This window comes from Pseudomonas sp. PS01303, assembly GCF_029959385.1.
Lineage (GTDB): Bacteria > Pseudomonadota > Gammaproteobacteria > Pseudomonadales > Pseudomonadaceae > Aquipseudomonas > Aquipseudomonas rustica.
Genome location: NZ_JASCPK010000022.1, coordinates 1 through 57,165, shown reverse-complemented (window position 1 = coordinate 57,165; position 57,165 = coordinate 1). Strand labels below are relative to the sequence as shown.

Here is a 57,165-nt window from a genome sequence, read left to right as displayed (position 1 = left end):
CCTTGCCAAGCGCTGTTGGCATGCAGGGAGGTAAAGCGGGTTTGCTCGGCCATGAACAGGACCCGCAGGAAGCCGGTGGGCCCATTACGGTGCTTGCCGATGATCAGTTCGGCGGTGCCGCGATCGGCGCTCTCAGGGTGGTACACCTCATCGCGGTAGACGAAGAGGATCAGGTCGGCATCCTGCTCGATGGCACCCGATTCGCGCAGGTCAGCCAGTACCGGGCGCTTGTTGCTGCGCTGCTCCAATGATCGGTTGAGCTGGGAGAGAGCGATGACCGGGCAATTCAGCTCCTTGGCCAGCGCCTTGAGACCCGCGGATATCTCGGCGATCTCCAGATTGCGAGTCTCGCGCCCCGGTGCCCGCATCAATTGCAGGTAATCGACCATCACCAGGGCCGGCGGGCCAAAGCGGCGAGCCGCGCGCCGGGCACGGGAGCGCAACGCCATGCAGGTCAAGGCCGGGCTGTCGTCGATGATCAAACGCTCCCCATAGCCCTGCAGTTTGGCCGCGGCAGCCGTCAGGTGTGGCCAATCGTTGTCGCTCAGTTGGCCTTTCATGAGATTGGCCAGCGAGAGATGCCCCAGAATGGCCAATAGCCGATACACCAGCGCCCGGGCCGGCATTTCCAGGCTGTAGATCTGCACCGAAGCGCCGGGGCGAGCGGCGAGGGCGGTTTCGACAAAATTCAGCACCAAACTGGTTTTACCCATCGACGGGCGTGCCGCGACCACCACCAGGTCGGCCGGCTGAAAACCGGCGGTCTTGAGGTCCAGCTCGACCAGCCCACTGGGGACGCCGGTGGTGATCTCGCCACTGTTAAAGTGCTGGTCGATCTCCTCGATCACACCCAGTAGGCAGTGATTCAGATCGACGAATTCTTGCCGTTGTTGCATTTGACCCAGCGCGAACAACCGTTGCTCGAATTGCTCCTGGACCCATTGGCTACTGGCTTGCGGTTCGGCGGCTTCGCGGCTGCAAGCGAACCCGAGCTGGATCAGTCGACGCAGGTGGGCCCGTTCGCGAACAATCTCGGCATAGGTCTTGATATTGGCCACTGAGGGCGTGTTTTTGGCCAGCTCGCCCAAGTAGGCGAGTCCACCCCATTCGGGCTGATCGGTGAGTTGCTCGAACAGGGTCACCACGTCGAAAGGTTTGTTTTGCTGCGCCAGGACCGCGATGGCTTTGAAGATCGCCCGATGCTCGGAGCGGAAAAAGTCCTCGACCGTCAGCCGATCGGCCAGCAAATCCCACGTGCTGTTGTCCAGCATCAGCCCGCCGAGTACACCTTGCTCCGCTTCGAGTGAGTAGGGGGGCGTCAGGTTGGCGATGGTCATAACGGCCTCTCCGCACTGGGGCCGACCGTCGAGATAGCGGCCTGCCATTCGGGGAACAGCTCGATGGCCAGGGCTTGTAGGGTTTCCAGTGCTGAGGGCGAGCGTCGGCCGCTCGGGCGGTGCGTCTCGATTCGGTGAACCGGCAAGCCCAATGAAGCGGCATTCACGTAGATCACCCGATTGGGGATGACGGTGTTCAGCACTGCAGTCGAGGTGGCTGCTGGGAAGCTTTCGCGTAATCCACGTACGATCATCCGCGCATCCAGCCTAACCAAGTCCACTTGGTTCAGCAGCAGGCGCAACGGCGGCACGGCGATGCCGAGGTGGCGGAAGGGTTCCAGGTCACCGAGGAGTTTCAGTGTGCCGCGACTCAGTTCACGTGCAGCGAGCATTTCCGGGTTGATCGGGGAGAGTGCCAGGTCAGAGGCGAGGACCGCCATTTCCAACAGCACGCTCCGCGCGCCCTGCGTATCAATCAGCAGCAGGTCGTAATGATCGCGAAAGCCATCCAGCAAGTTGCGCAGGCGCAGGCGTCCATCCGGCGCATGCAGCAACAACGTGTTGAGTTGTCCTTGATGGTCGTTGGAGAGAATCAGGTCGAGTTTGTTCAGCCTTGTGCGGGAAATGATTTGTGGGTGATCGGTCAGGTTGAGTGCGATCAACTCATAGGCCCCCGCTGGTGCGGTCTGGGCCAGCGGGTAATAACTGGACAGCGTGGGCTGGCTGTCCAGATCCAGCAATAGCACGCGTAGGCCGGCATCGGCCAGGAGGCCGCCGAGATTGGCGGTCACCGTGGTTTTGCCCACCCCCCCTTTGGTGGATATTACCGACACCACGCGCATGGTCATCTCTCCTGCGGCGCCAGCCGTTCGGTAATCCAGCGCTCGATCTCCAACGAGTCCCAGCCCACGGCACGCAGGCCAATGCGCTTGGCTTGGGGAAAGCGCCCCTCCTTCATCAGGTTGTAGATGTGTGCCCGTTTAAAACCGGTTTTTCGCTCCACTTCATCGCGGCGCATGATGTGGCGTTCGGTCGGGGGTTGAACGATGTCAGCGAGCTGGGTGGATGAACTGGACATGCTGGTCACTCCTGGCGCCGCCTGGCGCGTGATGGGAAGTGACCTGAATTGAATAGCAGAAATGGGATGGCGTCATTGCACTGCAATTGAGGGGATTGCAGTGCAATGCGGTGGTTCAGGTGGTTTTTTTGAGGATGCGATTGGCTGCGGCGAATTTTGCGTCTAACGTTCGTTTGCTGAGACCGGGAGTGTCTGTAAAACGCGCGGTTACGGCATCGACGATCGCGGTTTGATTTTCGAACACGGACAGGGGCTTGCCGGCCGGTGATGAATCCAAGACGGTGTAGGTCAAGGCGCCAATGATTTGCAAGTAGGTGTGTTCGCTGCGCTCGCTGAGTTGCCCCTGCGACTTCACTAACGCGTTGAGGCTTTTCTGTTCCAGTCCCAGTGCTTGGAGGTCGACCTCAACGTCGTGAAGCTGGCGTTGCAGAGTATTGCGTTCTTGCACGAGGGCATCACGCTCTGCCTGGAGGAAAAGGTAAGCCGCAGGGCTGATTTGTTCACGGGTGTCATTGACGGACTCGAACAGAAATCCCGGCCGCTGATCGGGATAGTAACGTTGCATCCAGAGGCGTAAGTCAGAATGGCGCACCGTTATCTGACCAGGCTCCAAGGGACTGCCCATTGGCACCGAAACACCGAGGTAGCCGTAGGGTAATTCGCCATTACGCATCGCATCGTAAATTTTTTCGGTATTGGCGTGAAGGCAGGGCCATTGAGGGAATAAGGTCCCGAGCTTCTCCGGACAGTGCCAGGCGGCTTGTAATATTTCTGCCTCATAACGTACGAGGCCGCACCATCGCAAGGCGGCATCGATTGGACGATAGAAGGTTTTAGCCTGCGGATTGAAATTGTCGGCGTACATGTGCGGATGGACCTCCACTCCTGATGGTTAGGCCTCCCGCGGAACATCCCTGCACCGTCCACCTGCTGGGAAACTGCTGGCAGTGGTTGCTTTATTCGGATCTCAAACTCGGTGAGGTCATTCCATTTGTCTACGACCCAACATGGTTAGCTTTGACCTTCGTCCAACGTTTTTCCTGGATTCTCACAGCAGGTTTCTGCGTTGCCCAATCGGGTCCGGAAAGGCAGATGTTTTACCTGTCGATGCTACGGTATCCACTGTGACGATAGTCGGTTTCAGGCTGAGTTCAATTCGTAAGTCTCAGCTCATAGGGATCGACCGCTTCAGAGCGTTATGGTGAATTGCCAAAAACGAGAGGTGACAACCGTCCCGATACTGGGGAAACGCATTCCGGCGTCGATGCCGAGCCGAGGCTGGTGCACGCAAGGTGTTAACGACAGCAGAGATGTGTCGGATTCCCGCAAAGCACTGGAACTGCGGTGGCGCCGGTTGGGGCGGGCGCGGCAGGTTCAACCCTGGCCCACGAACCTATGTGCAGGCAGGAGCGTTTGTGGCGGATGACACGACATTCGACGATCGGACCGGGCTGTTTGATGTGGGTGCCCAACATATCCTCGGGACCAATTACATGGCCGAGACTGGGTACGAAACTCACTTCAATGACGAAGTAAAACCTCGTTATTACCGCTTCGGGGTGTCGTACCTGGATGCCCGGCGCAGCGATGTGTTGCTCAGTACCGAAGGGCGCAAACGCTGGAAGCATAGCGGCAGTCCCAAGACTCAGCGAGGTGAAACAGCCATTTACCTGACAGGAGGACAAGTCCTGCTACGTCCCGATGTGTGGGCAAGGCAGTGGCGCCAGCGGCGTGCGTGTGGCGATGGGATCGTTGTGCGCTACGCGGACGACAGCGTGGTGGGTTTCAGGACGCAATGGCAGGCTCAGCAGTTTCGGGTGCAGTCGCAGGAGCGCTTGGCCAGGTTCGGTTTATCCCTCAATGCCTCGAAGACACGGCTGATTGAGTTTGGTCGTTTCGCTGTAAAGAATCGCAGGCGGCGAGGTCTAGGTAAACCGGAGACGTTTGACTTCCAGGGCAGTACAGCCCTGAACGCAGCCCTGCCAGCCTCTTTTACCGATTGTCCTTTGCTTCGAACTTCATAGTAAGACTCGAAACCGGTGCGGCCCCCTGGAATCACTGCCAGCAGTTTCCAGCCCTCGGCCAGCCCTTACGTTAAAAATGGGTGCGCGGGTATGTCCGCTCATCCTCAATTTTCCCAGTTTCGGTGTAGATTTTCACAGAGCCCGTGCGCCCATCCATGTACTCCGACAGCAGCTCCAGCAGCCGTGCTTTGGTCGGCGCAGCAAGCAGCGCCGCTTCGAAGCCCTCTGCTTGAAGATTCCAGCCGTCGGGGGTAGATACGATGTGGTAGTTCATGGGGTCTCCTGCATGGCACACGACGATTGCACTTAATTCCGGGGGGAATGCTCGGTACACCAATCGAAAGGGTGAGGTGATTGAATTTATTGATGGGTGCAACGGTGCGCCACTCATGGGTTTGTACAGGGGATTAATGCGTGATCTTTTTAAGTCCTATTCTTTAGTTTATTACAAAGTGTTTTTCCATAGTCTCCAATATGGTCCACGTACCGCGTGCGCCTGGCTCGATGTTGGCGCCGACGCCGAATTGATCCAGTTACCGAGATGCCACTGATCCAGTCTGATTCCTCGCGAACCATTTCCTGTGCTGGATTTCTGCCGATTGGAGTTGGGTCAGTCTTGCGTCGGCACGTGGTCAATTCGGCGTTGGCGCCTACACTCAGGAGCTTCAGCAAGCGGCGTTTACACACTCTGGGCCGCGATCGACCTCGACTTCGCTTGTGCGGCTGGACAAGCAAGACGGCCTGTATCAACGCTTCGTTTGGCTCATCAACGGCCTGTTGGAGTATGATCTGGCTGTCGCGCCGTTATCGTGTCGCGTGATTGATCAGCCAACGCTGCTTCAGTTGTTGCAGGCGTCCATCGCGGTTCATCTCATCAAGTTCTTCCTGCCAGCGTGCTACCTGACCAGCATCGGTCCGCGGAGAGAATGCGATATAGGCCCCTTGTTTCATCAGTGGCATTTGATAGCTCAGTTTGTTTGGCTCTAGCCCGACCTCATGAGCCAACGTGGCGATGGTGAGCGTATCAGCGACAACCAGATTGGTCCGTCCCAGGCGTAGCAGTTGCATCATTTGTTCCGGTGTTTCCACACCATACAGATTGCTAAAGCCTTGTTTTTTCAGGTACTCATAGGCCAACCATTTTCGCGGTAGGGCGATCCGGTCCACTGCTCTCGCTTCACGCAGACTAAGCACCGGCTGCGCGTTTCCATTTTCCGCATACAGTGCCGTTTCCACCTCCATTAATGGGCCTACCCATTGGTAGTGAGGTTCGCGCTCGACGGTGTGTAGCACGGTAAATACCGCCGTGTTTGATTCAGTACTGGCAATGCGCAGGGCGCGAAGCAGGGGGATCTGCTCCATGTGTACATGATCGCCGGTTCGTTCGGCCAGAACACGCACCACATCCACGCCAAAACCAATCAGCTCATTGCCTTGCTGAAAATGCAGCGGCGGATGGTTATCGGTGAGCATGCGCAGGTCTGCCGCGACAGCCGTGAAAGTAAGGAAAGACAGCAGGCAACCAACCACCAGCTTCATGAACCAGCCTCAACGTAATGGGGGGCGCAGCTTATTACGACCGTACCTTGGATGTCGCGGGGGATTGCTCCGGTCCACTAGCACTAGTAAGGCACTCTGCGGTGTACTTCGGGAAACCGAGCTTTATGAAATTAGCCCGTTCACGGGAGCCACAAAGACTGCAAGCGAAGCATCTCCAAGCAGTCGATCGTTACCGCCGGAGCTGTGTAGCTTCGACGTAAGTCCTGGCGAGGCGGCTAACGGTTGGCCGTTGGCAAACTGTGGGGTATCACCAATGGCAGCAACGAGTACGGTGCATGAAAAGCTGCATGAACTTGAGTGTCAACGAGAGTAAGAATGCAGTGACGAGTGCGTTTAGCCGCAAGTTTCTGGGCTATGAGTTTTGGATAGCCCAATGCAAGTCAAGCGCGCAACCTCCTACAAAGCGCAGACGCAATTCAAGCAGCATATCCGCTGGTTCACCCGACGCTCGTGTGGTCCTGACTTTTGGTTCTGAAGGCCTGCCTCGTGTGTAAGCTGGTCGAGTGGATACGACCTCGACTGAGAGCGATCCCGCGCTGGTAGTGGTAGTGCGGTCCTACGATCTATCGAGCGCTACGGACACTTGGGGTGAGCCAGCAGCTGGCGTAGCGGGTGGCCAGTAACGCTCATCGCAGATGGCGTAATAGCCGTTTTGAGTTGAATCGTGTGTTGAGTATTGCGTGGTTCGACAGGCTGGGATTGGTACGCCTTTCATAGCCTTAATCTCTCGAACACGCCCGGTGCGGACCCGCATGCCGGGCGGAGTGGCAGGGCAACGGCCTATAAAGGCAGTCCCCTATGCCGAATCTTATAAGTAGTTTATTTTTAACGGTTTATTGTCTTTTTGTTTTTGATGTCTTACATGCGTGCTTTGCGTGATGAAACTCCCTGCGTCGGTGGAGTGGAGACCTTCATCAGGTCGCTATTCGCCATTGGTAGCCGTTCGGTGGCCGTTATGGGCGTCGTGGCTTGTCTGTGCTTCGGCTGGCTCGACTTTGACTTGCACTTCAACCTTGCCAGCCTTCTCGAACTCAAGCGTCAGCGGGAACTGCTCACCGGCTTTCAGTGGCTGGTCCATTCCGGACAACATCACATGGTTTGCCCCTGGCTGGAATATCACCTCTGCATGGGCGGGGATGTCCATGACCGGAGCATGCTGCATATCCATCAGGCCATCTTTGGGGGCCTGGGCGTGCAGTACGGATTTCTGCGCACGAGGGCTGCTGACCCCTACCAGTCGGTCGGCTTGGCTGCCCTGATTTTGCACGGTGAAATAGGCCGCGCCCCCTGGAAGGTCGACCGGCAGTTCCCGAGACCAAGGGTGTTCAATCAGCAAATTGCCGACCTTGTACTCATGGGCAAAGCTCGGTACGGCGCAAACAAGCAGGGCGGCAAGCCCTACAGTACGAATGATCATAGAGAGTTCCTTGTCGTAATAGACTGTACATAAAGCGTTGAACTTAGGCGGCAAGCCTCCCAAGTGCACATTGTTATGTTCAGAAGGCGATAACACAAAATGTCAGGAGTGGCATACAGGAGTGCTCTGAATAATCCCGGCTGTACCGCACTGCTGGATTGCCCTTCGGCGAAGCTCTGACGACCCCTCTGTGTGGAAAGGCTTTGAGACAGAATCTGATAAAGCCCCTTTTCCAGAAACTGAATCTGCTTTCGCCATATCGCAAGGCGGTTTGAATGACTGGTAAACAAGTGCTGCCGTTGCTAGTAACAGTTGGCATGGCTGCCGCCCCCCCCATGGTGTTGTCGCTCTTTAGAGGCGTGATGACTTGGTTGAGGCTACTCGTCGCGTTTTTGCTGGGCGATGGATGCCTCAGGCTGTAAGCGGTCGGATTCTTCCTCCAGGTAGGTCAGCACGGCGGTGATCTCAAGTTCGCCCAAGCGTAAATTCGGCATCGCCAAGCGGTTGTATTGTTCATACAACTGCATGGCCAAAGGGTCCTTTTCCGCCAACACCAGGTCAGGCTCCTTGATCCAGCGCGTCAGCCAGGCCGGGTCCCGTTGCCGGGTCACCCCCAGCAAATCCGGGCCGATACTGCGCATGCCGGCGTGCTCGGTATCACCGAGCGTATGGCAGGAGGAGCAGCGCGTCCGATAGATTTGCTCGCCAGCGCTGGGCGAGCGCACTGTGGGAGCATTGGCGTGATCATTGGTCTGGGTGCTTGCCAGCTTCCAGTTGTGCAGGCTTTTGCCTAGCCGGTCTGCCAGGACGTAGGGGTTCTCGAAGGGCGAGGCTTTCATCCAGCGCCCGGTGCTCTGATTACCAATGATCAGACTCAGGTTGTGATCTTTAGTTTGACCATCGTCCACGCCCTTGATGAACAGGCCGAGCTTTTGGCGCAACAGGGTGATGTCGTCTTTCTGGCCAGTCAAAAACTGCCAGCCAGGGCCAATCTTGAATTTCTCCGCGTACTGCTTGAGCACCTCGGGGGTATCGGTTTCTGGATCGATGCTGATGGAATAGAAAAACACATCGCGGCCGACCCGGTCGCCGAGCAGTTTTTGCACCTGGCGCAGACGCGCCGTTTCCAACGGACAGGAGTCGGTACAGGAGGTAAAGATGAAGTTGATCGCCACCACCTTGTCCTTGATCAGGTCATCAAAAAAGCGTACCGGCTTACCCTCCTGGGTAATCAGGGGCGTGTTGGGAAAGTAGTCCCGCCCCCATTGCTGAGCCGGGTCGTTTTCGCTGGTGGCCGCCAGCGACCACTGAGCACTGCAGAGCGTAAGGAACGGCAGCCAACGGCGGAGTGCTGCCCAGGTTTTCCAGCCCATGCCTTTTACCTCCAGAAGATGACCATGATGAACGCCGGGTATCAGGTCCGCGCTCATTGCCCCGTCACCCCAGCCTCCCATTCAGGCTCTTTCTGTCGCGCTGAACGGGAGGTTGGGGCGGGTTCAACGAACCGTTAACGGCGCGGTGATGGCTTTGCCGTTGACCGACTTGATCGTCACCGTCGGGTTCGGCGAAGGTCCGCTGCCAGTGGTGCTGGCGGACAGCCGCCAATGGCCACCGACCAACACCCGCGCAGTGCCCAGGTTCAACGCTCCGCTGGTAGTCGATGCGGTTATCGTGAGGGTGTCGCCGATTTTCAGCGAACTCGTCCCAGCCAGCTCCCAGGCATAACGGCTGTTACTGCGAACGACGACGTTGGCGATGGTCACCTTCAGGTTTTGATCAACCTCAACAGCAACCGGGGTGACCGATATGCTCACGTTGACCGGCGAGCTCGAGACAGCCCCCCGCGCATCCTTGACCTTGTATTCGAAGATCGCGCTGTAGGCTTCGCTTACCGTGGCGGGCGGTGTAAAGGTCACCCGGGTGCCGTCAGTGCTGACGCTGCCCTGACCTGAGTCCGGCTGGCCCAGGCTGACGACAGAGAGCGGCAGGTCACCATCAGGATCGCTGTCATTGGCCAAGACGTTGACGGTGAGCGGGACGCCGGCTTTGGTGGTGCCGCTGTCGGCCACGCCCACTGGCAATTGATTGGGCTTGTCGTCCTCGCCAGGCTCTTTATCGCCCTCATTACGGAAGGTCGGCAGCGCGGCGGAACTGATGTACTCCACACCGTCCCAGGTCGGCATGGGCGACGGCATCAGCTCGAACTGACCAGGGTGCTCAAGGTCAAAGCGCAGCAACATGGAACTGTCTTCGTGCTGGGTGTTGTGGCAATGCTCCATGAAGGTGCCGGCGAACTCGCGGAAGCGGATCGCCATCTCGACCTCGCCGGAGCTGTCTACTTCCGGTCCGACGCGGTAGAGGTCCTTGCGCGCCCATTTTTCCCACTCCGGCGGCACCTTGCCATCGCGGTTGAGAATGACCCCCTCCTCGAAGTGCACATGCACCGGGTGGCTCCAGCCATTGCCACCATTTTTGATTTTCCACACTTCGAGGGTACCGTCGCCACTGAAGCCCGCGTCCGTCGGGCCATTGGCCAACTGAGGCGCGGCCGAAATCCGCCGCGGATCCATGGAGTAGCCAAAGCCACCGTCAGTCTTGATGGTCCAGGGGGCTGTGTCAGTGCCGTCGGAACGACCAAATTCAAAGCTGCGATGGCGTGCCAGCTTAAGCTTGGCCTGGGTGTTCGGATCGTCACGATCGATCGTCAGCGGGATCATTTTCTTGCCAGGGGCTTTGCCAGGCTTGGCCGGCTCATAGGCCACCGGGTCCATGCTCAGGTCCTGACCGCTGTAGGATTTGACGTTCAACTGCAGGAATTTGCCGACCACCGGGTCGCCATCCCGCCATCTGGAGCCCTTGCTGGTCTGATCGATGACAGCCTTGTATTTCTCGGAAAGCACATCGGCTAACGGGACGGCGTCCTTGCTGGGGCCCTTGCCCGTGTCGTGCTCCATGAGGTTGACGAAAAAGATCTTGTCGCCGGTTTTAATCCCGTGCTTGGCGAAGTTGATGATGATGTCGTAGCGCTCGGCGATGGCCATCGTCGGCAAGATGGCGTTGTCGTCCTTCAGGTCGCCATTGCCGTTCAGGTCCATGCTGCCGTCGAAGGGGACGGCATGCTCCATGATGTTGCCGTCGTTGGCGATCATGTGGAACGGTACCCGGACGTAGGACACTCCGGAGCCCTGCGGTCCACGGAACTCACCGCCGTTACCCTGGATTTCGCGCACCACGGCGATCTTCACATAGCGCGACACCGACCCATTGAGGATGCGGAAGCGATAGTTGCGTGCACGCACGTCAAAATAGGGTTTATACAGCCAGTTGACCATCATCTGGTCGCCGATAAAACCGTCGATATTGAACGGGTTGAACCACAGTTGGCCGCTCTGATCCCAGGCCTTGTCGGCCACCGTCAGGTTGACGTCATAGTCGCGGTTACCCCACGGTAATGCCGAACCGCTGGGCAAACGCAGGTTGACACCGTCCTCCAGTGCTTCATTACCGCGATCCAGGGCACTGTAGTAGTTCATCATCGCCGCGTTGCCCTTGTAGACATTGTGGGCGGTGAAATCGAGCATATGGTCGTGGAACCAGTGCGTGCTCATGGTTTCGCGCCAGTCGCCACGGATCTTGATGCTGCCGTTTTCACAAGTCTTGAGGCCCGGACTGCTGTCGTTGACCCAGAGTGTTTCCCCCGGTGCGCAGGGGAATGCCGCCCGTGGGTCCTTCGCCTCGGTATTGATGGTGTCATAGCCGGCCAGTTGTACCGGCCAACGGTAATCGTAGTATTGACCCGGGAAGAAGAACGCGTTGGCATAACCATCGCTCTCGGCCGGATTGTGACCGTTATGCTCGTGGGTGCTCAGGGTGTGCAGACCGAAGCCTCCGTTCGCCGCCGGATCGATCGGCAGGGCGTTATAGTGGCGCATCATTACCGGCTGCCCATAGCGGACCATCAGCAGTTTGGGTGGCAGCGTGCCGTCGAAGGTCCACAGGGTTTTATGGTCCTGGATGGGCATATTCGGATGGAAACGGATGCCGATCCCTTTGGTCGAGCCCTCGGTGGCCGCAATGCCGGCAGTATTGTGATAAAGCCCGCCCGGGCCAAATTCGCCCTTGGCGTAGCCGTGCATCTGTTTGCTGTCGCGTAATCCCCGGTTGACCCGCGCGCCAGCTTGCGCCGTCTTGATCGAAGCCTGGGGGTAGAACTCGTTCCAGCGTTGGTGCGACCAGCCTTTTCCTGGCGGCCGTCCCTCGGCGGGTGAACCGACCGGATGGCGGTTGAGGAACCCTTCGATTTGCGCTTTCCAGGGATTGCGGTCCAATACGTTGGAATATTGCGTCGGGAACGGAGACAGCCCCGGCTGGCGCAGGAAAGCCTCCAGTGCCGAGCCTGAGGGGCCACTGCGAGCGACACTGTTGGGATCCTGCTCGGGGGCGGCGCCCGTGGTCGGAACCGGGAAGGTCATTGTGCCGGCCTCGGCTGTCGGATCGAGCTTATCTGTGCCAAATTCTTCGTACAGCAGCATTTGCTGGGTAAAAGGTTGGGCGCCAAACAGCGGACTGGGTTTTCCGTTGGTGGGGTAGTTGAACGACGTCTGCTGCGCCGGAGGCAGGACGTTTTCAGTGCGCGGGGTTGTTCTGTCGCCGTATTCACCGTTGGGGAGGGCGAGTGAACCATGGTTGCCCTCCGGCAGCGTTTTCAGCTCCTCCAACGCCGCCTGGGCGTCGGTGCGAGGGTTGGTATAGGCCGAGGAGTCGGTCGGTGGCGGCGGACTGACATCGTCGAGAGGCGACGCACTGGCATCAACCAGGCTGAGGGTGCCCAGCAGCGCAGACACTACGCTCGAGCGCCGGAAAAGGTTAAGAGATGATCGGCGCTGCGTATTATGGTTGTGCATAGCGTTTACCTCGCTCCATGCCTGATGGGCGGCTTCAGCCCAGCCCCCCCAGAAATGGCAATTTGCCACTTTGTTTTGGCATAAAGCAAAAGCTGCGCCAATCTGCAGAGGCGAGCGCGTTACAAAAAAACCTCCATTTATTCAATGGCTTGGCTGCCGCTATTGCTGCGGTTGGGAGCACGGCATTTTTTGGGTGGGGGTAGTTCCCCTTTTTTGGGCTCTCTGTAAAAAGCCCCCCCATTTTCACAAGTGGTTTGCGCACGGAGTTGCTCAGGCCCCTTGTGGGGGAGGAGTACCCAATACTGACCCCCAGTCCATAAGACCATGACCGCACTGCGACTGGCCTCGGAAGCCATTGTAAGCAATTGCTTACAATGGCTTAGGCAATTGCCCACTGCCCAATTACACGCGGGCCAGTTAATATCATCTCGTGTTGATGGATTGACACTGGCTAACACGGTTGAGAGTCAGGGAAATCGCAGGAGTGCGATGCATCAGGACGATGGCCCAATGGAAACGGAATCAGTAAAAAACGGCGCGACTTTCATCCCGCCGTTTTTTTTCGTCCGTAAAAAAGCCCACGTTGCGCAAAGCCTCCTGCCTTCAGCCCTCATCGAGCTACAAAAAAGATCGGCCTTGTCCTTGGGCTCGTGTGGGGGGAAGTGATGAGCCTTCCTAAACAACTGAAATCCATGTAGACCTAATGTTCGAAATGGTAGTGCGAGGGCAATATGGACCACAGAATACTGCTGGTTGAGGATGACGAGCTGCTGGCCAGCAATATCCAGAACTACCTGGAACGCAGGCATTTTGAAGTCAGGGTTTGCCACTCTGCCGAGGAGGCTCTGCAACTACTCCCGTCGTTTCAACCGGATCTGGTATTGACCGACAATGCGCTGCCCGGCATGAGCGGTCACCAACTGCTCCAGAAGCTCAAAGATCACACCCCAGATCTGAAGCTAATCATGCTGACCGGTCATGGCTCTGTGGATGACGCGGTGACCGCCATGAAGGAGGGCGCCTTCCACTACCTGAGCAAGCCGGTGGCACTGTCCGAGCTCAAATTGCTGCTCGACAAGGCCCTAGACAGTGAGCGGTTGGAACCTACTCCACCCTGCCAGCACAAGCAAGAAGCGCATAACGCCGGCATCCTGGCGCTGATCGGCGAATCCCCGGCCATGGCTTCGATGAAAAGTCTGATTAGTAAGTTGCTTGATGCTGAGCGGCGTATGCACAACAGCGACCTGCCACCGGTGTTGATCGAGGGGGAGACCGGTACCGGTAAGGAACTGGTGGCGCGGGCCCTGCATTACGACGGCCCGCGCAGAAATGACCCCTTCGTCGAGTTCAACTGTGCGTCGATTCCCGCGAACCTGATCGAGTCCGAGCTGTTCGGTCACGAAAAAGGCGCCTTTACCGACGCCAAAGACCTTCGTGTGGGACTGGTCGAAGCCGCTAATGGCGGCACACTGTTCCTTGACGAGATTGGTGAAATGGACCTGCTGCTGCAGGCCAAACTGCTGAAACTGCTCGAAGACCGTACCATCCGCCGGGTCGGCTCGGTGAAGGAACGTAAGGTCGATTTGCGGATCATCAGCGCTACCAACTGCAACCTCGAACAGATGGTTCAGCAGGGTAAGTTCCGGCGCGACCTGTTCTTCCGTCTGCGCATCATTTCGATCAAGGTACCGCGGCTTCAGCAACGTGGCGAAGATGTTCTGTTGCTGGCTCAGCACTTCTTAGCCCAGCACGGCAAACGTTATGGCAAGCCCAGCCTGCGCTTCGGAGCCGATGCACAAGCGCTGCTGCTGAGTTATAGCTGGCCGGGTAACGTTCGCGAATTGCGCAATATGCTGGAGCAGACTGTGCTGCTGACTCCGACCGAGGTGATCGGTGCTCATCAGTTAACGTTGTGCACGACCTTGAATGACGATTCCGCTATTGCTCATCTTGTCGATGAGCATCGAGTACAGGTTGACGCTCCCGTTCATGCCTCGGACAGCATGACGCTGGCGGAAGTCTCCAATAACAAGATCAGAGCAGTATTGAGCCAGACCGACTGGAACGTCACCAAGTCTGCGCGGTTGTTGGGCTTGAGTCGTGACATGTTGCGTTATCGGATGGAAAAGCTTGGGCTGAACAAACCGGAGAAAGTACTGTGAGGTTGCCGCGCCAAGTCTGGCACTAAGCATCGCCGCAGCCTGAGGTTGAGCCCGTGATGATCAGGGTATCCTCAAGCCATTTTTGCGGAGCGCTGCAGAGCTGAAGCGGAGAAGGGAAGTGCCAGGTCACGCTAATACTGCTTTGTCTGCTTGGCCCCATGCAGCCGCATTGCAGGATGGGGGCAGTACAAAGCGCCTTGGCTGCCGGTGATAGGGGGCACGCTCTACCTGCTTACGTGTTGATTCTCTCGCAAGAGCCTGTCTGACCAGGCAGATTTATCGATGCGCGATCAGGTCTGCCAAGGCACTGAGCGTTATCAGTAGGCTGAGCAAGACGATAGCAGAAATTGAGCCGCGCCAAATGAGGTAGCGGCGAAGGCGTTGATGGCCGCTCATGGCCTAGTCCTGCCGATTACAGGGCGATATGCGGTGGGCATATTGCTCATCAGTGGGCTCACGGTAACGCGCGTTGCCATTATTTACCTGCAAACTCCAAGGCTGGTTGCGTCCCGAAGAGTAAAAGGTATCGTCCGAGTCGGCATTGCGCCCTTCTGGACTGGCAGCTTTGGCTGACAGTTCAAACCATTCGCAATCACCCATGCAGCACCTCCATTCCTGGCGTCCAGTCCAGTCAGGTTAGAGTAAGGGGGCAAGTAAACACTTCACGCCCCTCTCTCCAGAACTGACCTATGCCTTGTCTTCATCATGACTCTGCCAACTTTTTCATGCATCGATACCGCCCAGAGCCTGCAGCTGATGGACGAGTTATCGCCACCCGCTCCGAGGATGAATAGGGCGCAGGCGACAAGGCGTCATGAGCCGCCGCACTCATAGCTGATCATGACGTCTGCCAGCGAGTCCTCTCGGGCTCCGCTGAAGCCGCGCCGGTAGCCAGTGCTCGGGCTCGACTAACCCCCCAGACCAGCGCCTGGCTCGTCGTCTGGTCTAAAAGTGAAGCGTAATACTCCTCGACTATCATCTTCCCCGCGCCGCCATACAGGCCGATGAAGAGTTGTGTTACGCCTTGACGGGAAACCCTTACCAGGGCATTGACCTGCGTTCCATCACTCAGCTCCTCGTCATGTGACTGACTGGGAAGCTGACAGTCCGACCACGCCCAATATTGACTCCCTCTGTGTTGCATTTCCCCCTCCCGAACTCGTTGGTACATTACGAGTCGTCTTAAAAACATAGCGGATTCAGGAGGGGTAGCCAGCGTCTATCGTTATTAGGCACAACATAAGTCCTTCGTCCTGACCTCGGCCGGCTTGGAGGTGTGTCTCAAGGCGACGAGAGTCTGGTTACGCCACCGTCAAGCCGGGGCTCGAAAGTCTCGACGTAAAGCGTTCGGTCTAGTGCCGATGCTGGGGCTGGTCTGGCTGCCGCCTGAGCAGGCGAGTCAGTTGCGGTAAGCCGGAAGGACAGACTGCGTTCTTTCACAGAACCAGCTATCTGTGCAAGCCGAGCACAAAGGCCCTTGGTGATGCTAATCATGGCTTTGGCTGCAGCCAAAGCTGAGTACAAGTGCTTAGTGCAGACAAAAAATAAGTGGCTCGGAGGGGGGGGGCGATGACAGCCCTAGCAGTAGCCAAGGACAGTCTATCGGACATTGTTATCGCTCAAGGCAATCCCTTCCCGCCCCAGTTGTTTGACGCTATACATGGCCTGGTCTGCAGACTTAAACAACGTATCGAGACTCTGGCCATGACTCGGGCATAGCGAGACTCCGATACTGCAGGAAACAGACACTACTCCTGCGGTAGTCTTGACTAAGAGTAACGCTACCATGGTGCTGCCAAAAAAATTGGGCTTGGAGTTCTCTCGTGTCTGTTTAGGTCGACTGACTGACTGCATCAGAATGAATGCGTTCTCGCCTTCATGCATCGAGAACACCGGCGATACGACAGGCTTCGGATTATTGTGGGTCCGGGACAGCGCGTAGGACAGGTAGCCGACGGATTCCAGTTTGACGCCGTAGACCGCACTGGCTGCCGAGAGTACCGGATACATGAATAGCACAGGCCATGTCTCGTTGAGATTTACCTGGCGTTGCGCAGGTTGATGGGTAAGGCTCGGGAAGTGCTTGAACTCAAAGTCCGGTCTCCACGTGCGGCGCAACAGCGCTTCGAAAGCGGCCTGCTCGGACATGGGTACCCCGCGTGCGACCTCAAGCATGTAAATATGAGGGTAAGCGGCTAAAACGGCTGCGGCATAACGGGCTGCAGCATCTGCGTCGCTTTGGTCGACGGCTTGGAGAAACGCCGAGAAGCCCGCTAAGACCGCTTCATTGGTATCCAGCTGATTGCGCACGATACTGGAAATATTCTGCACGTATTCCGAGAAACTCGTCTCCCAGTGGTGGATTTTTGACTTCAACAGCAAATGAGTTGAGAGACCGATCAGGCCGACGGCCAGGATGATGAATCCCACGAGAGAGCGCCGGCGTGTAGTCAGCATCGTGCCTTGGCCAGTTTTTATGAAGCCTATTGAAACTGAAACTGAAACTGAAACTGAAACTGGATGGCTCGGCTGTTGGTGATTGCTTGAGAGCATTGGGCTCACCGAAAAATTAAGCCGGCAGACCTTCGACTTCTGGCTGATTGAAGCCATACCGTTACTCATTGCCACGCATGTGGGTACAGGTCTCACCATTGCCGACGCACACCGGCCGGCCGGTGTTACGGTCGAAAAGACTGTAGTCAGCCCGAAAGTTGAGGTCCGGCTCGTTGAACAACAAACGGATCGGAATGCTGCGCAGTTTGCCATCCTGGCCATTACGCAGTTCCTCATTGAGCGGGTGCAGCAGCCAGCCGTCCCGGCTTTGTACCTGCGAGGTGATGGTGAATTGATCGTCTTTCTCCGGCAGACGTTTGCCGTTTTTCTCGACGACCTTGCCGATGGAAATACGCCCGAGTACAGGAGGGGTGATTGCTAAACCTTTGAGCATGGCGGTTATCCTTGATCTGGAAATAAAAAAGCCACCAGGACGTGAGCGGTCCGGGTGGCTTGAGTGAGGGGGTGTATTCAGGCAATCAGAAAGCGGCAGCTGCCTTCGCGGGTCTTGCCGTAGCGGATCTGCAGGTAGGGTTTGTCCTTGAGCATCTGTTCGACATCCAGCCCGGTGCTGTCCTTGGACTTCTTCCAGCTGATGTAGCCCTCGGCAAACTCCGCACGAGTGGCTGCGCCCATGGCCTGCTGCAGGACTTGCTTGAGCTGCACCTCGCGCGTCTCTTGCTGAGCAATGTTCTGGCGAACAGCCTTGAGCTCCAGGTAGGTGCTGGCCAGCTCCGTGTGTTGACTGAAATCCAGAGTTTGGCCGTTATCCTCGGGGTAAAGGCAACGCAACGCGGCTTCCGCTGAAGCGGTGCCATCGGCCGGTGGCGGGGTGTCACTGACCACGTAATCCCAGAACAGCCGCTCCAGGTCGATCAGCCGAGCAATCAGCGACTCGTCGCGTTCGATGCGATGGATCTCCAGGTGCTGGCCACCGAGCAGTACCGCCACATCTGCAGCCTGCTTGCCGGTCACGGCGAGCTGGTGCATGACTTGCAACTGCACATACTCGGGCACACCCTCCTTCCAGAGGCGTGCCCCGTTTATGCCGGCAGTCTTGCATTCAAGGATCTTTACAGCGTCGGCGCTGATGACCTCGCGGTCGATGTTGGCCAGCATCCACGGCAGTTGAGGATCAGGATGCTGCAACACGGCATTGACTCGCCGTACCCGGTTGCCGGTGCGCTGGGTGTAGTGGGCCGCCACAATCGGTTCCAGGATGTTGACCCAGTACGCTGGGCTCTCTTCATCCTGCGGATCGAGTTTGGGCAGTGAGGTGTCACGGCCGGTTTTCTCTAGCCACAGTTCCAGCTGGGACTTGTAAGGGGTAAGGCCCACGGCAGCTGCGGCATCTGAGCTGCCCATGCCTTGCTTACGTACGGCCAGCCAATCCTCTCTGGGCAGTTGTTTGGTGCCCACCAGGCGCAAGGCTGGACGGGGTTTGCTGCTGGGGTTTTGCAGTGTTTGCGTTGCCATGATGTTTTCCTGTGCTGCATAAAAACTCCCGGCCAGCAGAAGCTGACCAGGCGCTTTAATAGTTGAGTAGCGCCGTTCAGGGAGATGGTCAGGGTGTTGTTGCAAACCACACGCACGGTAGTCGGGGTCGCGGTGGTGGCCAGCGTGCCGTCACAGGAGGTGGCTAACAGCAGATAACCATTCACCTGATCGTTGCCCTTCAGCACGGTTGTCTGTCCCGTCCAGGCCAGCGCCCAGAACTTGCGGCCACCTTTGAGTATCCCAGCAGTTTCCAGTTCGTAGCCGGAGACCTCAGTCAGATCCCGGTAAAACTCCAGCACCTCACGGGGCTGCACCACCTGGTAACGGTTGGAAACCACTGACAAGGGGGCTTTGGTGTCGGAGCGGTACAGCACCTTCTGTTCCGGAAAGGAGTGGATCGTGCCTAGATTGCCGACAGTGTCGGCCTTGAAATGCACTGGGCTGTCCTGGATCTACCAGTTCATACCGGCTTCTCGCTGCCAGACCTCAAGTGGTTGTTTTTGCGTCAGACGGTTACCCAAACCATGCCTAGGGGTAGCGCCTACGTATTCCATTTGTTCGACAAGATGAGCCATGGGAGTGATTCCTTTGGACGTGCCGGCATAAGTGCTGCGCGAGCGCAGCACTGGCCGGAGAATTTTGTAAGGGTATTAGGCTGTTAGGTTTAAGCGATGATTGCAGGCGAGGCAAAGGTTGTGGGCAAGCACATGGCGATCGAGCGACTCACCCAATTGGGCGCCTAGCGCACAGCCGCCGACACCGCCGGCCAGGCCGCCTAGGATGGCACCTGACACTGAGCCGAGGGTGATGCCGACGGGTCCGGCGATAGCGCCGACAAGCGCACCAGCCTGACCACCTGCTAGAGCTGCGCTGACGCCACGGGCGGCACCGCCTACGGTGCCGATGGCTGCCCCGATTTTCATGGCGTGATGGAAAGAGGCAACTTTGGGGGAATGACAGCGAGGGCACTGTAATGACATGGGTCGAACCTTCTTGGTGTTGATGTCATTACGGTTATGTAGGACTGAAAATTTTTCGAATTGAATGGCTTTGCTGGCCTCTTCGGCGGCTCTCCCTTAACCCTAGAGCAGAAGAGGCTTGACCCTTTGGCCACTTCAAACATGATAATACATCACTTAATTCAAGTGATCCTGACGCGAGTAGCCAAGGCACTCACATGATCTTTTGAAGCACGTTTCTTGCTTAAGAATTTGGAGTTTGAGGATATGGAGGTCGTGTACTGGGAAGGTGGTCTTCTACGCCACGAAGTTGTTGCTATCGAGGCCATGGAGAAAACCTTCAAAGGCTCCGAACCGCCCAATGGGTCATCCACAGCGAAGGGGGGAACTCAACAGCGGAAAGCTCTTGCTGCCGGGACGGGAGGGATGTGGCCCTGGCGCGGATATGCGGGCTTCCGTTTTGCGGACGCTCACTCAGGCGTCATGAGCACCGCTAACGTCATGTTGATGAACTCTTCGTTCTAGCTGATCGTTTCCAGCGCGCCTCGCACGTTGCCTCCAACCTCACCGGAGCCACGCTGCTCGACCCAAAGGGTGAGCTCCATAATGGCCGCCTCGAGGGCAGGTTGGTTTTGATTGATCTTGAAGAGTAGGGAAGGGAGCAGGTCTGCGTTTGGCATCGTGATTCCTCCTTGAGTGAGCTAGTAGAATGCATGCCGCCGAGCACGGTTCGTCTAGGGTGCAGCATGCATAAATATTGGACGAGTCAGGTCGCCTGAAACGGTTTTTTTCGAGCCGCATTGCGATCTGATCGAGCCCTTTCGTACACCTTCCTTCTCTTTGCGGCTTCTCCTATAAGATCGACAGCTACTTCGACATCACGTAGTAGTTGTTCAGGGGGAGGAATGGGCAGATTTCCGCCACCGTGTGTTGCCGCTCGTGATAGAGGCGTAGGACCAGCTCCTGTTTGGCCGGATCAAGCCGCTTCTTACGGCCACCCTTGCGGCCACGAGCCCGCGCGTCGGACAAACCGGCTTGGGTACGTTCGCGGATCAGGTTGCGCTCGAATTCGGCCAAGGCACCGAATAGATGAAACACCAGGCGGCCACCAATCGAGGCAGTGTCGATATTCTCCTGCAAGCTGCGTAAGCCGACGCCGGCGGCGTCCAATTGCTCGACCAGCCGGATCAAATCCTTCAGCGAGCGGCCGAGGCGATCCAGGCGCCAAATCACCACGGTGTCGCCACGGCGAAGCGTGGTCAGCAAGGCAGTCAGCCCGACCCGCTCGGCCTTGGCGCCGCTGGCGGTATCCTCGAACAGGCGCTCGCAACCGACTTTCGTCAGCGCATCGCGTTGCAGATCGAGGAGTTGGTCGTCGGTTGAGACACGGGCGTATCCAATCAACATGGTGTTGTCCAACTATTCAGCGGTAACTCAGTGTAGTCGGATGCTGAAAGATGGAGACTGTAGTTGGATAGCAGCGATGCGGGGTTGTGTGAGAGTTTTGTCGCTTTCAGAAGGCAACAGCACTGAGGATCAGAAGCGGACTACACAGCAGGTGCACCTATCCCGTAACTGGCGGACCTTGAGAAGCAAGTTTGCCCAATCGCCGCAGGTTCTGTACCGCTGCCGCCAGAGTGAACTCATCGCTTGCGCCACTCATGCCTCGTAGTCACAAGCGATCCAATTTCAAGATGCGTTTGAGGTGGGCAAACAACATTTCACCTTTCTTACGTTCGTGGCGAGAGCGCGCGTACTCCGGCGTCGCTGCGATGCGCCGAGCCACATCACGGCTTCATGGGCGCTGCGGGCGACCTTGGGGCTAACAGAGAAAACGGAAAATTTCGTACGCTAAGCGCTTTGTCTGTCAGGCTGACCCAAGATCGCAGCGCGTCCTCATGGATACCGTCACGCATCGTTAGGCAAGCTCTGGATTTTTTCAGCGGCCACGGCCATGGCCACACATGCCATTCGATCACGCTGAATTTCAGTGATGACTCCCGCATCGCGTAAGCCCAAGGCATACCCCTCAGCACGACCGGCCACTTCCATCACCTGATGCAGGGATCTGCCTTCGATGATCTTGAGCAGCAGGTTCCCCCACTGTGCCGTCTGCCCGCTGCTTAGCCCCAAAACAGCCTCATACGCGGCGGTAGAATTCAACACATTACGGTCAGCTGGATCGTTTGACATGGATCAGATCCTTATAGAGTAAGGAGTGGCCTGTACGTCATACCACTCACCCTGTGAAGGCTAGGCCAGCCCCCCCATACCTGGCGTCCAGCAGGCGAAAAAAACCCACTGCGTGGTTTTTTTGTGGGGGGCGACTGAACGAAAACGTCGTTATGCGTAAGTGCTCAATCTGCCAGATTGCCACCAGTCATTTCCAAAAGATGACTGCACATCTGGATATGGCTTCCAGCAAATCAAGCGCCATGTTCACTGACCACGCTCATGGGCAAGCATGCTCACCGCCTGCACTGCATCGTTTGCTCCATCGCGAATCTGCTGGATCACCGCACCAGCCTGATTCGCCAAGTCGACACCTTTGGTCGCCCGTTCACGGGTGCCGTCCATGCTCTTGATTGCTAGCTGAGTTTCGCTCTGGATCATGTTAACCATCCCAGAAATTTCCATCGTCGAGCCGCTGGTACGTGAGGCCAATTGTCGAACTTCATCGGCGACCACCGCAAATCCACGACCCTGCTCACCCGCTCGGGCGGCTTCGATGGCCGCGTTCAAAGCCAGCAGGTTGGTCTGATCGGCAATCCCGTGAATGGTCTTGACGATGGCGGTGATCTGCTCAGAACGCTCTCCGAGCTTGGCGATGATGACCGACGAATCCTCGATATTAGCGGCGATTTCCCGCATTTCGCTCGCAGCTTGCTGGATAACCACCGTGCCATGTTCGGCAGCTTGGCGTGTCTCGACTGAGATGTGATACGCCTGACTAGCGCTCTGAGTGTCCTGCGCATGCTTCTCAACCATCGCGGTGACGTCCGAGGCAAATTTCACCACTTTGCTTAACTGCCCGCTGGCGTCATACACCGGGTTATAGCTGGCCTCCAACCACAGGGTTTGCCCACGCTTGCCGACCCGTTCAAATTGCCCGTTGAAAAACTCGCCTTGATTCAGTCGCCGCCAGAAGTCCTGGTATTCACTACTGCTAGCCAATGCAGGCTTACAGAACAGTCTATGGTGCTTGCCCTTGAGTTCGGCCAAGCTGTAGCCGACCAGACTCAAGAAGTTCTGGTTGGCATCAACAATACTGCCGTCCAGGTTGAACTCGATAATACCCATGGCCCGGTCGAGGGCTTGCAACTTGCCTTTGGTTTGGCTCTCGTGTTGTACCTTCAACGTGACGTCAAGCGCATATTTAATCACCTTCACCACGCTGCCCTGCTCGTCCTTGACCGGGTTGTAGCTGGCCTCCAGCCAAATTGGCTGGCCATTAGCACCCACTCTTTCAAAGGTTCCTGATTCGAACTGGCCGCTTTTGAGGTGCTGCCAGAAGGCTTGGTACTCGCCGCTACGCGCGTAGTCTGGCAGGCAGAACTGTCGGTGCGGCTGACCAAGCACTTGCTCTGAACGATACCCCATGGCCTTAAGAAAATTCTCATTCGCCGCTAGGACGATGCCATTCAGGTCGAATTCGATGACCGCCATGGAGCGGTTGATGGCTTCGAGCTGACTGGCTTGCAGGGCGATGGTCTGTTGCTGCGCATTAATGGTTTTTTTAGAGGCGTTGAACAACATGATGTCGGTAGCCTTGAAGAGGAGGGATCGTGGTGGGCAGTCCTATTCTGTTCGATTGCTAGCCACAGCCATTGGCCGTTGATTGCGCAATGCCACTATCCATGAGCGACGATCCCAGACTGCTAGATCCGGTACGTAAATTCAACGGGTGAACTGTAGGGTTAATATCCAGCGCCGTAGCACCGCAAACGCTGGATTAGCAAGGGCTTAAGCGTTCGCGGCGCTGGCAAATGATTGATGTAGACTTGCGAGATAGGGCCAGCGCCGTGGGGCAGAAACCTGTGAAAGTCATCTGCCGTGTGTGCACGGCACTAAATTACCGCGAGGATTTGATCTGTAGTTTTTTGTGTCTTTTCGTGTCCGCGAAAATCACGAAGACGAACTAACAAGCCCAAGTAGTTGTGGACTTGGCCGGTCATGCGTCCCTCAATTGCCGCACGCGTACGATTTTTCCGAATTCTGCGGGCTTCCGTCATTGCCTCTGAGAGGCTAGCGGCGGGCCCTCAGCACTTGGTCAGCAGGTGCGGAGCATTCGCGGCACTGGCTGCTGACCGGAATCTATCTGCGCTGTACAGCCTGTGGCGCCGGACAGGCAGCCAGTGACGACAATCGGCTGTTTGTGCACGAGCGGAGCTGTCCGCGGGCCGGCACCACCCCTAGCGCGAGCTGGCCTGCATCCTGCGGGCTCCTTGCAAAACGTCGGCTTGCTCCCTACAGCGCATCAAGCAGTCGCTGTAGTCTCGGCAATCGGTGTTGCAGTCAGACTTTTGACCAGCAGTTCTGCGGGTAAAGGACGGCCAAGCAAATAGCCTTGCAACGTATGACAGCCTAGTCGGGTAAGCAACTCTTGCTGTTCTGCCGTCTCCACCCCTTCGGCCACAATCTTCAGCCCCAGTGTTTGGCCCAGCGCAATAATCGCCGAAACAATTGCCGCATCGTCATTGCCCTGAGCCAACTCGGTGACAAAGCCTCGGTCGATTTTCAGTTCATTGGCCGGTAGGCGCTTAAGATAGAGCAGACTGGAGTAGCCCGTCCCGAAGTCATCGATGGAGATGCTCACCCCCAGTTCTGCTAGTTTTTTCAGGACTACCAAACTGGCCTCGGCATTGCGCATGGCGGTGGACTCGGTGACTTCAAGAACGAGATGACGAGCATCCAATGAATGACGCTCCAAGGCCATGCGTACAATATTGACCAAGCCGAATTGCCCCAGTTGAACCGTGGACAGGTTGACCGCAATGCTCCAGTCCTGATGCCCCTCGTCGTGCCATTCGCGCATCTGGCGGCACGCTTCGTCGATCACCCAGTTGCCAATGGGTATGATCAGACCGGTCCTTTCCGCGAGTGGCAAGAAACTGTCTGGCGGGACCAGACCGTGATCCGGGCTTTGCCAGCGCAATAACGCTTCGACCCCGATCATCGGGCCATTGGGAGCAAGCATTTTCGGTTGGTAGTGCAGGACAAATTCGCATCGATCCAGCGCCTGATGCAGATCGTGTTGAAGTTGCATCTGTTGATGGGCATTGGTGTTCATCGTCTTTTCGAAAAAGCTGTAGCCACTACGTCCTATTTCCTTGGCGTGGTACATCGCGGCATCCGCGTTAACCATCAACTCATGCGCGGTCAGACCATCATTGGGGAACAAGGCAATACCAATACTGGCTGAGACGTGCAGGTTATTGCGGCCGATGTGATAGGCATTACCAATGTTCTCGATCAGCCTTTGCGCTAGCATCGCCGCATCTTCGGGCTCCCCCGTATCAATCAACAAGACAAACTCATCGCCTCCTAGCCGCGCCGCCGTGTCCTCGCTGCGTTGGGTGTCGAGAATCCGCTGTGCGACCTCGATCAGCAAAAGATCGCCGACGTGATGCCCGTACAGGTCGTTGACGGCCTTGAAACCATCCAGATCCATAAATAGCACCGCAAAATGACGCTTTTCCCGTGCAGCTTTTTGAATGGCTTGCTCTAGGCGATCATCCAGCAGGAAGCGATTGGGCAGCTTGGTTAGGTTGTCGTGCAATGCCAGCTGAACCAGTTCACTGTTGGCCCGATCAAGTGAGGTCGCTAGCAACTTGGTACGCACATCCAGCATGGAAATGATTAAGGCAATAGCGAATACCGCCAGACTCACCACAATCACCAGCACTGCCAGCCACTTGGTATCGATGCCGGTGTTTGCCGCCCCGCAGAAGCTTCCGACAGGAAACTGCGCAGCAGCCATGCCGGTGTAGTGCATGCCGACGATGGCACAACCCATTACCAGCGACGCCCCGATACGGGCATAGGTAGCCTTTTTTGAGTCTTTGCGCAGTTGGAAGGCGATCCACAGGGCCGCCCCTGAGGCAAGAACCGCAATGACAATGGACAGGGCAAATATCCAGGGAATATAGATCACACTCGGCGTCATCAACATGGCAGCCATGCCGGTGTAGTGCATGGCCGCAATGCCGCTACCCATCAACAGGCCACCTAGAGCCAAGCGAGCCCAAGGCAGATCCTTCTGGCAAACCAGCCAGAGCGCAAAGGCCGATGAGGCAATGGCGATCAGCAGCGACAGGAGTGTGAGCGGGATGTCATAGCCCAGGGAAATGGGAAGATTGAAAGCGAGCATGCCGATAAAGTGCATTGACCAGACACCGAACCCCATGGCGAACGAGCCACCGATCAGCCAAAACGCGGATGCTCTCCCCGTAGAGCTGGACACTCGACTGGCCATGTTGAGGGCCGTGTAAGAGGCAAGAATGGCGACAATCAGAGAGAAAGTGACGAGGACATTGTTGTAGCTGCTCAGAAGCATAAAACTCCCATCCTTAGCGTACGTGGCGAAGCCGCGCGAAAATATCAATAAGCCACTATAAACCGATTTTTTGTGCCCAATGTATAACTTAGGCGACATTGACCCGTAAGTGGGGTATGCCGAGATCAAGCAAAAACTCCACCGTGGACTGCACAAGCGACTCCATAAGTAGTTGATTTCTAAGTAATTATATAGCTTCCGAAGCGCTCGGAACTTTACGCCCTCCTGCCTGCGGCTCTGCCGCCAGGCGTAACCGCCGGTAAGGTTGATACGGGGAGCCCGCAGAATTCGGGAAAAACCGTACGCGAAGCCCGCATTTGATTGACCTTTTGTGATTTATAAAATACAAAAGGATCAGCGGGCAAAGGCCGCAATTGCCGCTCGCATCTTCCGCTTGGCGAATGGTCTACCCGGCGACGTGTCACCAGTCGGCCGGGGAGTAAGCGAGTTGAGGATTCACTATGGCCCAGGCTATCGGGTTTACTTCCAGCAGCGCGGGACAGAAATCGTCATCCTGCTATGTGGTGGAGACAAGAGCAGCCAGACCAGGGACATAGAAACGGCGAAACGCCTAGCAAATGAGTGGAAACCGCAATGACCGAGCCAATTTATGACTACGATCCCGCGCAAGCGCTGGACAGTCCAGAGGCGATAGCGGTGTTCATCGCGGACGCCCTGGACACTGGAGACGCCGCCTATATCGCTAAGGCTATGGGAGTGGTTGCCCGCGCCAAGGGGATGACCGAGCTGGCCAAGGAAACGGGGCTGGCCAGAGAGCAGCTTTACAAGTCGTTCAGCGAACGCGGGAACCCTACACTGAAAACCATGCTGGTAGTGATGCGGGCACTGGGAGTTGATTTGACCGCCAGACCGCATACGCAATAAGAACACGTCCGGCACCCTGCGCAACGTCAGGATAGGGCCGAACCCTGCATTTTCTGACGCTTCGCCGGCAGCCTCTATGGCCTCAACCTGACAGGCCGCACGCTTAGCGGATTTTGTCCGTTTTCTCTATCGCCCCCGACTTCAAGACCTCCCTACGTGCACAGGGAGCAGAATCCAAGGTGCGGGACTACACGAACGAGGCATTCACACGCTTGGCGGAGCGCATCAAGCAGCTTACCGGTTGATTAGGGGCTTTGGAGAGGATGTTCAGTCGCAGCTAATCTGAGCCAGAGGGCTCCGTCAGTCGCAGATAATCTGAGCCGAAAATCGCGTTGATTGCGAGCGCGGCTATTTTCGATTGCAAGCCGTTACAACTACAGTCTGAGCAGGTCAAGGTAATGGCGAAAAGCTATGATCCAAATCGAGATTGTTGAGCGGGCGGCGAAAGAACGCCATGCGCTCGTTTCCGTACTTGGGCATGACTGAAGCATAAGGCCCGCTGAGTAGCGTCGCGGTGTAGCAGTGCTATCGTTTAATTTCTGCAGCCGATATGGAAGTCATTGAAGTGGCTACTCGCGTTCAAGAAATAGATTGCTTTGAAGCAGTAGACAAATCTGGGTGTCGATACACGATCACTGAGTCGGCGAGTCAAACGTCATTGGATGCCATGAATGGCATGACGCAATGGGTCAGCCAATCAACCTACTTCAGAGCGCTGGGCTTTGGTCCGGTCGGCCAAATTAGTGATTCGGAATTTGAAATTTTTCTCGTTGGGGTCAAGGTAATACGAGTTTGATCGAGCAGGCCGAAGGCGAAATCGGGGTTTTAGGGAGCAATGGAACTCCATGTTGGACCATAGCGCAGAGGACGTGCTCGGCCTGACGAAGTGAGCCTGTCCCGTGGCTTTGCGCTGGCCTTATCGTCAGCCCAACCTGGAGCAAATGATGTCCTTGTTACATGCCCTTGGCCTTCGCCTGGCCGCCCACCTGACGCGGCCGCGCCCAGGCCACAGCCAGCTGCCGGCTTTCCCGCCGGAACACCTCGCCGCCACCCTGCGTGTGGGCGACGTGCTACTGGTAGAGGGCACCAGCCGCCTCTCCAGCGCGATCAAGTACCTGACCCAGTCCACCTGGTCGCACGCAGCACTCTACGTCGGCGACCGCCTGGCTCCTATGCCCGGCGCTAGCGAGCCGGTGCGCGCGCTGATCGAAGCCGATGTAGTGGCTGGCGTGCACCTAGTGCCGCTGGCGGACTTCCTGGACCAGCACACTCGCATCTGCCGCCCGGTCGGGCTGGATGAGACCGACCTCGCGGCGTTGCTGGATTTCGTGCGCGTGCGGCTTGGACAGGGCTACGATCTGCGCAACCTGTTCGATCTTGCCCGCTACCTGATAAGGCCACCACTACCTGGGCGACTGAAGCGGCGGATGATCGCGTTTGGCAGTGGCTCTCCCACCCGTGCGATCTGTTCGACGCTGCTGGCACAGGCTTTCGAGTCAATCCACTACCCCATCCTGCCGGAGATCGACAGCAGCGATCCCCTGCATCCGGCGGTAGAACAGGCGCGTCGCGAGCTGTTACACATCCGCAACTACAGCCTGTTCGTGCCACGCGACTTCGACGTCTCGCCATACTTTCGCATCGTAAAGCCGAAGTTGCAGCAGTCTTTCGACTTCCATCGCCTAAAGTGGGCTGAGGCCGGTAGCAACCTCTAACTATGGAGTTTGGTCATGGTTGTTATTCGACTGCCTTCGGAGCTGGAAAACCTTGCCAAAGCCACCGGCAGAACCAAAACCTTTTATGCCCGGGAAGCCATCGTGGCGCACCTGGATGATCTGGAAGACCTGTATCTAGAGGAACAGCGCCTGCTGGGTAACCCGGGAGGGGCGCTCGGAGTCGGTACCCTTAGAGGATGTGATGAAGCGTTATGGCTTGGCGGATTGAGTTTGATCACACTGCAGAGCGCGGGCTCTATCGGTAATCGGACCGAGTGCGGCCTATCAGGCTGTGCATCGCTCAACGCTCTATCGAGCGCTGGATAAATTGACGGCCGGGCGTGCGAGGATAGGTCGATGTCTACGCCCATCCATCAATAAAGCCTAGAGTGGTTTACGCTAAAAACTTTATAGATCATCCGCTTGCGACGAAAATGTCCTAATTTTCCTTTGTCTCGGCATGCCCCCCACTACGCTCTGTCGCGGGCGAATCTCCTGCTCCAGGAGTGTGACCAAACGACTTTAAATAGTCACGGCCGTGTCGCTGACTGGGAATAGCGACACAATTGCCGCCCTTGCTGTGTGGGTGCGCAGATGCGGGACGTCCTCAATGCGGAGCTGGGTGGTTTCCTCATGGCACAAGCCGTGATTGAGCAGAACCGCCAGAATCGGCTGATGGAGTCAGCCTTTCGGAGAGCACTCATCCAATGCTTCCAACAGCGCTTTGGCTTGATGGTTGCCCAGGGCCGCGCACGGCGTCGTTTTCCAGCAGGTCATCGAATAGCTTGGCTAACACTGCGAGTTCTCTGCGGAGGGTTGTCTTGGAATTTATACCTACTCAGAAAAAGTCAGACCGGCGGAGGTCGATAGACCCGTCCAGAGTAAATCGAGCTGACTAAAGCTCCACTTCGCTGGACTCTCTCGGCTAATGATTTTTTCACGCCCTACTAATTTGGCGAGGTCAATGATTTCATGAGGAACGGGTAGATTAGAATGCGTTGAGAAAAATACCTTGACCTGTGGTGTCAACAGCGATTTTTCATGCTGCTCCATCACGACGCCCAGCAGCCCACTTTCCAGTCGAACCAGAGCCCCCACCGGGTAGATACCGATTGTTCTAATGAAGGCGTGCAATATTTCAGTATCGAAGTGGCCTTGCCACGTCGCCATCTGATGGATGGCCTCGGCGGGATCCCAACCGGGTTTGTAAGGGCGTGTCGATGTCAACGCATCGAACACATCGCACACCGCTCCCATGCGCGAAAATAGGCTGATTTGCTCGCTGGCAAGTCGATGGGGGTAGCCACTGCCATCGTATTTTTCGTGGTGGTGAAGGCATACATCCAGCACCAAATCACTGACGTACTCATTGTCGGTCAGGATGTTGATTGCAGCTTTCGGATGCTTGCGTATAACGTCAAACTCTTCGTCAGTGAGTTTTCCAGGCTTGTCGAGAATTGCTTCTGGGATCGCGATTTTACCGATGTCGTGCAACAGCCCTGCGATGCCTGCCTCAAGTACTAAATCTTGACTCAGTTTCAGCTCGTGAGCGAGGGCGATCATGAGCGCGCTGACCGCCACCGAGTGCATGTACGTGTAGTCGTTGGCGGTTTTCAGGCGAGCCAGGCTGATCAGGGCACTGGGGTGACGCAACACGGAATCAGAGAACTCCGCAACCAGTTCGCCAGCACGCGCCAGTTTTAACGGCTGGCCCATACGCGCCGTGCGGAACATCGCGACCACGGCCATTTTGGCCTCAGCACAGAGCTTTTGGGCTTGAGGCAACTCAGCCGCTAACGTCGTCAAGTCTCGCGCCGCCGTACCCCCTACGGTCGAAAGATGTGGCGCTTCAAGTCGCCCGAACGCGACATCTATCCCCTTGCCGACATCAATCCACACCTCATGAGCAGCCGAGTCTTTGATGCGTCTCAGATCATAGGAGGTCTGGATCAGGAATCGTCCTTTCCAAAAAGTTGGATCCATTCCTGAGTCGCTGAAATCATGGACATACATGCCGAGGCAAAGCTCACTAGCAGGAATAAGCTTAATCATTAATAGATAATATCCATATATAGATAGCGGCTATTTGCCCGAAAACGATCACCCTCGTGAACCTGGCTCATTGATATCATTTTTCGAGTCGGTGCGCACCAGCATGGTGACCATGCGACGGGTTCACCGTCTGCAAAACCCACTTGTGGTGAGCGAAGCTTGAGTGTGGCTGGCAGAGGATCGATTGATGATCAGACCTATCGAAAGGTCGTCACGAGCAAGGGTTCCCAGCGCAATTGGGCTAAGCCAACCCCGCCAGTCTCTTTAGCCGCTCAATCGTCGAGAGCTCTTCTCCTTGAAGTTCTGCAGCTGCCAGGCGCATCACCACCTGCTCGCGCCGTACCTGTGCCGGTGGCAATACATAAACTGCGCCGATCAATTCGCGCAGAGGCATGGGCAAGCCCCAATGGGCTTTTAGGCTAATGGCAAAAGGGCCGCTGAATTCGGCAATACCCTGCATTATCTGGTTATCATCAATGATATAGCCGCTATTTTCCCAGATTTGAGTGAGGTGGAGCACACAGAGCTCGCCCATCCGATGGAGCAGCGCTGCGGTGTGCAGAGGGGCTGGATCTATGCGGCACTGCCTCGATAAGGCTAGCGTTCGATCACTGAGGCGTTCGATTTCGTCCAACTGACTTTGGATTTTCAGTTGAAGTAGGGGGCTTGCCTGTTCGGTGTACTGTCGCAAGGCCATCCCCATGGCCAAATTAAGGCAAGTCTGCACGCCAAGCTTGCGTAGAGCTTCTATGTGGTTGAGGCAGGGCCGGCCACCATTGTTATAGGCACTACTGTTGGCGACGGCAATCAATTTGGCGCATAGGGCAGGGTCATGTCGCCAGGACTCCGCGAGTTCACGCAGATCTTGCTCCTCTCCTTTGAGACAGCTCAACAACTGCTCCCTTACATTGCCGATCAACGGCATGTCGAGTTCACCGGCATCTTTCCCGGCAAGGTACGCGATCAAGTCCTCCCCCAAGAGCGGGCTGTTGGTGGCTGCGTCAGGCTGTGGAATCAACTTCGCAAGGTACTCGATGACACGCGGGACTTGAAACGGCTTGGTGATGAAGGCGTTAACACCCAGAGTGCGAACCGCTAGGACACTAGCCCGATCCGAATGACCGGTAACGATGACCACAGGCGTGCGGCGATCCTCCCGGCGGATATTTTTCAGCAGATTGATGCCGGTGGCATCGGATAGATTCCATTCGGTCAAGACCAATTGGTAGGGAGCAAGCTGCCAGGCCTCAATCGCATTCTGGACTCGGGTGAACCGATCGACCTGGACGCCGGGACGAATACTCAGCACGATCTGTTTGAGTAGGTCTGCACACCAAGCGTCATTTTCCAGAATCATTACTCGCATGGCGTTCCTTAGCTGCGATGTGCGTTGGCTTTGACTACTCATCAAGGCGCGGCGGCATTGAGGTGGTCATCCTGTATGAAAATACTACGTCAGATCGAACGCAAATGACGGCGAATGGATACTACAAGTGAGTAGTCAAGTAAGGCGCCATTTGGCTGCAATCCCGCGAAAAAGAAATTCCTGACACCGGGGAGTCCGCCCGACCATCACACCTCGCGTAACTAGGGGGGGCGAAACAAGGCGGAAAATCACGCATATCCACAATAAATTATTGATATTTTTAGATATTTATTTTTATAGATTTTGTGCGCCTCGAAATGACCGGATGAAGCGAAACGCGCTGGCGTATGTAGTGGTCTAAAGAATCTGTAGTCACCCGTCTACGTGATCAAAGCCAGACGCGCTATAGCCGCTGAGTGGAATGATCATAACCCCATCTCGGGGCTTTTGATGCACGGCATCCCCCTTCCCATACACCACTATCTCAAGCCCCTCGACCAATCGGATTGCATTAACGTCGCCTTCAACCTCCTCTAACCCAATCAATGCATGACGAAGTGTGTTTTCAAGGTGGCTCCCTATTTGAGATCGGAAAGAGCGGCACCGAAGTTAAGATGCAGAATCTGTCCATCGACAACCAGGGCAGGAACCGACTTGACGCCAGCAGCTTCGGCTTCAGCGACCCGTGCAGGAACCTGACCGAGGTGAACGACCTCGACCTTCACCTTGGGATCCAGAAGGTGCAGCAGGGTCTGTTCAGCATTGATGCAAACGGCGCAACCAGCGTGGTAAAAGCGAGCAGTAGTCATCTTTGTATCCTCTATTATGGTATCTACTCGATACCAATTTGCAGGCTAGTCTGTCCACAACCTTTGTCAATATAGTTTTCATACGATACTATTTGCTCAGGAGGTGATCATGACTGGAACAGCGCTTTTTGATCTTTTTGAGCGGCTCTCGAGCCTGATGCGCATGTGGTACCGTCAGCACCCGCTGCTGGTGAATGTTCAGCCCACTCACCTGAGCGCCTTGAGGTATCTGGCTCGCTGTAATCGCTACTCAAACACGCCGCTGGCAGTGACGGAGTACCTTGGATTGACCAAGGGGACTGTCTCGCAGTCCCTAAAAAGCCTTGAGGCCAACGGCTTTATCGTCAAGCGTCAAGATCAACGCGACAAGCGCAGTGTTCATCTCGAATTGACCGATGCAGCACGAGCCCTGCTGGCTTCCGTCACCCCTCCAAAGTTTCTCGTTGATGCGACAAACCGGATGGGCGTGAAGGCAGATGAGCTCGAATTGCTGCTGGGCGATCTGCTGAGAAACATCCAGCGCAACGAAAGGGTACCGACTTTCGGTTTATGCAAGAGCTGCAGTTTCCATCAGCAATTAGACGGTGAGCCGTTCTGCGGATTGACTCAGGAACCGTTGACCCGCCTTGCCATCGACCTTATCTGTAGAGAGCACCAACCAAGTACGATCGGAAAAATCTAGAACGAATTAATGCCTATGATTGATGGCTAATTGCCATATTTCATGTTTTAGGTGCACGATGCATTCCGTGCGGCTGAAGGTGGTCTTAGGCGGAGCGGCTACATGAGCGGCTGTGCTCGATGGGAGAAAAATGCCGGGGTGTGTTCAGACCGTCTAAACCAACACAACATGGCGGTTGCCAAGGTACGGCGGTTGTTTCCACGAGTTCCTGCAACCTCCGAATGGCTCCGCGTATGCGCCAAGAGACACGTTGGATTTGGGCTGAGCGGTTATCAAATATGAGTCCTTGCAGGAAGCGGTCGTAGTGAATTGTACTTCTGAGAATGTCGCCACCTCCTATATCAACCTGCTCAAAGAGGTCGCCATCGCGGCCAATGAGGCGATCGGCGTTGAAGCTGCACTGCGTTTGGCGCTGCGCAGTATTTGCCGAGCCACCGGATGGCCGGTGGGACACGCGCTGAAAATCCAGAGCGGTGGAAGCCTTCGTTCAACGGGTATTTGGCATGTGGATGAACATTTCCCGAACGACCATTTCACCGCCTTCCGACAAGCCAGCGAGGCGGTGTGTTTTCCTGCAGGGATTGGCCTGCCAGGGCGGGTGTTGGCTGAAGGTCTACCTCTAGGCATGAGTGATGCCAGTACCGATGCCAATTTTCCTCGTCGTGCAACTGCCCTACAGGCTGACCTCGCCGCTGGATTTGCCTTGCCGGTGCGTTCAGGCAACAGCATTACGGCCGTGCTTGAATTTTTTGCCCCGATTGCCCGGCAACCCTCGCCGGAACTGCTGGATGTCATGGAACAGATTGGCGTCCAACTGGGCCGCGTGTTCGAGCGACACGCAGCCCAGAGTGCCCTGCAGGCCAATGAACAGCGCAGCCGGCAGATCATCAACAGCGCCGGGCATGCCTTCATCGCCATGGATGCCGGTGGCGTCATCACCGACTGGAACAATGCCGCCGAAACCATCTTTGGCTGGTCTCAGGCCGAGGCAGTCGGACAGACCGTCTCCGACACCATAGTACCGGCCCACTACCGCGAAGCGCATCAACGGGGTTTGGCGCGATTCCTCAGCCATGGCCAGGCCCAGGTGCTCGGACAGCGCCTTGAACTACCGGCCTTGCACCGCGACGGGCGGGAATTCCCCATCGAAATTACCTTGTGGTCGCTGGAGGAAGACTATGGCTGGAGTTTTTTCGCCTTCGCCCACGACATCTCTTCACGCAAGGCGGTTGAACAAGAGCTGAAGCACCGCGCCCTGCACGACCCGTTGACCGGCCTGCCTAACCGAATTCTGATGCTGGATCGACTGCAACAATGCTTATCACGGCGCGATGAGACCAACTCCGGCCTGGCGGTGTTGTTTATCGATCTGGATCACTTTAAGCGCATTAACGACAGCTTCGGCCATGAGGCCGGCGATCAGGTGCTGATTACTGTGGCGCAACGCTTGCAGCGGGCGATGCGTCCGGCTGACACCGTCGCTCGCCTCGCCGGCGATGAGTTCGTGGTGGCCTGCCCGGACGTCGCCAGTTATCGCGATGCCACCGTTATCGCCCAGCGCCTGCAGGAAGCATTGGCACCGCCTATCCACTTGAACGAGGATAACGTCTTTGTCGCCGCCAGTATCGGCATTGCCTTGGCGACACCGGATTGCGATGCCGAAAAATTGATTGGCTCGGCGGATATCGCCATGTATCAAGCCAAGACCGGCGGACGCGCCCGGCACCAATTGTTTGACGAGCAAATGCAGATGCAGGTCGCGACCCGGCTGCGTATTGAAAATGATTTACACCAAGCGCTCGCCTGTGGCGAGTTCCGCCTGTTTTTTCAACCCATTATTGCCGCCGCCACGGGCGCAGTGGTATCGGTCGAGGCCTTGTTGCGCTGGCAACACCCGGAGAAGGGGCTGCTGCTACCGGCAGAGTTTATGTCGGTTGCCGAGGAAACAGGGCTGATTGTCCCGATTGGTCTCTGGGTCATCGAAGAGACCTGTCACCTCGCTCAAACCTGGAGTGCGCTGCGTGATGCCGGTTTACCGCTGGGCGTTGCGGTCAATCTCTCCGCCAGACAGCTGCTCCAGTCCGATTTGGTGGAGACGGTACAACGGATTTTCCGCGCCAACACCTTCGATCCAACCCGCATCGAATTTGGCTTCGAGGTGACCGAGACGGCGGTGATGTGTGATCCAGAAGCCGCTGCCACGACGCTGCAGGCATTGCGCGATCTCGGTGCCCAGATTTCGATTGATGACTTTGGTACTGGTTACTCTTCTCTGGCTTATCTCAAGCGATTCCCGGTCGACACGCTTAAGGTTGATCGGTCATTTGTAATGAACATTGCGGACGACCACGTCGATCAGGCGATCGTCCGAGCGGTCACGGATATGGCGCATAGCATGCAGCTGACCGTGGTCGCCGAAGGGGTAGAAACAGCGGGTCAGGCGCAAATATTGCAGCAATTGAACGTCGATTTGTTGCAGGGTTTCCTCTATGCCCGCCCACTGCCAGCGGAGCAACTTGGAACCTTGCTGAGTCAGCTCGCTGAACCGAAAAAGATGTACTTGCCCAACAAGGGCTAGAGGCTTTGGCCCTTTAACCAAGGCGATCGTAATGCTGCTTCTCAAGAAACCTCTACCGGCAAATACGGCAGGTAGAGTCGCAGCGGCTTTGCTCAGGCAGCTCTGAGTTGGTTGATATGCTGTAGACGAAAAAGCTCAAGGAGCGGCACATCATTTATCAAAGCCGATGCCAGGTCAGATGGTGGTTCGGCTCTCGAATTTCCGCTGCTGGCCGTAGTGAGCCATTCGCCACCAAGCCAAGATCAGCCCCGTGAAAGCAACTTCAAGCCATCTGGACGCAACTCGCCCTTTGGCGAGACGTGCCGGTACAACGTCTGTCGAGTGACACCGAGTTCCTCACACAGATCGCCAACCACGGTTTCCGTCTGCCCCATCGCCGCCATGGCCAATCGCAGTTTCGCTGCGGTCATCTTGAACGGCCGCCCGCCGTTCCTGCCGCGTGCTCGTGCCGATGCCAATCCTGCCATCGTGCGCTCGGAAATCAACTCCCGCTCGAATTCGGCCAGCGCAGCAAAAATACCGAACACAAGCTTGCCTGCTGCAGTCGTCGTGTCGACCGCAGCACCGTGACCGGTCAGGACTTTCAATCCCACGCTACGCGCAGTCAGGTCATGCACGGTGTTGATCAGATGGCGTAGATCGCGGCCGAGCCGATCGAGCTTCCACACGAGCAGCGTGTCGCCTTCACGGAGCGCCTTCAGACAAGCAGCCAACCCCGGTCGATCATCACGTCGGCCTGAAGCCAGATCCTCGTAGAGATGTGAAGGACTCACCCCAGCTCCGATCAGTGCATCGCGCTGCAGATCGGTGGATTGGGATCCGTCCGCTTTCGACACCCGCATATAGCCGATCAACATCTCTTCACCTGTCACATATACGTTCGATTATGTGACAGTTTGGGTCGAAAGGTTCTGGCCCTCAAAAATTGTCACTTAACCCGTTAATTAATTTAAGACATGCAAAGGATTCATCAGGCTCATAATGTGACAAAAATTCCGGCGGAATCCGCTCGTTGGCAAACAAGGCGCGCAAGTGCTCCAGGGATTACCGTTGCAACTAATGCTGGTTGGCGACGATGGAATGCAGGTCGGCGCGGATCAGTGCAGGTTCATTCGCAGTTAATGCTGGTTTGCAGGACCGGACAGTCGCAGTTAATCCTGGTCGGAAAACGCCTTGATTGCAGGTCGGGGCGTTTTCAAATGCAGGCCGTTACAACTAGCTGCATAAAGCTGACGGTGAGTCGGGAGGTCGTTTCTGTCCGCACTGTTTTCAGCGAAAATGATTCAATCGATCTATCAACTTCTGGCTCATTCTGCTTGTGTCCAGGCATCAAGATTTCCTGGCATGACGCCCCCTGTGCTTCAGGCCCGGGGGGGGGGGCAGCCTTTCTCGTGTCAGCAGGTATGCAGATTGAGAGTTTACGCTGCATCTGGCTGTGGCACTGGTGTATTGGGGTGGATGGAAAATTGACCCTGCCGATTGAAAATTGACCCAGGGCGGATTGCTGATTTTTGCATCAGCAATTGTGGATAAGCTTAGCAGTAGTGTTCCGGTGACAGATGCATCAAGCCCCACCGCATGTAGGCATGCGGTGGGGTATTTCCGGTGCAGATCAAAACGGCTCATCGTCCTCTGTACCATCATCGTCCTTGCGCTTTCGTTCACGTGATTTGATCTTTGTCTGGGCGGCCAGGCCGCTGTGTTACAAGCGATAGGACTCGTTGCCCGTTTCGACGATGTGGCAGTGGTGTGTCAGCCGATCCAGCAACGCAGTGGTCATCTTGGCGTCGCCAAACACACTCGACCATTCCGAGAAGCTGAGGTTGGTCGTGATGACTACGCTGGTGTGCTCGTACAGCTCGTACAGCTCGTACAGCTTGGACAGCAGGTGAAATAACAGTGCGCCACCGCTCTGGTTGAAGGGTAAATACACAAGTGTTGGCGCCGACGCCGAATTGATCCAGTTACCGAGATGCCACTGATCCAGTCTGATTCCTCGCGAACCATTTCCTGTGCTGGATTTCTGCCGATTGGAGTTGGGTCAGTCTTGCGTCGGCACGTAGGTCAATTCGGCGTTGGCGCCTACAGACCTAGGGGCTGGAAGCCGCAGGAGCATCAACCGTTGGTCGCCAAGCCATGCCCAAATCAAGGTATGGGCCAAAGTATGGGCTGGGATTTTTTTCGGACATGTAGATACGACAAAGCCCTGAATAATCAGGGCTTTGTCGTATAAAGATGGCGGAGGCGATGGGATTCGAACTCATGGACCTGTTACAGTCGACGGTTTTCAAGACCGTTGCCTTAAACCACTCGGCCACACCTCCGTTGCGTTGCGGGCGCCATAATACCTGAATGAAACACACTGTCAAACTCTCTGCATGGCTTGTTACAGAGCGTCTGTTATGATCTTTGCGACTGAACGTTTCAAACCAACAGGAGTGTCGCCATGCGCGAACAGGATTACGCAGTTAATAACGGCGTGCAGGCTGAGCAGCTAGAGGTTAGCCGCGTCCTGCGCAACACTTACGGCCTACTGGCTCTGACCCTCGCATTCAGCGGCGTGATGGCTTTCGTTGCGCAGCAGATGCGCGTTGGCTACCCGAACATTTTCGTGGTGCTGATCGGCTTCTACGGGCTGTTCTTCCTCACTAACAAACTCCGCGATTCCGCGTGGGGCCTGGTGTCGGCGTTTGCCTTGACCGGTTTCATGGGTTTCCTGCTCGGCCCGATCCTCAACCGTTACCTGGGCATGCAGGGCGGCGCTGAAGTGGTCAGCTCGGCATTTGCCATGACTGCACTGGTCTTCGGTGGTCTGTCGGCTTACGTGTTGATTACCCGTAAAGACATGAGCTTCCTCGGTGGCTTCATCACCGCTGGTTTCTTCGTCCTGCTGGGCGCAACGCTGGCTAGCTTCTTCTTCCAGATCAGCGGCCTGCAACTGGCGATCAGCGCAGGTTTCGTGCTGTTCTCGTCGGTCTGCATTCTGTTCCAGACCAGCGCCATCATCCATGGCGGCGAGCGTAACTACATCATGGCGACCATCAGCCTGTATGTATCGATCTACAACCTGTTCATCAGCTTGTTGCAGATCTTCGGCATCATGAGCCGCGACGACTGATCGCTGTCGTTAGAAAACGAAAAACCCGCCTCGGCGGGTTTTTTGTTGTCTGCAGGAAAGCTTACGGGATCAATTGATAATAATGCTGCCGTCTGTGTGCTGTTTATAGATGGTGTAAGGCAGCAACAGCGTATCGAGGACGCCGGATGCTGCTGCATCGATCAGCACGCCGGGGTTGGCATTGTTGTAGTCGAAGGTGTCGACACCGTCTTTCACTTCCGCGTGCATCAGGCAGAAGTCGTAGGTCACGCCGCTGTAGATTCGGGGCACGGCGCCGCAGTAGGTTTTTTCGTCCTTGAGGCTCTTGGCCGCGGCTTGATCGCTGCGCACGACCGTTTGCACCGTCCCGCAACCACTGAGCAGCACCGCTGCAATCAACATGACCTGAGTTTTCATTACCGCCAATCCTTCGCCGGAAAAAACTCAATCTACGCCGAACCTGTTGGAAAAGCACTCACGCCATCGGCGGTAGACGGCGCTTGACCGGGGTCTTCTTGACGATCGCGGTGTTGGTTTCCGCCAGCGTATTGAGGCGGTCGAGGAGGGTGTCCAGTTGTTCCATCGAGCGCACATGCAGGCGGGCGATAAAGCAGTCTTCGCCAGTTACCTTGTCGCACTCGGTGAATTCGGGGATCGACATGATCTGCCGCTCGACTTCCTGCAACTGCCCCGGCAACGGCCGCACGCGAACGATGGCTTGCAACTGATAGCCGAAGCATTTCGGATCGATTTCGACGGTGTAGCCCTTGAGTACGCCGCGTTCCTCCAGACGCTTCAACCGCTCGGCCACGCTGGGGGACGACAATCCGCTGATCTGCGCCAATGCCTTGAGCGAGCGGCGCGAGTCTTCCATCAATGCGCTAATCAGAATCTGGTCGATATCGTCTGTCATGTAGCTCCTCCCGGATTAGGCGATTTCAGATAATCACCCGCGATAAAAAAGGCAGATTCGCAGTTTAGCCTGTCTTTTGCTCTGGAGAGAGCCCCTGTCCACTCGGCATACTTTTGTCACAAAGACAGGAGATAAACGATGGACACAACAACCCGCCGCGGCTCATTTGAAATGACCGCCGCCATGCTGATATCCGGAACCATCGGCTGGTTCGTGTTGGTCTCCGGGCAACCGGTGCTGGACGTGGTGTTCTGGCGCTGCGTGTTCGGCGCTGGCACCTTGTTGCTGATTTGCGCTGCGTTCGGCTTTCTGCGCCCGGGCATCCTCACTCGCACCACATTCTTGCTGGCGGTGCTCAGCGGTGTGGCGATTGTTGGCAACTGGCTGCTGTTGTTCGCCTCATATTCGAAAGCCTCAATTGCCATCGGCACGGCGGTGTACAACGTGCAGCCGTTCATGTTGGTGGGGTTGGCGGCGCTGTTTCTCGGCGAAAAAATCACCCTGCAGAAACTGTTCTGGCTGGCGATTTCATTTATGGGGATGCTGGCGATTGTCAGCGCCCACGGTACGCAAGGCGAGAGCGGAAACGATTACCTGATGGGCATTGCCCTGGCGCTGGGCGCGGCGTTTCTCTATGCGATCGCCGCACTGATCATCAAGCGTTTGACCGGCACACCGCCGCATCTGATCGCGCTGATCCAGGTCTGCACCGGCGTACTACTGCTCGCACCATTCGCGCATTTCTCCGCGCTGCCGCAAGCGCCGAGTGCGTGGGCCAGCCTGATCACGCTGGGCATCGTCCATACCGGTCTGATGTACGTGCTGCTGTACGGCGCGATCCAGAAACTGCCGACCGCACTGACCGGTGCGCTGTCGTTCATCTATCCGATTGCAGCGATTTTCGTCGATTGGTTCGCCTTCGGTCATCGACTGCAACCGCTGCAATGGCTGGGCGTGGCGGCGATTCTGCTGGCGGCAGCGGGCATGCAACAGGGCTGGGGTTTCAAGTCCAGAGGCGGTGTCGCTGCACGCCCTTAAATGGCTTTGATTAAATCTTTGAACGCGCCTTTCAACAGATGATTGCCGGCATCGACCAGATGATTGTCATCAAAGTACAGCGGCTCGCCATTCAGCGAGCCCATGCAATTGCCGTCGGGGCATAGCGATGGCGTTGGGTCGATCACCGTCGCGTTGCACTGTTTGGCAGCGGCTTCGATGGTGAAATTGGCGATCCTGTTGCGTTTTTGATAGTCGACCAAAGGCACCGAGATATTGGCGGTCTGCTGGAAAATCCGCTGATTGAGGTTCAGGCCTTTATATACGCTGAAGGGCATTTCCGGGATCGGTCGGACGATATACACCGGATGGTTTTGCGCGATCTCACACACGGTTTTGCTGTACTCGGCCGCGTATTCGTCGATGAAGGCCGATTCACCTTTGGGGCTGTCAGGGAAGTGAATGCGATAGCTATTGCCCCGCCCAGGATCGGAGTACAGCGCGGCCCGACTGAACAGCACCACTGGAATGCCTTTGTACGAATCCTTCAAGATCTGCAGCTTTTCATGGTTGAAGGTTTGGCATTTGGCTTGCAGATCCTTGTCGTGCATTTCGAAGTTCTGCAATTGAGGACAGCCACCGCGTGACCACGATAGGGCGGCGTGCGGATTGTTCATCTGCACCGCAGCGGCGGTCGATTCGGCATGACTGTCGCCGAACAAAATCACTGAAACGTCCCCGGTGCCCAGCTTGCAGTCCGCCGCGTCGTAGGCGTTGGGGTAGCACGCTTTTGGGTAGAGTTTGCTGGCGTATTGCGGTTGTCCGAGGTCGACGAATGCAAACCGCGCAGCGGGATACTTCTTCACTAGCGACGAGGTCACCGACGCCACGGCAATGACCGCCACCGTCAGCGCGGCAAACTTGAACAGCGTGCGCGGCGCCGTGGTGATCTTGCGGGTTTTCGATTCCACGTATCGGAAGGACAGCGCACCGAGCACGAACGACAGAACAATGCCGCCCAGCACATGCGGCCAACGGCTGAGCAAACCGCACAGATACAGCAACACCACCAGCGGCCAGTGCCAGAGGTAAACGGAGTAGGAAATGCTTCCGGTAAATTGCAGTGCCTTTGTGCGGCTGAACAGCGAATGCGTATTGCCGTAAATCACCAGCATCGTCCCCAGCACCGGCAGCAGCGCCAGATAACCTGGCCAGAGATCGTTTTCGGAAAAGCCCAGAACGCTGATCAAAATCGCGATCAAACCGAGGCCTTCGCTGAGCAGGCCGTTACGCTTGCTGAGCCGCAGCGGAAACAGAAAGACCAGTCCGCCGGCAATCATTTCCCACGCGCGGGTGGGCAGCATGTAGAAGGCAAAGGTCGGATTTTTCTCGGTCACCACTACCGATGCGGCGAAGGAGATCACCGCCAGTGCGAGCAGCGCATAGCGGGTCTTTTGCGAACCGAAGAATTTGTACAGCCCCATGACCAGCATGGGGTAGAGCATGTAGAACTGCCATTCGACTGAGAGCGACCACGTGTGCAGCAGCCAGTTCTCGTGCAGCGGTGCGTCGAAGTAATTGCCGTCTTTGGCGAACAGGAAATTTGAGCTGAACAGCAGGCTGCTTTTGATCGTGCGGATAGATTCGCGGAAGTCATCGAGCGGCAAATACACGTAGCCGAAGATCAGTAGCGCCACGCACAGCGTCGCCAGCGCCGGAATGATCCGCCGGGCTCTGGAGGCGTAGAAGCCGAGCAGGGAAAACTTTTGTTGTTGCAGGCCGCTGAAGATGATCCCGGTCATGAGGAAACCGGAGATCACGAAAAACACGTCGACCCCGGCAAAGCCGCCATCGAAACCGAGGACGTTGAAGTGAAAGAGCACCACCGACAAAACGGCGAGTGCCCTCAAAGCATTGATGTTTTCCCTGAACTGCATGTGCGCATCCATTCACGTACTTTGCGATGGCGCATTGTAGTGATCATGTCTGCGTTGTTACATGGGAAAATTCGCCGCGCTTCAGATGTTCCAGCGCGCCGCGGTTTTCGCTAGCCGCTGACGCATGTCGCCGATGTTCGCAGCAAGCTGTCGGGTCAATAAGCGATAACCGTCCAGCGCACTGTAAACCGGTGCGTCCAGGCCGGCGTCCGGCAACTCCACAGGTCGATCGAGACGTTGGCTTGCGCCGGTTTTCAACGCCCGTGCCATGCCGATCAATTGCACCCGAATCTGCCGGTGTTCAGCCTTCAGCGCTGATTGCAGATGCGCCATGGCCTCGGGGTCGTTAGCGTCCGGGCGGGTGTTGCCGAGGATTTCCAGGGTGCTGATGCACATGCGCAGGTTGCGCTGGATCGCATCCAGTTCGGTCATGGAAATCTTCACTTCCTTGGACACCGACGGCATCAGCGAGCGCAGTTGCACCATCACCGCGCCCAAACGGCCCATCAGTTTCAAATGCTCGTCTGCGCTGACCGGTTGGCCGCTGATGATCCGTCCATACACCGTGGCGCAATCGCGCAACGCATCAGCGAGGTTGTAGCGCCACGAGTACACGGCGTACAGCGGCAGCGCGAAGGAAAAGGCCAGGGCGAGGGCGATGCCGATCAGAATATCGACGCCGCGCCACAAGCCGTCGGTGATCGGGTTGTCACCATGCCCGGCGACGATAAACACAGTGATCGCCGAGAGCAGAGCGGTGTAACCCCCCCTTGCCGATGGCATGATACGAGAAGAATCCGCAGACCACCGCCATCGAAAAGTAAGTCAGCCACGGCATGCCGAGCCACGCCTGTTGCGCCACGAGAACCAAGCCTACGGCGGCGCCGATCAACGTGCCGGTGGCGCGCTCGGCGGCTTTTTTGCCGATGTTGCCGTGGTGTTGCAAGCCGCCAATCACCACCAGCATGGTCACCGAGGCCCATTCGCCGTGGGGCAGATTGATGCCGGTGGTCAGCAGAATCGTCGCCAGCAACCCGAGGGCCACCCGCACGGCGTGGATCAGTCGGGCGTGGCGGTAGCGCCGGTACGGATCGAGCAACGGTCGCAGGATTCGGCGCAATAGCGGTGGCAGTCGATGGGTGCTGTGAGTACTCAGTGCGAACCTCTCGTCAGTGTTTTTCAGATCAATGGAAAGGGAAAATGTAATTCATCCAGGCCGCCATGCGCAGGAGAATTTTGCGCATCGCGCCGATGTGATGAAAGTGCTGACTGTACAGCGCCGCCTGACCGTAAGCGCCGCCGGGCATCTGTTTGGCGTACTGGGCGTAGTCCGGATCGGTGATTTCAATGATCACTGGCACTCGCCCGGCCGGCGGTGAACCGGTGTAGCCGATCAACGTGCCGGACGGTTGAATCTGTCCTTCGGCAATCACGCCGATGACGCTTTTCACCCGACCTTCGAAGACCTTGCCGGGAATGCCGTCGAAGGCGACTTCTGCCTCGTCGCCGACGGTCAGACGCAGCAGGCTGTTCTGACGCATCCACGCAGCAAAATACTGGCCTTCTTCGGGGATAAATACCATGGACGGGCGCAGCGGCAACTTGCTCGCCATCATCCCCGGACGCAACGAAACGTGGGTGACGAAACCTTTGCTCGGCGCGCGAACGGTGGTGTTGTCCAGCTCGAACTGGGCGTTGTCGAGTTGCGCCTGCAGGTCATCGGTGCGTGAGATGGCGGCATCCAGTTCGCGCTGAGTGCCGAAGTTACGGCGGATCAATTCGGTGATGCGATAACGATCGCCCTTGGCCGCGACCAGTTGCGCCTTGAGCGATTTCACCCGGTTTTCAAACGGCGTCGGATCGATGCGAAACAGCACATCGCCTTTTTCCAACGGCTCGTTACCGTGCACCGGCACCTCGATCACCTGGCCGCTGACGATGGGAATCACTGGCACAGAAACGAAGTAGGAACGCGCCACCTCGGAGTAGGGGTGGTTGTAGTTCATGGTGAAAATCAGCGCACCGATGATCAGGATTCCGCCCAGAACGGCGGTGGGCACCGTCCATTTATTGAGCGGGATGCGGAAGATTTTGAACAGCGCGACACAGAATGCGGCGTACGTGAGGATGAGCAGCAGATCCATGCTCAGTTCCCCTCTTTATCAGAGCGCGGTGACTGCGACTCAAGTCGCTCAATGCGACCTTGCAGCTCTATGACTTGCTGTTCCAGCCGCAGCACATGGTTCTGCACCGGTTTGCCGTCACCGAAACCCCAACCGCGATCCTCGCGATACGCCATCGCCCAGATCCACAGAAACGGCCACAGCGCATGCAGGGTGAACAGGCTGACCCAGCCCGTGGCATGGATCGCATCCTGATGCGGGTGATTACGGTGAACGGCAATTTCGTACGGAATGTCATGCAGAACGATGATCCCGTAGAACAGCACGAGACCGACAAACACCAACAGACCCAACGCGACGTAATCAAGCATGTGCAGCTCCCGGCATCCAGTGCAGCGCTGGAATCAGTGTAGACACTGAAATGCCGGGGGCTTTGTGGATTTAGACGAGAAGCTGATGACTTCCCAATCCGCTTAGAAGATGTAGTCCGTGGTCAGGAAACTAGAATCGCGGCCACGAATGATTTCGCTGATCAGATCCTTGTTGCTGTCCTGGAACTTGGTCGCCACCAGTGTGCGGATCGAGAACACCCGCAGTGCGTCGTGCACCGATAACGTCCCTTCAGCGGAGTTTTTGCGCCCGTTGAACGGATAAGTGTCCGGGCCACGCTGACATTGCGCGTTGAGGTTGATCCGCCCGACCTGATTGGCAAAGGTGTCGACCAGTCGGCCGACCGCCACCGGGTTGGTGCCGAAGATGCTCAGCTGCTGGCCGAAATCCGACTCCAGCACGTAATCGATCACCGTATCGAGGTGACGGTACGGCACGATCGGCACCACCGGGCCGAACTGCTCTTCCTGATAAACGCGCATCTGCGGGTTCACCGGGTACAGCACCGCCGGGTAGAAGAACGATTCACGGGATTCGCCGCCATTGGGGTTGACCACTTGCGCGCCTTTGCTCTGCGCGTCGGCCACCAGACCGTGCAGATAATCGACTTTGCCAGCCTCCGGCAACGGCGTCAGCGACACACCGCTGTCCCACGGCATGCCCGGTTTCAGCGTGGCCAGTTTGGCGTTGAATTTTTCGATAAAGCTGTCGACCACGTCTTCATGGACGAAGAGGATTTTCAGTGCGGTGCAGCGCTGGCCGTTGAACGACAGCGAACCTGTGACGGCTTCGCTGACGGCATTGTCCAGATCGACCTCCGGCAAGACGATGCCCGGGTTTTTTGCGTCCAGACCCAGTGCGGCGCGCAGACGGTGTGGTTTCGGGTGCAGTTTTTTCAGGTCGCTGGCGGCTTTGTTGGTGCCGATGAAGGCGAAAATATCGATCTTGCCGCTGGCCATCAGCGCGCTGACCGTTTCGCGGCCGCTGCCGTAGATCACGTTGATCACGCCGGTCGGGAAGCTGTCGCGGAAGGCTTCAAGCAGAGGGCGGATCAGCAGGACGCCGAGCTTGGCCGGTTTGAACACCACGGTGTTGCCCATGATCAGCGCCGGGATCAGTGTGGTGAAGGTCTCGTTCAGCGGATAGTTGTAAGGGCCCATGCACAGCGCGACGCCGAGTGGTACGCGGCGGATCTGGCCGAGGGTGTCCTGTTCCAGCTCGAAACGACTGGAGCGGCGGTCGAGTTCCTTGAGCGCGTTGATGGTGTCGACGATGTAATCGCAGGTGCGGTCGAACTCTTTTTCCGAGTCCTTGAGGTTCTTGCCGATTTCCCACATCAGCAGCTTCACCACGGCGTCGCGCTGTTGGCGCATGCGGCCGAGGAAGGCTTCGACATGCTGAATGCGTTCGGCCACGCGCATGGTCGGCCACAGGCCCTGGCCACGGTCGTAGGCACGCACGGCGGCGTCGAGGGCGGTGAGGGCGGTGTCGGCATCAAGCAACGGCGTGCTGCCGAGGATGACTTGCTCGTCGCCATTGTCACCGTGCAGATACACCGGGCTGCGCACCGTGGCGAGCGGGCCGTCCCAGCGGCGCAACTGGCCGTCGACCAGATATTCACGTTGCTCGACCTGACCGTCGAGGCGATATTTTTCCGGGATGTCGCTGACAGAAGGGAACAGATTGCCAAGGATGTTTGCTGTGCTCATGTCGCTACCCCGCGTACGAATTTGAAAGTCTGTAACGGTTATACGCCTGAATGCCGCGAAATTTAAACCCGCAAATGTCACCCGAATGTCACCCAAACCCACAGAACAAAAGGGGTGGCCACACAGCCCCCCTGTAGGAGCTGCCGAAGGCTGCGATCTTTTGATCTGATCGTTTCCATGCTCTGCATGGGAATGCCTCAAGGGACGCTTTGCGTTCCAATCGGACGCAGAGCGTCCTGGGCTGCATTCCCACGCAGAGCGTGGGAACGATAATCAGACCGCAGAACAGAAGGGGTGACCCCATAGCCCCCCTGTAGGAGCTGCCGAAGGCTGCGATCTTTTGATCTGATCGTTCCCATGCTCTGCGTGGGAATGCCTCAAGGGACGCTCCGCGTTCCAATCGGACGCAGAGCGTCCGGGGCTGCATTCCCACGCAGAGCGTGGGAACGATCATCAGACCGCAGAACAGAAGGGGTGGCCACAAAGTATCCCTGTAGGAGCTGCCGAAGGCTGCGATCTTTTGATCTGATCGTTTTCATGCAGAGCGTGGGAACGATCATCAACAGGGGGATATGTCGGATTCGGCTGGCCCCGTTTGCCCCCCTCACTGTCCCGCAATGCCCTCAACCCGCTGGCGCGCCTGCCTTAAGGTGTGATCACAACAATAAGCGATGCCACCCTTGAGGATCGTCATGCGGGCAATTCCCATCACATTACTGCTGACTTTATCCGTTGCGCTGTTTGGCTGCGGCGAAGCCCCGAAACCCCCGGCCAGTTCAAGCACCAGCAACGCCATGCCCAAAGACCCGGCACTGGCGCAGATCTATGCCAACAGTTGCCAGCTCTGCCACGCCAATCCCGCCGCCAACGCGCCACTCACCGGCGACCGCAAAGCCTGGGAACCGCGCATCCAGCAAGGCGCCGACACGCTGCTCGACCACGCCATCAACGGCTACAACGGCATGCCGCCGATGGGTCAGTGCGTCGAGTGCAGCGAAGAACAATTTCTGCAATTGATCGGCTTCATGGCCGACCAGTCGCTCCCACAATAAGGTGCCCGGCATGACGATGGATCTGACACGGCGCCAGTTATTGCAACGGGCTAGCATCATCGGCGCGTTCAGCGCGTTGGCGAGCAATCCGGCTCTGGGCCAATTGATGCGCGCGCCACGGCTGATTCCGTGGCGCAACTGGTCGGGCGGGCAGAGTTGCCTGCCGGCGGCGCGCCTTGCGCCGAAGAATCTCGACGAACTGACAAGTGTGATCAAACAGGCCCAAGGCAAGATCCGCCCGGTCGGCTCGGCGCATTCCTTCAGCGCTCTGGTGCCCACCGACGGCACGCTGCTGTCGCTGAGCTACTTCAACGGCCTGCTCGATCACGATGCAAAAACCTTACAGGCGGAATTCGCCGCCGGCACACCAATGTCGCGCATGGGCGTACCGTTGAAAGACATCGGCCAGGCCCTGCAAAACATGGCCGACATCGATTACCAGACCCTCGCCGGCGCGATCTCTACCTCGACCCACGGCACCGGCAAAAACTTTCAGTCCTACTCGGCCCACGTTTGCGGCATGCAACTGGTGACCGCCAGTGGCGAGGTGCTCGATTGCGACAGTCAGCGTCATCCCGAGGTGTTCAACGCGGCGCGGGTCTCCCTCGGCGCCCTCGGCGTGGCGACCAAAATTCGTCTGCAAAACCGTCCGGCTTATCGTCTGCGCGAACGCCAATGGATCGCCAAGACCGAAGAGCTGCTGGAAGACATCGACAAGAACACCAGCGAAAACCAGCACTGGGAAATGCTCGTCGTCACCCACTCCGACTACGCCTTGTCCATCGCCCTCAACGAAACCGACGAGCCGGCCACGCCGCCCATCCCGCCGGAAGAAGAGGGCGGCAACGAGTTCGTCACTCTGATCGAAAAGATCGACAAATATGGCAGCGACTTCCCCGACCTGCGCCGCACCATGCTCAACAGCCTGCGCCATTTGGCGAGTTTCGATGATCGCATCGGCGACTCGTTCGACGTCTACGCCAACGTGCGCACCGTGCGCTTCAACGAGATGGAATATTCGGTGCCCGCCGAACACGGCCCGGCCTGTCTGCGCGAGATTCTCAAGCTGATTCAGGACAAGGATCTGCGCACCTGGTTTCCCATCGAGTACCGTTACGTCAAAGCCGACGACATTCCGCTGAGCATGTTCGAGGGCCGCGACAGCTGTTCGATCTCGGTGCACCAGCATTACCAGATGGATCATCACAACTTTTTTGCGGCGGTCGAGCCGATTTTCTGGAAGTACAACGGCCGCCCGCACTGGGGCAAATTGCACACGCTCAACGCGAAAAACCTGCAACCGCTGTACCCGCGCTGGCGCGAGTTTGTCGACGTGCGCCAAGCGCTGGATCCGAGCGGGCGATTCTTGAACGCGCATTTGTCATCGATTCTGGGGGTGAGCTGATGGCGGTTAATCGACGTAACTTCCTGCTCGGTACATTGGGTGTTGGCGCCTTGTTGGTCGGGGTTGGCGCGTGGTTGCGGCCGGGCGATCGTGGCGGGCCGTACAGCGATTATTTTCGTGCGCTCAATCGCGAGTTGAAAGATAAAGGCCCGATGCGGCCGGTGCTGCTGATCGATCTGGATCGACTCGATCACAACATCGACGTGGTCATGCAGTCGGTGAAGCGCGGCGGCAAACATTTGCGGCTGGTCGAGAAATCGCTGCCATCGCCGGGGCTGCTGAGCTACATCGCGCAACGCGCGGGGACACAGCGTTTGATGTCGTTTCATCAGCCGTTTCTCAATCACGATGCGGTGACGTTTCCGCAGTCGGATATTTTGCTCGGCAAGCCATTGCCGGTACGTTCAGCGGAGCTGTTTTACCAAACTCATAAGGGCACGTTCGATCCGTCGAAGCAGTTGCAATGGCTGCTCGACGGCCCCGAACGATTGCAGCAATACCTGCAACTCGCGCAGGGCTTGGGCACGCGGATGCGCATCAACATCGAGCTGGATGTCGGCCTGCATCGTGGCGGGGTCAGTGATGTGAATGTGCTGGGGCAAATGCTCACGCTGATCAGCGCCAACCCGCAGCATCTGCAGTTTGCCGGGTTCATGGGCTACGACCCGTTCGTGGGCATGGGCGTGCCGGGGATACTCGGTTCGCCCGAGGAATTGTTCGCCAAGGTCATGGTGATTTATCAGCGCTGCGTTGATTTCACTCGACAGCAGTTTCCCGGTTTGTGGCACGACGGACTGTGCCTGAACACCGCCGGCAGCCCGAGTTATCGCATGCATGAACATGAGAAGCTGAGCACGGAAGTGTCGGTGGGCACGGCGATGCTCAAGCCGACGCATTACGATTTGCCGTCGCTGACCGAGCATGTACCTGCGACCTATATCGCCACGCCGGTGTTAAAAAGCACCGGCGCGGTGAACATCCCGGCGCTGGACGACAAGTCGCGGCTGTATTCTTGGTGGGACGCGAATCAGCGCGAGACCTTTTTCATCTACGGCGGCAACTGGATGGCCGAATTCGAATCGCCGCAGGGTTTGCAGAGCAACACGGTATACGGGCGCAGCTCGAATCAGGAAATGGTCAACGGCTCCAGCGCTGTCGGCCTGAATATCGAAGATCAAGTGTTCCTGCGCCCGACCCAGACTGAAGCCGTGCTGCTGCAATTCGGCGATTTACTCGCGGTGCGCGGCGGCAAAATCGTCGACACCTGGCCGGTCTATTCCTGAAGCAAAAGATCGCAGCCTTCGGCAGCTCCTACATTGGGCGGTATTCCCCTGTAGGAGCTGCCGAAGGCTGCGATCTTTTGATTTTGATTCTCCATGCCAACCCGGCAGAACGGTCTACGCTTGAAAACGCTATGACCGAATCAGCCCAAGCATGGCGTCTCAATCTGAAGAACAAGGAAGATCCAATGACTCAATTGATCACCCAGGTGTCCCCGCAATCCTTGACCGACGTGCTGCAAGCCGCCGGTTATCGCGTCAACCAGACCGAACAGAACGGCATCGTCCAGCTACTCAGCGCCAGCCAGGGCATAGGCTACGCCGTGCGTTTCGGCAATCCGGCAGCGGAGCAGGGCAGCTACGTCGACTTCACCTTCAGTTGCGCATTGCGCGTGCAAGGTGAGCTGCCGGCCGGCGTCGCGGAACGCTGGAACGCCACTCGACGTTTTGCGCGGTTGTCGTTGCAGGGCGAATTTCTGGTGATGGAAATGGACGTGGTGGTCGGCGCCGGGGTCAGCAACGATCACCTCCGCGGCAACCTCGAATTGTGGGATCGCCTGTTGCAGGAGTTCATCGTCTATCTGCGCGATTTCAGCCAGACCGCGCAAGCCACCCCGGCAACCGTCGCCGTCGCCGAGCAAGAAGAAGTCGCCCTGACCTAACACAATCCCCCTGTAGGAGCTGCCGAAGGCTGCGATCTTTTGATCCTGGTTTTTAAGATCAAGATCAAAAGATCGGAGCCTTCGGCAGCTCCTACACGGTGTTTGTTTGTGGCGGATGAGGGCGTTGTCGGCTTAGAGTGGTCGGCCACACACGGATCACGGACGGATCTGCCATGCACGACGATAACCCCACTATTCACATCGAACGCTTCAGCGAAGCCCACATTGAGGGCATCACTGCGCTCTACAACGACCCGGCCGTGGCGCGGCAGGTGTTGCAGATGCCGTTTCAATCCACCGAAGTCTGGCGTCAGCGGTTGCAGGCGGAAAACGATCGGGCGGTGAAACTGGTGGCGCTGCATGAAGGTGTAGTGATCGGCAATCTCGGGCTGGAAGCGTTTTCACGGATTCGCCGGGCGCATGCTGGCAGTTTCGGCATGGCCGTTGCGGTGGCGTGGCAGGGCAAAGGTGTTGGGTCGAAACTATTGACGGCGGCTCTGGACGTCGCCGATAACTGGATGAACCTGCACCGCGTCGAGCTTTCGGTGTATGCCGATAACGAAGCGGCGATCAGCCTCTACCGCAAGTTCGGGTTCGAGGATGAAGGGCTGTTCCGCGATTACGCGGTGCGTGACGGGCAATGGGTCGACACCCTGAGCATGGCCCGTCTGCGACGCCACTAAAACCTGACTCAGTCGCCCAGTGCGAACGCCACCGCCGACTGTGCATGCAGTTCGGTGGTGTCGAGCAGGGGCAGGGCGCTGTGTTCGGGTTTGATCAACATGCCGATTTCGGTGCAGCCGAGGATGATTGCCTGAGCGCCGCGTGCGGTCAGGGATTCAATGACTTTTTGGTAGGTCTGCCGCGAGGCTTCGCTGATCACGCCGACACACAGTTCGTCGTAGATGATCCGGTGCACGTCCTTGCGCTCGGCTTCGTCCGGCACCAGAACCTTCAAACCCTGAGCGATCAGGCGCTGCTTGAGGAAATCCTGTTCCATGGTGAACGCTGTGCCGAGCAGGCCAACGGTACGTGCGTCGATTGCGATCGCAGCCTGGGCTGCCGGTTCGGCGATGTGCAAAAACGGAATGGTGATCGCTGCCTGAATCTGCTCGGCGACCTTGTGCATGGTGTTGGTACACAGCACCACGCAATCAGCGCCGCCGGCTTCGAGCCTGCGTGCAGCGTCCACCAGAATCGCCGCCGCATCGTCCCAGCGCCCGGCGTGCTGGGCTTGTTCGACCGGGCCAAAGTCGACGCTGTACATCAATATTTGCGCCGAACGCAGTGGCCCGAGCCGGTCGCGAACCTGTTGGTTGATGAGTCGATAATATTCGGCGCTGGACTCCCAGCTCATACCGCCGATCAGGCCGATGGTGCGCATTGAAATTCCTCGATCAATGATCTGTGTTTTCCCCGAGTGTCCTTTTCTTCAAGGCCTGATGCCAGCAGCAATTGACTGTACTGCTGATCTTTCACGCAAGTGTCACGGTGTGTTGCAAAACCGCAGGCGATTTACCGTACACCGGGGCTTCGATCTGCCACTATCGAACATCGCAGGATCCTTTCCGAGGCACACAGCAATGAGCGACGTACAGCAACTGGGCGAGATGCTTCGTCATTACGCCGAAAGCGAAGCGCACAAAAAGCAACTGTTCGAAACGCAGTCGCAGGTCTGGGCGAGCCGGATCGAAGGGCTGTTCGGCGATATTCAGCGATGGCTGGAGCCGGTGCAGGCGCCGAATCTGCTGGAAGTCAGCCGTGAGGCGTACGTTGCGTTCGGCCCGAGTACGCCGGTTGAGACCTCGACGTTCAAGACCGAGAAGCTGAGCATCGTGATTGCCGGCAAACCGGTGGAGTTTGTGCCCGATGTGATGGGCAGCGCCGGGCAGATTTCGCTGGCGGTGATGGGGCTGACAGCGGCGCGTTACGGCAGTATTTCGTTGGTGGGGCTGCCGGGCGGCGAGTGGCAGTGGCGCAAGACCAATGGTTTGAAGGATCCGGACACGTTTGTGTTCGATGCGAATTTTTTGGCGTTGCAATTGCAGAGCCTTATCCCCCGCGAACGCGGCTAAGATCAAGGGCATACCCCCTCACCCCAGCCCTCTCCCCCAAGGGGGCGAGGGGAAAGGGAGCCGATCTTTGTTGTGTTCAATTGCAAGTTCGACTCAGGACTTTCAGGTCGATGTACCTCGAACATCCAACCCGGTCAGTCCCCTCTCCTTTCGGGAGAGGGCTAGGGTGAGGGCAACCCCAGACCCACCTCAAATCTCCAGATTACCCCAACCCGATTTCACCACCTCCGGCGCCACCGCTTTCACGCTTTTCCCGGTAGCCAACTCAACCCGCCGCGCCACCTCCGGATCATCAGCAAACGGCACCATACTCGCCTCATCCAGACTCTCCGCCGTCTCCCGCCGCAAGCAGTACTCCACCGCCAGCCACAAAAACACCACGCCCAGCCCATCAAAAAACACCTCGATCATGACGGCCTCCCAGGCTCAGGCAATCTGCGCTTCACGCTGAGCCAGCGCCACATCAGCCACGCGCACCGTACGCCAGACGTTGTAAGCCATCAGCAACATCCCGCTAAGAAAAAACACCCCGCCGGCAAAACGCACGATGAACCCAGGGTGACTGGCCTGCAGCGCTTCGACAAACGAGTACGTCAGCGTGCCGTCCTCGTTGATCGCCCGCCACATCAGGCCCTGAGTGATGCCGTTGACCCACATCGAGGCGATGTACAACACCGTGCCAATCGTCGCCAGCCAGAAGTGCAGGTTGATCAGCGGCGTGCTGTACATCTGCTCGCGGCCGAAGACTTTCGGCACCATGTGATACGTCGCGCCGAAGGTGATCATCGCCACCCAGCCCAACGCCCCGGCGTGAACGTGGCCGATGGTCCAGTCGGTGTAGTGGGAGAGGGCGTTGACGGTTTTGATCGCCATCATCGGCCCTTCAAACGTCGACATGCCGTAGAACGCCAGCGACAGCACGAGGAAGCGCAGAATCGGGTCGGTGCGCAATTTATGCCAGGCGCCGGAGAGCGTCATCATGCCGTTGATCATCCCGCCCCAGCTCGGCGCGAGCAGGATCAGCGACATGGCCATGCCCAATGACTGCGCCCAGTCCGGCAGCGCCGTGTAGTGCAAGTGGTGCGGGCCGGCCCAGATGTACAAGGTGATCAACGCCCAGAAGTGCACGATCGACAACCGATACGAATACACCGGCCGATTGACCTGTTTCGGCACGAAGTAATACATCATCCCGAGGAAACCGGTGGTGAGGAAAAAACCCACCGCGTTGTGCCCGTACCACCACTGCACCATCGCGTCGGTGGCCCCGGAATACACCGGATACGACTTGAACCAGTCGACCGGAATCGACAGGTGATTGACCACGTGCAGCATCGCAATCACCAAAATGAACGCGCCGAAAAACCAGTTGCCGACGTAAATGTGTTTGGTTTTGCGCTGCACCACGGTGGTGAAGAACACCACGGCGTAGGCGACCCAGACCACGGCCATCCACACCGCGCCGGAAAATTCTATTTCGGCGTATTCCTTGGTGGTGGTGTAGCCCAGCGGCAGGGTAATCAGCATGATCACGATCACCGATTGCCAGCCCCAGAAAGTGAACGCTGCGAGGGTGTCCGAGTACAGCCGCACCTGGCAGGTGCGCTGTACTGCGTAGTAACTGGCGGCGAATTGCGCGCTGCCGGCGAAGCCGAAAATCACCAGGCTGGTGTGCAACGGTCGCAAGCGGCCGAAGGTGGTCCACGGCAAGTCCAGATTCATGTCCGGCCATACCAATTGAGAGGCGATCCATACCCCCATCGCCATCCCCACGACACCCCAGAAAATGGTCGCAATGACGAATTGGCGGACGACCTTGTAGTTATAAGCCTGTCCGATTATTGCTGTGCTCATGGTCAGTTCATCCACGGTTGCAAATTCTTGCCAGGCCACCCGGTCTGACATGGGCTGCACTGTAGGAACACCGTGGAAAACAAAACAGGCTCAGGAATTGTTGATTTGTGCGGATCAGATTTTGGCTTTGCCTGCGGCTATCTGACGCGGTCTGATATGGTTTTTGTGGTTTTTTCCGAATCTGTAACGTGTGGATGTTCTGTAGGAGCCGAGCTTGCTCGCGAAAGCGGTATACCAGTCAAACTGATAGTGCCTGACACGCCGCCTTCGCGAGCAAGCTCAGCTCCTACAAGGGATCTCCGGCGCCCATTCCAATATTTTTGGATGTGGGGGAAACCCTTACAAGCCTCCGCCATCGGGGATTTTCCCTTGGGTCGATGCTGGCCATTTGTTAAAGTCCCGCCCGCCAGCGGGATTCGGCTGGACGATGGAATCGATGAAGGGAGTCGGGTTTGTGAGTGTGGGCAAAAAGATTTTGGGCCTCACGGCGATGCTGTTGATGCTGACGCTGTGGGCCAGTTACTTCTATGTGTTCAAGGAAAACCGCAACGGCCAGCTCGGCGGTGTTGGCGAAAGTACCGCGTGGTGCGGCACGCCACCGTCCACGCAAGCGGCGTTGCTGGGCAAGGATCAACTGACCTTGCGCGTCACCAACAACCTGCGCGGCGAGTTCATGGTCGGCGGCTCATTGGTGGTGTCCGAGCGCACGTTCAATCGCTACGACCTCGGTCGCAATGAACTGCGCCTGAGAATGGAACCGTTACAGTGGACCTTCGGCGCGACGCCGATCTTCCTTGAACAAGTCAAGGTTCAGCCGCTCAGTCGCAACCTCGCCTCATCCAACAAAAGCGCCTACGCCGAATTGGAACCACGCCCTATCGGCGTTCAGGGCCAGGTCGCCGCGTTCCCGTTCGACACCTATCGCTACGGCTACAAACCGGTGCTCTATTACCTCAAGGGCAGCGAGCGCATCGACCTGCGTTTCAGGAACATCACCACGCTGATGGAAATGTCCAACACCTTCACGCCAATCCAGAAGTACAACCGCGTCGACTACATCAACGAAAAAAACTCGCTGAACCGCGACGAGGACTACAAGGCTTACGGGGCGCACGAATGTGCCTTTAGCGTTGAGCGTAAAGACTCGTTCAAAGTCGTGGTGTTGTTGATGTTGCTGGTGCTGTGCCTGCCGCTGATGCTGGTGTTTTATCGCGACGAACCGGGGATCGATTTTCTGGCCACGCTGGTGGGGATTGCTGTGGTGCGAGTGATGCTGGTCGGGCCGGTGCAGGACTTTCAGTTGTACAACATCGACTTTGTGTTTGGCGCGGCGATTTTGTTAGTGGGCACGGTGTCGCTGATCAAGGCGATGCGGGCGAGTAGTCGGCGGGAGATGGCGTTGAGGAGTGGGGAGAGCTCATCCTGGTAACCCCCTTTTTTTGATGCCCCCCTGTAGGAGCTGCCGAAGGCTGCGATCTTTTGATCTTAAAAACCAAGATCAAAAGATCGCAGCCTTCGGCAGCTGCTACAAGGAGAAT

The 57,165-nt window shown here is 57.1% G+C and carries 50 protein-coding genes, 1 tRNA gene and 6 pseudogenes (1 of these 57 only partly in view); 19 read left to right on the top strand and 38 right to left on the bottom strand.

Features of this window, described 5'->3' with window-relative positions:
* The 4 genes from dnaB to QMX93_RS09650 form a co-directional block, all read right to left on the bottom strand.
* A protein-coding gene (dnaB, locus tag QMX93_RS09665) for a replicative DNA helicase (protein WP_282355133.1) crosses the window boundary here: on the bottom strand, positions 1 to 1,337 show its 5' portion. It extends 10 nt beyond the left edge of the window; the window shows 1,337 of its 1,347 coding nt (coding positions 1–1,337); it begins with the start codon at positions 1,335 to 1,337; its stop codon lies off the left edge, out of view.
* On the bottom strand, positions 1,334 to 2,179 hold the full coding sequence (locus QMX93_RS09660) for a ParA family protein (RefSeq protein ID WP_282355131.1): 846 nt from the start codon (positions 2,177 to 2,179) through the stop codon (positions 1,334 to 1,336). Before QMX93_RS09660 ends, dnaB begins: the two co-directional genes overlap by 4 nt.
* Positions 2,180 to 2,181: 2 nt before the next feature.
* Entirely contained in the window at positions 2,182 to 2,415 is a 234-nt protein-coding gene (locus tag QMX93_RS09655) for an AlpA family phage regulatory protein (protein ID WP_282355128.1), read from the bottom strand.
* Between the two features lie 115 nt (positions 2,416 to 2,530).
* Positions 2,531 to 3,280 (bottom strand): hypothetical protein, encoded by a 750-nt coding sequence (locus tag QMX93_RS09650; RefSeq protein ID WP_282355126.1) that lies wholly within the window; start codon positions 3,278 to 3,280, stop codon positions 2,531 to 2,533.
* 445 nt (positions 3,281 to 3,725) lie between these two features.
* On the opposite strand from QMX93_RS09650, the gene QMX93_RS09645 reads away from it, so the two are divergent.
* Entirely contained in the window at positions 3,726 to 4,439 is a 714-nt protein-coding gene (locus QMX93_RS09645; protein WP_349016339.1) for a carbohydrate porin, read from the top strand.
* A gap of 70 nt (positions 4,440 to 4,509) precedes the next feature.
* On the opposite strand, the gene QMX93_RS09640 is transcribed toward QMX93_RS09645, so the two are convergent.
* From QMX93_RS09640 to QMX93_RS09620, 5 genes are all read right to left on the bottom strand, one after another.
* Entirely contained in the window at positions 4,510 to 4,713 is a 204-nt protein-coding gene (locus tag QMX93_RS09640; RefSeq protein WP_282355122.1) for a DUF2188 domain-containing protein, read from the bottom strand.
* Between the two features lie 530 nt (positions 4,714 to 5,243).
* Entirely contained in the window at positions 5,244 to 5,978 is a 735-nt protein-coding gene (locus tag QMX93_RS09635; protein WP_282355120.1) for a transporter substrate-binding domain-containing protein, read from the bottom strand.
* Positions 5,979 to 6,921: 943 nt separating this feature from the next.
* Positions 6,922 to 7,416, bottom strand: coding sequence for a copper chaperone PCu(A)C (locus QMX93_RS09630; RefSeq protein WP_282355118.1), 495 nt, complete (start codon positions 7,414 to 7,416; stop codon positions 6,922 to 6,924).
* A 377-nt stretch (positions 7,417 to 7,793) separates the two neighbouring features.
* A complete protein-coding gene (locus QMX93_RS09625) occupies positions 7,794 to 8,846 on the bottom strand; it encodes an SCO family protein (RefSeq protein ID WP_282355114.1) in 1,053 nt (350 codons plus the stop codon).
* Between the two features lie 66 nt (positions 8,847 to 8,912).
* Positions 8,913 to 12,320, bottom strand: coding sequence for an Ig-like domain-containing protein (locus tag QMX93_RS09620; protein WP_282355111.1), 3,408 nt, complete (start codon positions 12,318 to 12,320; stop codon positions 8,913 to 8,915).
* Positions 12,321 to 13,051: 731 nt separating this feature from the next.
* Between QMX93_RS09620 and QMX93_RS09615 the strand changes: the two genes are divergently transcribed.
* Positions 13,052 to 14,482 (top strand): sigma-54 dependent transcriptional regulator, encoded by a 1,431-nt coding sequence (locus QMX93_RS09615; protein ID WP_282355109.1) that lies wholly within the window; start codon positions 13,052 to 13,054, stop codon positions 14,480 to 14,482.
* Positions 14,483 to 15,320: 838 nt separating this feature from the next.
* Here the strand turns inward: QMX93_RS09615 and QMX93_RS09610 are convergent.
* Positions 15,321 to 15,626, bottom strand: a complete 306-nt coding sequence (locus QMX93_RS09610; protein WP_282355107.1) for a hypothetical protein — start codon at positions 15,624 to 15,626, stop codon at positions 15,321 to 15,323.
* Between the two features lie 242 nt (positions 15,627 to 15,868).
* Between QMX93_RS09610 and QMX93_RS09605 the strand changes: the two genes are divergently transcribed.
* Positions 15,869 to 16,000: an inovirus-type Gp2 protein gene (locus tag QMX93_RS09605; protein WP_349016338.1), complete on the top strand. Its 132-nt coding sequence runs from the start codon at positions 15,869 to 15,871 to the stop codon at positions 15,998 to 16,000.
* An 81-nt stretch (positions 16,001 to 16,081) separates the two neighbouring features.
* Here QMX93_RS09605 and QMX93_RS09600 read toward each other — a convergent pair whose 3' ends face one another.
* The 11 genes and pseudogenes from QMX93_RS09600 to QMX93_RS09550 all read right to left on the bottom strand — a co-directional run bounded on the left by QMX93_RS09600 (position 16,082) and on the right by QMX93_RS09550 (position 26,047).
* The gene (locus QMX93_RS09600; RefSeq protein ID WP_282355105.1) at positions 16,082 to 17,092 is read right to left on the bottom strand and encodes a CHASE domain-containing protein; all 1,011 of its coding nucleotides are present in this window, start codon (positions 17,090 to 17,092) and stop codon (positions 16,082 to 16,084) included.
* Between the two features lie 28 nt (positions 17,093 to 17,120).
* Positions 17,121 to 17,429, bottom strand: a pseudogene (locus tag QMX93_RS09595) (hydrolase or metal-binding protein); the annotation flags it as partial.
* A 77-nt stretch (positions 17,430 to 17,506) separates the two neighbouring features.
* Positions 17,507 to 18,511, bottom strand: coding sequence for a lambda-exonuclease family protein (locus tag QMX93_RS09590; RefSeq protein ID WP_282355103.1), 1,005 nt, complete (start codon positions 18,509 to 18,511; stop codon positions 17,507 to 17,509).
* Positions 18,512 to 18,564: 53 nt separating this feature from the next.
* Positions 18,565 to 19,107: pseudogene (locus tag QMX93_RS09585) on the bottom strand (DUF932 domain-containing protein); the annotation flags it as partial.
* Positions 19,108 to 19,182: 75 nt separating this feature from the next.
* The gene (locus QMX93_RS09580; RefSeq protein ID WP_282355101.1) at positions 19,183 to 19,512 is read right to left on the bottom strand and encodes a hypothetical protein; all 330 of its coding nucleotides are present in this window, start codon (positions 19,510 to 19,512) and stop codon (positions 19,183 to 19,185) included.
* A 500-nt stretch (positions 19,513 to 20,012) separates the two neighbouring features.
* Complete coding sequence (locus QMX93_RS09575; protein ID WP_282355098.1) at positions 20,013 to 20,171, bottom strand: hypothetical protein; 159 nt, start codon at positions 20,169 to 20,171, stop codon at positions 20,013 to 20,015.
* A gap of 187 nt (positions 20,172 to 20,358) precedes the next feature.
* Complete coding sequence (locus tag QMX93_RS09570) at positions 20,359 to 20,898, bottom strand: recombinase family protein (protein ID WP_282355095.1); 540 nt, start codon at positions 20,896 to 20,898, stop codon at positions 20,359 to 20,361.
* A gap of 157 nt (positions 20,899 to 21,055) precedes the next feature.
* Positions 21,056 to 21,321: pseudogene (locus QMX93_RS09565) on the bottom strand (transposase); the annotation flags it as partial.
* A 78-nt stretch (positions 21,322 to 21,399) separates the two neighbouring features.
* Complete coding sequence (locus QMX93_RS09560; RefSeq protein WP_060495517.1) at positions 21,400 to 21,684, bottom strand: hypothetical protein; 285 nt, start codon at positions 21,682 to 21,684, stop codon at positions 21,400 to 21,402.
* 246 nt (positions 21,685 to 21,930) lie between these two features.
* Complete coding sequence (locus QMX93_RS09555; RefSeq protein ID WP_282355093.1) at positions 21,931 to 23,247, bottom strand: PAS domain-containing methyl-accepting chemotaxis protein; 1,317 nt, start codon at positions 23,245 to 23,247, stop codon at positions 21,931 to 21,933.
* A gap of 721 nt (positions 23,248 to 23,968) precedes the next feature.
* A complete protein-coding gene (locus QMX93_RS09550) occupies positions 23,969 to 26,047 on the bottom strand; it encodes a bifunctional diguanylate cyclase/phosphodiesterase (protein ID WP_198823054.1) in 2,079 nt (692 codons plus the stop codon).
* A 331-nt stretch (positions 26,048 to 26,378) separates the two neighbouring features.
* Between QMX93_RS09550 and QMX93_RS09545 the strand changes: the two genes are divergently transcribed.
* From QMX93_RS09545 to QMX93_RS09525, 5 genes are all read left to right on the top strand, one after another.
* The gene (locus QMX93_RS09545; protein ID WP_082412254.1) at positions 26,379 to 26,645 is read left to right on the top strand and encodes a type II toxin-antitoxin system RelE/ParE family toxin; all 267 of its coding nucleotides are present in this window, start codon (positions 26,379 to 26,381) and stop codon (positions 26,643 to 26,645) included.
* Positions 26,642 to 26,932 carry an addiction module antidote protein gene (locus QMX93_RS09540; protein ID WP_060495514.1) on the top strand — a complete coding sequence of 97 codons (291 nt, stop codon included), beginning with the start codon at positions 26,642 to 26,644 and terminating at the stop codon, positions 26,930 to 26,932. Before QMX93_RS09545 ends, QMX93_RS09540 begins: the two co-directional genes overlap by 4 nt.
* Before the next feature lie 550 nt (positions 26,933 to 27,482).
* A complete protein-coding gene (locus tag QMX93_RS09535; protein WP_156356242.1) occupies positions 27,483 to 27,728 on the top strand; it encodes a hypothetical protein in 246 nt (81 codons plus the stop codon).
* A gap of 148 nt (positions 27,729 to 27,876) precedes the next feature.
* Positions 27,877 to 28,647: a YiiX/YebB-like N1pC/P60 family cysteine hydrolase gene (locus QMX93_RS09530; protein ID WP_198760205.1), complete on the top strand. Its 771-nt coding sequence runs from the start codon at positions 27,877 to 27,879 to the stop codon at positions 28,645 to 28,647.
* Between the two features lie 15 nt (positions 28,648 to 28,662).
* Positions 28,663 to 28,974 carry a TraY domain-containing protein gene (locus tag QMX93_RS09525; protein ID WP_218031593.1) on the top strand — a complete coding sequence of 104 codons (312 nt, stop codon included), beginning with the start codon at positions 28,663 to 28,665 and terminating at the stop codon, positions 28,972 to 28,974.
* A 507-nt stretch (positions 28,975 to 29,481) separates the two neighbouring features.
* Here QMX93_RS09525 and QMX93_RS09520 read toward each other — a convergent pair.
* The 3 genes from QMX93_RS09520 to QMX93_RS09510 form a co-directional block, all read right to left on the bottom strand.
* Positions 29,482 to 30,699 carry an HD-GYP domain-containing protein gene (locus QMX93_RS09520; RefSeq protein ID WP_282355047.1) on the bottom strand — a complete coding sequence of 406 codons (1,218 nt, stop codon included), beginning with the start codon at positions 30,697 to 30,699 and terminating at the stop codon, positions 29,482 to 29,484.
* A 241-nt stretch (positions 30,700 to 30,940) separates the two neighbouring features.
* Entirely contained in the window at positions 30,941 to 32,065 is a 1,125-nt protein-coding gene (locus QMX93_RS09515) for an HDOD domain-containing protein (RefSeq protein ID WP_060495550.1), read from the bottom strand.
* 578 nt (positions 32,066 to 32,643) lie between these two features.
* The gene (locus QMX93_RS09510; protein WP_161891877.1) at positions 32,644 to 32,874 is read right to left on the bottom strand and encodes a thioredoxin family protein; all 231 of its coding nucleotides are present in this window, start codon (positions 32,872 to 32,874) and stop codon (positions 32,644 to 32,646) included.
* Positions 32,875 to 32,983: 109 nt separating this feature from the next.
* Here QMX93_RS09510 and QMX93_RS09505 point away from each other — a divergent pair, with 109 nt between their 5' ends.
* Positions 32,984 to 33,556, top strand: a complete 573-nt coding sequence (locus tag QMX93_RS09505; protein ID WP_060495415.1) for a MarR family transcriptional regulator — start codon at positions 32,984 to 32,986, stop codon at positions 33,554 to 33,556.
* 304 nt (positions 33,557 to 33,860) lie between these two features.
* A complete protein-coding gene (locus QMX93_RS09500; RefSeq protein ID WP_161891878.1) occupies positions 33,861 to 36,134 on the top strand; it encodes an EAL domain-containing protein in 2,274 nt (757 codons plus the stop codon).
* 242 nt (positions 36,135 to 36,376) lie between these two features.
* Here the strand turns inward: QMX93_RS09500 and QMX93_RS09495 are convergent, their stop codons facing one another.
* The 4 genes and pseudogenes from QMX93_RS09495 to QMX93_RS09485 all read right to left on the bottom strand — a co-directional run bounded on the left by QMX93_RS09495 (position 36,377) and on the right by QMX93_RS09485 (position 38,458).
* Positions 36,377 to 36,991, bottom strand: a complete 615-nt coding sequence (locus QMX93_RS09495; RefSeq protein WP_054890147.1) for a recombinase family protein — start codon at positions 36,989 to 36,991, stop codon at positions 36,377 to 36,379.
* Between the two features lie 61 nt (positions 36,992 to 37,052).
* Positions 37,053 to 37,178 (bottom strand): annotated as a pseudogene (locus QMX93_RS31045) (TniQ family protein); the annotation flags it as partial.
* Positions 37,179 to 37,746: 568 nt separating this feature from the next.
* Positions 37,747 to 38,070: pseudogene (locus QMX93_RS09490) on the bottom strand (ATP-binding protein); the annotation flags it as partial.
* 300 nt (positions 38,071 to 38,370) lie between these two features.
* Positions 38,371 to 38,458: transfer RNA gene (locus QMX93_RS09485), tRNA-Ser, on the bottom strand.
* 122 nt (positions 38,459 to 38,580) lie between these two features.
* On the opposite strand from QMX93_RS09485, the gene QMX93_RS09480 reads away from it, so the two are divergent.
* On the top strand, positions 38,581 to 39,252 hold the full coding sequence (locus QMX93_RS09480) for a Bax inhibitor-1/YccA family protein (RefSeq protein ID WP_053120677.1): 672 nt from the start codon (positions 38,581 to 38,583) through the stop codon (positions 39,250 to 39,252).
* Positions 39,253 to 39,321: 69 nt separating this feature from the next.
* Here the strand turns inward: QMX93_RS09480 and QMX93_RS09475 are convergent, their stop codons facing one another.
* Together QMX93_RS09475 and QMX93_RS09470 are read right to left on the bottom strand one after the other, a co-directional pair.
* Positions 39,322 to 39,648 (bottom strand): YceK/YidQ family lipoprotein, encoded by a 327-nt coding sequence (locus tag QMX93_RS09475; protein WP_282355024.1) that lies wholly within the window; start codon positions 39,646 to 39,648, stop codon positions 39,322 to 39,324.
* A 58-nt stretch (positions 39,649 to 39,706) separates the two neighbouring features.
* Positions 39,707 to 40,144: an Lrp/AsnC family transcriptional regulator gene (locus QMX93_RS09470; protein WP_053120674.1), complete on the bottom strand. Its 438-nt coding sequence runs from the start codon at positions 40,142 to 40,144 to the stop codon at positions 39,707 to 39,709.
* Positions 40,145 to 40,282: 138 nt separating this feature from the next.
* On the opposite strand from QMX93_RS09470, the gene QMX93_RS09465 reads away from it, so the two are divergent.
* On the top strand, positions 40,283 to 41,182 hold the full coding sequence (locus QMX93_RS09465; protein WP_282355021.1) for a DMT family transporter: 900 nt from the start codon (positions 40,283 to 40,285) through the stop codon (positions 41,180 to 41,182).
* On the opposite strand, the gene QMX93_RS09460 is transcribed toward QMX93_RS09465, so the two are convergent.
* The 5 genes and pseudogenes from QMX93_RS09460 to QMX93_RS09440 all read right to left on the bottom strand — a co-directional run bounded on the left by QMX93_RS09460 (position 41,179) and on the right by QMX93_RS09440 (position 47,299).
* Entirely contained in the window at positions 41,179 to 43,077 is a 1,899-nt protein-coding gene (locus tag QMX93_RS09460) for an acyltransferase family protein (RefSeq protein WP_282355018.1), read from the bottom strand. The two genes, QMX93_RS09465 and QMX93_RS09460, sit on opposite strands and share 4 nt — an antisense overlap.
* An 81-nt stretch (positions 43,078 to 43,158) precedes the next feature.
* Positions 43,159 to 44,197, bottom strand: a pseudogene (locus QMX93_RS09455) (FUSC family protein).
* Between the two features lie 64 nt (positions 44,198 to 44,261).
* Entirely contained in the window at positions 44,262 to 45,221 is a 960-nt protein-coding gene (locus tag QMX93_RS09450; protein ID WP_053120670.1) for an HlyD family secretion protein, read from the bottom strand.
* A gap of 2 nt (positions 45,222 to 45,223) precedes the next feature.
* Positions 45,224 to 45,571 (bottom strand): DUF3302 domain-containing protein, encoded by a 348-nt coding sequence (locus tag QMX93_RS09445; protein WP_282355015.1) that lies wholly within the window; start codon positions 45,569 to 45,571, stop codon positions 45,224 to 45,226.
* A 102-nt stretch (positions 45,572 to 45,673) separates the two neighbouring features.
* Positions 45,674 to 47,299, bottom strand: coding sequence for an NADP-dependent glyceraldehyde-3-phosphate dehydrogenase (locus tag QMX93_RS09440; RefSeq protein ID WP_053120666.1), 1,626 nt, complete (start codon positions 47,297 to 47,299; stop codon positions 45,674 to 45,676).
* A 692-nt stretch (positions 47,300 to 47,991) separates the two neighbouring features.
* Between QMX93_RS09440 and QMX93_RS09435 the strand changes: the two genes are divergently transcribed.
* From QMX93_RS09435 to QMX93_RS09415, 5 genes are all read left to right on the top strand, one after another.
* Positions 47,992 to 48,351 carry a c-type cytochrome gene (locus QMX93_RS09435; protein WP_282355011.1) on the top strand — a complete coding sequence of 120 codons (360 nt, stop codon included), beginning with the start codon at positions 47,992 to 47,994 and terminating at the stop codon, positions 48,349 to 48,351.
* 76 nt (positions 48,352 to 48,427) lie between these two features.
* Positions 48,428 to 49,756 (top strand): D-arabinono-1,4-lactone oxidase, encoded by a 1,329-nt coding sequence (locus QMX93_RS09430; protein WP_282355147.1) that lies wholly within the window; start codon positions 48,428 to 48,430, stop codon positions 49,754 to 49,756.
* A gap of 74 nt (positions 49,757 to 49,830) precedes the next feature.
* Entirely contained in the window at positions 49,831 to 51,039 is a 1,209-nt protein-coding gene (locus QMX93_RS09425; RefSeq protein WP_282355144.1) for a DSD1 family PLP-dependent enzyme, read from the top strand.
* Between the two features lie 185 nt (positions 51,040 to 51,224).
* On the top strand, positions 51,225 to 51,698 hold the full coding sequence (locus QMX93_RS09420; protein WP_212550690.1) for a YbjN domain-containing protein: 474 nt from the start codon (positions 51,225 to 51,227) through the stop codon (positions 51,696 to 51,698).
* A 173-nt stretch (positions 51,699 to 51,871) separates the two neighbouring features.
* Positions 51,872 to 52,381: a GNAT family N-acetyltransferase gene (locus QMX93_RS09415; protein WP_282355007.1), complete on the top strand. Its 510-nt coding sequence runs from the start codon at positions 51,872 to 51,874 to the stop codon at positions 52,379 to 52,381.
* An 8-nt stretch (positions 52,382 to 52,389) separates the two neighbouring features.
* Here the strand turns inward: QMX93_RS09415 and QMX93_RS09410 are convergent, their stop codons facing one another.
* Positions 52,390 to 53,082 (bottom strand): aspartate/glutamate racemase family protein, encoded by a 693-nt coding sequence (locus QMX93_RS09410; RefSeq protein WP_282355005.1) that lies wholly within the window; start codon positions 53,080 to 53,082, stop codon positions 52,390 to 52,392.
* 199 nt (positions 53,083 to 53,281) lie between these two features.
* Between QMX93_RS09410 and QMX93_RS09405 the strand changes: the two genes are divergently transcribed.
* Positions 53,282 to 53,773 (top strand): hypothetical protein, encoded by a 492-nt coding sequence (locus QMX93_RS09405; protein ID WP_053120651.1) that lies wholly within the window; start codon positions 53,282 to 53,284, stop codon positions 53,771 to 53,773.
* Between the two features lie 189 nt (positions 53,774 to 53,962).
* On the opposite strand, the gene QMX93_RS09400 is transcribed toward QMX93_RS09405, so the two are convergent.
* Complete coding sequence (locus tag QMX93_RS09400) at positions 53,963 to 54,184, bottom strand: cbb3-type cytochrome c oxidase subunit 3 (protein WP_282355004.1); 222 nt, start codon at positions 54,182 to 54,184, stop codon at positions 53,963 to 53,965.
* A 15-nt stretch (positions 54,185 to 54,199) separates the two neighbouring features.
* Complete coding sequence (gene ccoN / locus QMX93_RS09395) at positions 54,200 to 55,627, bottom strand: cytochrome-c oxidase, cbb3-type subunit I (RefSeq protein WP_053120937.1); 1,428 nt, start codon at positions 55,625 to 55,627, stop codon at positions 54,200 to 54,202.
* A gap of 454 nt (positions 55,628 to 56,081) precedes the next feature.
* Between ccoN and QMX93_RS09390 the strand changes: the two genes are divergently transcribed.
* The gene (locus QMX93_RS09390) at positions 56,082 to 57,056 is read left to right on the top strand and encodes a hypothetical protein (protein ID WP_282355001.1); all 975 of its coding nucleotides are present in this window, start codon (positions 56,082 to 56,084) and stop codon (positions 57,054 to 57,056) included.
* The last annotated feature ends 109 nt before the right edge of the window (positions 57,057 to 57,165 follow it).

Coding starts and splice junctions, on each gene's coding strand:
- QMX93_RS09540 (WP_060495514.1), top strand. CDS start 26,642: ATGACCGAGCCAATTTATGACTACGATCCCGCGCAAGCGCTGGACAGT.
- QMX93_RS09550 (WP_198823054.1), bottom strand. CDS start 26,047: ATGCTTCTGAGCAGCTACAACAATGTCCTCGTCACTTTCTCTCTGATT.
- QMX93_RS09405 (WP_053120651.1), top strand. CDS start 53,282: ATGAGCGACGTACAGCAACTGGGCGAGATGCTTCGTCATTACGCCGAA.
- QMX93_RS09630 (WP_282355118.1), bottom strand. CDS start 7,416: ATGATCATTCGTACTGTAGGGCTTGCCGCCCTGCTTGTTTGCGCCGTA.
- QMX93_RS09420 (WP_212550690.1), top strand. CDS start 51,225: ATGACTCAATTGATCACCCAGGTGTCCCCGCAATCCTTGACCGACGTG.
- ccoN (WP_053120937.1), bottom strand. CDS start 55,627: ATGAGCACAGCAATAATCGGACAGGCTTATAACTACAAGGTCGTCCGC.
- QMX93_RS09575 (WP_282355098.1), bottom strand. CDS start 20,171: ATGCCAAACGCAGACCTGCTCCCTTCCCTACTCTTCAAGATCAATCAA.
- QMX93_RS09640 (WP_282355122.1), bottom strand. CDS start 4,713: ATGAACTACCACATCGTATCTACCCCCGACGGCTGGAATCTTCAAGCA.
- QMX93_RS09645 (WP_349016339.1), top strand. CDS start 3,726: ATGTGTCGGATTCCCGCAAAGCACTGGAACTGCGGTGGCGCCGGTTGG.
- QMX93_RS09495 (WP_054890147.1), bottom strand. CDS start 36,991: ATGTTGATCGGCTATATGCGGGTGTCGAAAGCGGACGGATCCCAATCC.
- QMX93_RS09400 (WP_282355004.1), bottom strand. CDS start 54,184: ATGATCGAGGTGTTTTTTGATGGGCTGGGCGTGGTGTTTTTGTGGCTG.
- QMX93_RS09560 (WP_060495517.1), bottom strand. CDS start 21,684: ATGTCAAACGATCCAGCTGACCGTAATGTGTTGAATTCTACCGCCGCG.
- QMX93_RS09460 (WP_282355018.1), bottom strand. CDS start 43,077: ATGCAGTTCAGGGAAAACATCAATGCTTTGAGGGCACTCGCCGTTTTG.
- QMX93_RS09410 (WP_282355005.1), bottom strand. CDS start 53,082: ATGCGCACCATCGGCCTGATCGGCGGTATGAGCTGGGAGTCCAGCGCC.
- QMX93_RS09525 (WP_218031593.1), top strand. CDS start 28,663: ATGGTTGTTATTCGACTGCCTTCGGAGCTGGAAAACCTTGCCAAAGCC.
- QMX93_RS09530 (WP_198760205.1), top strand. CDS start 27,877: ATGTCCTTGTTACATGCCCTTGGCCTTCGCCTGGCCGCCCACCTGACG.
- QMX93_RS09515 (WP_060495550.1), bottom strand. CDS start 32,065: ATGCGAGTAATGATTCTGGAAAATGACGCTTGGTGTGCAGACCTACTC.
- QMX93_RS09440 (WP_053120666.1), bottom strand. CDS start 47,299: ATGAGCACAGCAAACATCCTTGGCAATCTGTTCCCTTCTGTCAGCGAC.
- QMX93_RS09475 (WP_282355024.1), bottom strand. CDS start 39,648: ATGAAAACTCAGGTCATGTTGATTGCAGCGGTGCTGCTCAGTGGTTGC.
- QMX93_RS09620 (WP_282355111.1), bottom strand. CDS start 12,320: ATGCACAACCATAATACGCAGCGCCGATCATCTCTTAACCTTTTCCGG.
- QMX93_RS09610 (WP_282355107.1), bottom strand. CDS start 15,626: ATGCAACACAGAGGGAGTCAATATTGGGCGTGGTCGGACTGTCAGCTT.
- QMX93_RS09590 (WP_282355103.1), bottom strand. CDS start 18,511: ATGGCAACGCAAACACTGCAAAACCCCAGCAGCAAACCCCGTCCAGCC.
- QMX93_RS09600 (WP_282355105.1), bottom strand. CDS start 17,092: ATGGCTTCAATCAGCCAGAAGTCGAAGGTCTGCCGGCTTAATTTTTCG.
- QMX93_RS09655 (WP_282355128.1), bottom strand. CDS start 2,415: ATGTCCAGTTCATCCACCCAGCTCGCTGACATCGTTCAACCCCCGACC.
- QMX93_RS09535 (WP_156356242.1), top strand. CDS start 27,483: ATGGAAGTCATTGAAGTGGCTACTCGCGTTCAAGAAATAGATTGCTTT.
- QMX93_RS09465 (WP_282355021.1), top strand. CDS start 40,283: ATGGACACAACAACCCGCCGCGGCTCATTTGAAATGACCGCCGCCATG.
- QMX93_RS09555 (WP_282355093.1), bottom strand. CDS start 23,247: ATGTTGTTCAACGCCTCTAAAAAAACCATTAATGCGCAGCAACAGACC.
- QMX93_RS09445 (WP_282355015.1), bottom strand. CDS start 45,571: ATGCTTGATTACGTCGCGTTGGGTCTGTTGGTGTTTGTCGGTCTCGTG.
- QMX93_RS09520 (WP_282355047.1), bottom strand. CDS start 30,699: ATGATTAAGCTTATTCCTGCTAGTGAGCTTTGCCTCGGCATGTATGTC.
- QMX93_RS09510 (WP_161891877.1), bottom strand. CDS start 32,874: ATGACTACTGCTCGCTTTTACCACGCTGGTTGCGCCGTTTGCATCAAT.
- QMX93_RS09450 (WP_053120670.1), bottom strand. CDS start 45,221: ATGGATCTGCTGCTCATCCTCACGTACGCCGCATTCTGTGTCGCGCTG.
- QMX93_RS09505 (WP_060495415.1), top strand. CDS start 32,984: ATGACTGGAACAGCGCTTTTTGATCTTTTTGAGCGGCTCTCGAGCCTG.
- QMX93_RS09470 (WP_053120674.1), bottom strand. CDS start 40,144: ATGACAGACGATATCGACCAGATTCTGATTAGCGCATTGATGGAAGAC.
- QMX93_RS09635 (WP_282355120.1), bottom strand. CDS start 5,978: ATGAAGCTGGTGGTTGGTTGCCTGCTGTCTTTCCTTACTTTCACGGCT.
- QMX93_RS09580 (WP_282355101.1), bottom strand. CDS start 19,512: ATGTCATTACAGTGCCCTCGCTGTCATTCCCCCAAAGTTGCCTCTTTC.
- QMX93_RS09615 (WP_282355109.1), top strand. CDS start 13,052: ATGGACCACAGAATACTGCTGGTTGAGGATGACGAGCTGCTGGCCAGC.
- QMX93_RS09480 (WP_053120677.1), top strand. CDS start 38,581: ATGCGCGAACAGGATTACGCAGTTAATAACGGCGTGCAGGCTGAGCAG.
- QMX93_RS09570 (WP_282355095.1), bottom strand. CDS start 20,898: ATGTTGATTGGATACGCCCGTGTCTCAACCGACGACCAACTCCTCGAT.
- QMX93_RS09650 (WP_282355126.1), bottom strand. CDS start 3,280: ATGTACGCCGACAATTTCAATCCGCAGGCTAAAACCTTCTATCGTCCA.
- QMX93_RS09660 (WP_282355131.1), bottom strand. CDS start 2,179: ATGCGCGTGGTGTCGGTAATATCCACCAAAGGGGGGGTGGGCAAAACC.
- QMX93_RS09625 (WP_282355114.1), bottom strand. CDS start 8,846: ATGAGCGCGGACCTGATACCCGGCGTTCATCATGGTCATCTTCTGGAG.
- QMX93_RS09415 (WP_282355007.1), top strand. CDS start 51,872: ATGCACGACGATAACCCCACTATTCACATCGAACGCTTCAGCGAAGCC.
- QMX93_RS09435 (WP_282355011.1), top strand. CDS start 47,992: ATGCGGGCAATTCCCATCACATTACTGCTGACTTTATCCGTTGCGCTG.